Consider the following 57408-nt stretch of genomic DNA (forward strand, 5'->3'; position numbering starts at 1 on the left):
ATCCCCGCGGCGACCTCGCTCGCCCGCTCGGGCGAGTCGACGATCTCGCCGGCCGGCGTCGGGATCCCGTAGGCGTCGAGCAGCGCCATCGCCTCGACGCCGAGGCGGTTGTCGTCGCGGTCGTGGACCGCCGAGAGCACCTCGTGGGCGCGCTCGCGGTCGACGTCGAACGACATCGGGTCGGCGTACTCCCGATCGCGGATGTCGCGGTAGCGCCCCAACGTGGCGAGGCTCTCGATCCCGCGGGCGGGGTCGAAGTAGCAGGGGATCCCCTCCTCCTGGAGCCGCCGTTTCGGCTCGCGGGTCCGGTCGCCGCCCATCAGGCAGGCGGCCACCGGCGCGGCCATCCCGTCGCTCACCTCGCTGATCGCGTCCGCGAGGTCGTCGAAGTCGATGACCGCAGTCGGGGCCGCCAACACGAGCGCTGCACCCACGTTCTCGTCGGCCGCGACGATCTCCAGCGCCTCGCGGAACCGGTCGATGTCGGCGTCGCCGATGACGTCGACCGGGTTGTGGACGTTCGCCTCGTCGGGCATCGACTCGCGCAGGCGCGCGGTCGTCTCGCCCGAGAACGAGGCCATCTCCAGGTCGGCGTCGCCGACCGCGTCCGTCGCCATGACGCCGGGACCGCCCGCGTTCGTGACGATCGCGACGGCGTCGGTGTCCGGCAGCGGCTGGCTGCCGAGGATCCCCGCGGCGTCGAACAGCTCGTCGACCGACTCCGCGCGGATCACCCCAGCCTGGTCGAGCCCGGCCTCGTAGGCCTTCTCGGAGCCGGCCAGCGTGCCCGTGTGCGAGGACGCCGCCTGGGCCCCGGCGTTCGTTCGGCCGGATTTCACGGCGACGATCGGGGTGTCCTCGGTGGTCTCTCGGGCCGCCTCGATGAACTCGCGGCCGTCCTCGATCCCCTCGAGGTAGCCGATGATCACGTCCGTCCCGTCGTCGTCGCCCCAGTGTTCGACGAAGTCCGTCTCGTCGAGGACCGCCTTGTTGCCGAGCGAGACCACGTCCTTGAAGCCGACGCCGTGGTCGTTCGCCCAGTCGAGGACCGCGGTGACGAACGCACCCGACTGGCTCATAAACGAGAGCCCCCCGGGCAGAGCGTTCTCGGGTCCGAACGTCGCGTTCATGCCCGAAGGCGTCGACATGACCCCCAGGCTGTTGGGGCCGACGAGGTCGAGGTCGTACTCGTCGGCGAGCTCCGCGAGCCGCGTCTCGCGTGTCGCTCCCTCCTCGCCCGTCTCGCCGAACCCGGCGGTGATCACGACGACGTTGCGGACCCCGGCCTCGCCGCACGCCTCGATCGCGTCCAACACGATCGACGGCGGCACGACGACGACGGCCACGTCGGCGTCGGCCTCGTCGATCGAGCCGACGCAGGGGGTCCCGAGCACCTCGTCGTAGTTCGGGTTGACGGGGACCGTCTCGCCGTCGAAGTCGTCGAGTAAGTTCGACGTGACGGCCCGACCGACCGCGCCCGCTCTGGCGGTCGCACCGACGACGGCGACCCGGTCCGGGTCGAACAGCTCGTTGAGCGTACCCATCAACGTGGTGCTACGCCGGGGGGTCGGTTAAAGCCGGGTGGGAGGGGCTTCAGTAGCCGAGTGAATCGTGCGGATCCGTGCCGTCCGTGGGTCGTGGACGCGTCACGACGCCGGCGACCACGCGGCAGCACCGACGACCACGCGGCAGCACCGGCGACCGCGTCGTTCGACGGAGGCCGCGTTCGTTCGGAGAGGATCGCACGTTCGCTCGGCGGCGGCACCACGCGTTCTTCGGGCGGCGCGAGCCCCCGGTCCGTTACGCCTAAGCGACGCCGCGTCGACCGACGGCGTATGCACTACCACGAGGCGGCGAACTTTCTGTTCGACCTCCGCCGCTTCTCCGTCAGCCCCGGGACCGAGAGCGTCAGGGACCTGCTCGCACACCTCGGCGGTCCCGAATCCGAGGTGCCGTTCGTGCAGATCGCCGGCTCGAACGGGAAGGGAAGCACCGCGCGGATGGTCGAGTCCGCCCTCCGGGAGGCGGGGCTCTCCGTCGGGCTCTACACCTCCCCACACCTCGAGTCGCTCTCCGAGCGGGTCCGCGTCGACGGCCGACCGATGACCGAGGACGCGATCGCCGCGTTCGTCGCCGAGGTGAAACCGTGGCTCGTCGACCGGGCCGCGGCGGGCGAGCCGCTCACCTTCTTCGAGGTCGTCACGGCGATGGCGATCCACGACTTCGCGCGGCGGGACGTCGACGTCGCCGTCCTCGAGGTGGGTCTCGGCGGCGAGTACGACGCCACGAGCGCGGTCGACCCCGTCGCGACCGCGGTCACCAACGTCTCGCTGGAGCACACGTCGGTCCTCGGCGACTCGATCGCCGAGATCGCCCGCACGAAGTCGCGGATCGCCGCGGGCGGCGCGCCCCTCGTCACCGCCTGCGACGGGGAGGCCCTCCGGGTCGTCCGGGAGGTCGCCGCCGACGCCGGCGCGCCGGTGACGACCGTGGTCGGGCCGGGCGTCGACCGGGACGCCGACGAGCCCCTCGAAAGCGGAACGGGTGGCGACCGCCCCCCCGAAAGCGGAACGACCGATGGCGAGGCGGCCGAGTCGGCGGATCCGGCGATCGTCGCGACCTACGAGGGGCGGGTGAGCCCGACGGACGCCGCGGTCCGGTTCGCGGGCGAAGCGGCGGGCACCTACCGGATCCCGCTGGTCGGCGAGCATCAGGCGACGAACGCGGCGATCGCGACCGTGCTGGCTCGACGGACGCTGGCCGCCCTCGACGGCGACGTGGGCGTGCTCGGCGGCGGCGTGGCCGCGCTCGACGGTGACGCGGGCACGCACGACCGCGACGCGGATCGGGACGGCGGGGCGCTCGCGGCCGGGCTCGCGCGGGCGACCTGGCCCGGACGCTTCGAGGTGACGGGCACGGAGCCGCTCGTCGTCCTCGACGGCGCGCACAACCCGGCGGCCTGCGGGACGCTCGCCGGGACGCTCGCGGAGTACGCGTACGACGACCTCCACCTCGTCTACGCGGCGATGCACGACAAGGACCACGCCGGGTCGCTCGCCGCGCTGCCGGACGTCGCCGCCGCGATCACGTGTCGGCCCGACCTCGACCGCGCCGAGGACCCCGAGGTGTTGGCCGCGGCCGCCCGGGCGGCCGGGATCGACGACGTGACCGCCGGGGCGGGCGTGGCGGACGCGTTCGCGACGGCGCTCGACCGGGCCGACGAGGGCGACTGCGTCCTGCTCACGGGGTCGTTGTTCGCGGTCGCCGAGGCGCGGGCGGTCGCCCGAACGGTGACGCCGAAACGGGTCGCCGACCGGGCGAGCGCCGACCGAGCGCTCGCCGACGCCGGCGTCCAACCCCGGACTGCCGAGGAGGTCCGGGACGGGGTCGATCACCGGGTGATGACGCTCCGGCTGCGGGGCACACAGGCACGTCACGTTCGCGCGGAGCTGCGCGCGGTCGGCGGCGAGGCCGCGATCGGCGGGGCGGGCGCGGACGGGGGTGAGCTCGTCCCCGTCGTCCTGGCGGGGACGGTCGCGGAGTTCCGCGCGCTCTGTGACCGGCTGGCGACGGGGACGCCCTCCGCGGACGGGCTCGCGGGGATCGCCGCGGACCTGCGGGCGCGGGTCGGTCTCTCGGAGGCGGAGCCCGCGACCGAGTACCCGTGGACGGACGGGACCGCGGTGATGGGCGTGCTCAACGTGACGCCGGACTCGTTCCACGACGGGGGTCGCCACCGGGGGCTCGACGACGCGGTCTCGGGCGCGAAGCGGATGGTCGCGGCCGGCGTCGACGTCCTCGACGTGGGCGGGGAGTCGACGCGACCGGGCGCGGAGGCGGTCCCCGTCGAGGAGGAGATCGCGCGGGTCGTCCCCGTGATGGAGGCCGTCCGGGAGGTCCCGGCGGTCGCCGACGGCGACGTCCTCGTCTCAGTGGACACGCGCAAGCCCGCGGTGGCGGCGGCCGCGCTCGAGGCGGGCGCGGACGTCATCAACGACGTGACGGGGTTAGAGGACCCGCGGATGCGCGAGGTGGTCGCCGAGGCGGGCTGTCCCGTCGTCGTGATGCACAGCGTCGACGCGCCGGTCGATCCGACCGCAGCGCCCGAGTACGGGGACGTCGTCGCCGACGTCGTCGCCGACCTGCGCGAGCGGCTGCGGCTGGCCGAGACGGCCGGCATCGACCGAGAGCGAGTGATCGTCGATCCCGGGCTCGGCTTCGGGAAGTCGGCCGCGGAGAGCTTCGAGCTGCTCGGCCGGCTCGACGAGTTCGCGGCGCTCGGCTGTCCGGTCCTCGTGGGGCACTCACACAAGTCGCTGTTCGGCGCGATCGGGCGCGGTCCGGACGACCGCGAGCACGCCACGGTCGCCGGGACCGCGGTTGCGACCGCCCGGGGCGCGGACCTCGTGCGGGTCCACGACGTCGCCGCGAACCGCGCCGCGGTCGACGTGGTCGCGGCCGCGACCGATCCCGGATCGATCGAGTGAGCGGCGACCGCCGTCGTCCCGGTACCGCCGTCCCACCGTCGACGCCCCGGTCGTCGCGCGGGCGGCAGCGTTTTTGGTCGTCGTCCCGCAGATGTGAGCATGCCCCGTCGCCTGCTGCTCGGCTGTAGCTCGGTCGGGTACACGCTCGTCGAACGCGTCCGCGGGGCGTACGGCGAGCTGCACGCGATCACCGACGATCCCGGGTGGGCGTCGACGCTGCGCGACGAGAACGTCGCCACCGCGGAGGCGGATCCGACCGATCCCGGCACGTACCCGGACGCCGCGGAGGTGGTGATCGTCGCCGGCGACGACCCGGCGCGCAACGTCGCGGCCGCGGAGGCGGCCCGACGTCGCTACCCCGACGCGATGATCGTCGCGCACGTCGGACACGAGCCGACCGCGAGCCACCGGACCGCGCTCGATGCGGTCGCCGACCGGGTCGTCGATCCGGTGGAGAGCATGGTCGGCCGGACGCTGGACGCGGTCGGCACGGACGCACAGGAACGGCCCGTGCGGCTGCTCGACACGCTCCGAAACCTCCCGGGGCCCCTGCTCGTCGTCGCTCACGACAACCCCGACCCGGACGCGATCGCGAGCGCGCTCGGCCTGGCGCGGATCGCGGACGTGGTCGGCGTCCCGGCCGACCCCTGTTACGGCGGCGAGATCGCTCACCAGGAGAACCGGGCGCTGGTGAACCTCCTCGACATCGAGCTGCGGACGTTCGACGACGTCGTCGTCGACGACTACGGCGGGATAGCGCTCGTCGACCACTCGCGGGCGGGGATCAACGACAGCCTCCCCGAGGGGACGCCCGTCGACATCGTCGTCGACCACCACCCGCCGCGCGGCCCCGTCGAGGGGTCGTTCCTCGACATCCGGCCGGAGGTCGGCTCCACCAGCACGCTGATCGAGGAGTACCTCTCCCGGCTGGGTGTCGAGCCCGACCGACAGCTGGCGACCGCGCTGCTGTACGGGATCCGGATCGACACGAAGGACTTCACGCGCGAGACGTCGATCCCCGACTTCGAGGCGGCCGCCGCGCTCACGCCGCACGCCGACGAGGACACGCTCGAACGCGTCGAGAGCCCGAGCGTGAGCCCGGAGACGCTGCGGGTCCTCGGGCGGGCGATCGAGGGGCGCGACGTGCGCGGCACGATCGCCGCCTCCTGCGTCGGCGAGATCACCGACCGCGACGCGCTGGCGCAGGCGGCCGAGCGCCTGCTCGCGCTGGAGGGCGTCACCGTCACGTTCGTCTACGGCTACATGGACGGCGTCATCTACGGTTCGGCGAGGGCGCGCGGGGCCGACGTCGACATCGGCGAGCTGCTGCGCGAGGCGCTCGACGCGATCGGGTCGGCCGGCGGCCACGCGAACATGGCCGGTGCACAGGTCCCGCTCGGGATCCTGGAGGCCGTCGCCGAAGACGAATCGCTCCCCGAAGTCGTCGCCGAGTTCGTCTCCGGGCGGTTCTTCGAGGCGGTCCGTGATCCCCCCGCGCAGCCGAGCGGGACGGCGACCGAGTTCCCGACGGACTGAGCCGGACTTAACGGTCGGCCTGATACGGGCTCAACGTCGACCTAATACGGGCTCAACGTCGGCCTGATACGGGTCTGATTGGAGAACACGTAGCAACAGGACGCAGAGTCGCGTCGCTCGGGGAGTAGTACGTTCGAGAAACGCCCGGAGCGGGATTTGAACCCGCGTCACGACCGTGACAGGGTCGTATGATGGGCCACTACACCATCCGGGCAGACTCCGATAACCGGCCCCGAAATCGGGGACGCCCGGAGCGGGATTTGAACCCGCGTCACGACCGTGACAGGGTCGTATGATGGGCCACTACACCATCCGGGCTTGCTGCACTCACTCGTATCCCCGTCTGGCAAATAAGGCTTGTCATCGCGCACGGGAGTGAGTGCCGTTCACAGCCACCGGGACTGGCCCTGTCCCGGTACTCGTACCTGATACGTTTTTCTGCCTGCATCCATGCCCGATACGTTTTTGATGCTCGTACCCATGAGGTTCGGTGACGACCGCCCCGGTGTATTCGGGAGCCGCGCGTGGCGGACGCGGTTGGCAAGCCTTATCTGAATGGCGCATATAACTTGCTGTAGTATCTCGTGATAGCTTCTCCCCACCACCAGCACCCATGGTAGACGTAAGCCAACACGAACTCGTCCCGGACCACACCCTTCTCGACGATGAGGAGGTCGAGGAGGTTCTGGCGGAGTATAACGTGAAAAAGACCAACCTGCCGAAGATCAAACGGACGGACCCCGCCGCTCCCGACGCGGCCGAAGTCGGTGACGTCGTGAAGATCGTCCGAAACTCCCGAACGACCGATCAGGCGGTCGTGTTCCGACTCGTCGTCTCATGAACAGGCAAGACAGACGCGTGGTATCACGCGAATACTTCTCCGACGACCGGCTCGCAGAACACCACTTCCGCTCGTTCAACAACTTCCTGGACCGCGGCATGCAGGAAGTCGTCGACGAGAAGGAGACCATCGACACCGACATCGGCGACAAGGAGGGCCAAGAGCCCGTCTACGTCGAGCTCGGCGACGTGCGGATGCTCACTCCTCGCGTCCGCGAGGCGGACGGCTCCGAGGAGCTGTTGTACCCACAGGAGGCCCGCCTGCGGAACATCACCTACTCCGCGCCCGTGTTCATGGAGATGTCCATCGTGCGCGGCGGCGAGGACGAGCCCGAAACCGTCGTCGACTCCACCGAGACGAAGGTGGGTCGGATGCCGGTGATGGTCGGCTCGAACAAGTGTAACATGGCCGATTTCTCCGACGAGGAGCTGATCGACATCGGCGAGGACCCCGTCGACCCCGGCGGCTACTTCATCGTCAACGGCTCCGAGCGGGTCCTGATGACGAGCGAGGACCTCGCGCCGAACAAGATCCTCGCGGAGTACGACTCGAAGTACGGCGACGAGATCCAGGTCGCGAAGACGTTCTCTCAGCGACGCGGGTACCGCGCGCTCGTGCTCTGTGAGCGCAACCGGGAAGGACTCCTCGAGGTGTCGTTCCCCTCCGTCTCCGGCTCGGTGAACTTCGTGACGCTCGTCCGCGCGCTCGGGCTCGAATCCGACGAGGAGATCGTCCACCGCGTGAGCGACGACCCCGAGATCGTGAAGTTCATGCTGGAGAACTTAGAGGAGGCCGACGTCCAGACGACCGAGGAGGCGATCGAGACCCTCGGCGAGCGCGTCGCCTCCGGCCAGGGGAAGAACTACCAGCTGAAACGGGCGAACTACGTCATCGACCGGTACCTCCTCCCGCACCTCCACGAGGAGGGCGTCGACGACGAGGACGTCCGGATCAACAAGGCGTACTACCTCTGCCGGATGGCCGAGGCGTGTTTCGAACTCGCCTTACAGCGCCGCGAGGCGGACGACAAGGACCACTACGCGAACAAGCGGCTGAAGGTGTCCGGCGACCTGATGCGCGACCTGTTCCGGACGGCGCTCAACAAGCTGGCACGCGACGTGAAGTACCAGCTCGAACGGGCCAACATGCGGAACCGCCAGCTCACCGTGAACACGGTGGTCCGCTCGGACGTGCTGACCGAGCGGCTCGAACACCCGATCGCGACGGGCAACTGGGTCGGCGGGCGCTCGGGCGTCTCCCAGCTCGTCGACCGGACGGACTACATGGGCGTGCTGTCGCACCTCCGCCGGCTGCGGAGCCCGCTGTCACGCTCCCAGCCGCACTTCGAGGCGCGCGACCTGCACGCGACCCAGTGGGGTCGCATCTGTCCCTCCGAGACGCCGGAGGGGCCGAACTGTGGGCTCGTGAAGAACTTCGCGCAGGCGATGGAGCTGTCACAGAACATCGAGGACGAACAGGGGCTGAAACGAGAACTGGCGTCGATGGGTGTCGAGGGGATCCCCGGCATCGAGGGCGTCGAACGACAGACGGCGGACGATTAATATGGCTCAGGCAGAACGCGAAGCGAAAGTGTACGTCAACGGCAGCCTCGTCGGGACACACCCGGACCCGGACGGGCTCGCTGAACAGATCCGCGAGGCGCGCCGACGGGGCGACGTCTCCGAGATGGTGAACGTCTCCGTGAAGGACCGGACCCGCGAAGTGATCGTCAACGCGGACGCCGGGCGCGCCCGCCGGCCGCTCATCGTCGTCGAGAACGGCGAGCCGCTCCTCGGCGACGAGGAGATCGACGCGCTCGACCGGGGCGACGTCGGGTTCGAGGACCTCGTCGAGCGCGGCTACGTCGAGTTCATCGACGCCGAGGAGGAGGAGGACATCCTCGTCGCCGTCGACGAGGAGGACGTCACCGACGACCACACTCACCTGGAGATCGACCCCCAGCTCGTGTTCGGTATCGGTGCGGGGATGATCCCGTACCCCGAGCACAACGCGAGCCCCCGCATCACGATGGGGGCAGGGATGATGAAACAGTCGCTCGGGCTCCCGTCCGCGAACTACCGGATCCGGCCCGACACCCGCCAGCACCTGATGCACTACCCGCAGCTGGCGATGGTGAAAACGCAGACCACCGAGCAGATCAACTTCGACGAGCGGCCGGCGGCACAGAACTTCGTCGTCGCCGTCATGTCCTACGAGGGGTTCAACATCGAGGACGCGCTCGTCATGAACCAGGGCTCGGTCGACCGCGCACTCGCGCGCTCGCACTTCTTCCGGACGTACGAGGGCGAGGAGCGGCGGTACCCGGGCGGCCAGGAGGACCGCTTCGAGATCCCCTCCCAGGACGTCCGCGGCGCACGCGGCGAGGACGCGTACACGCACCTCGACGAGGACGGGCTGGTCAACCCCGAGACGACCGTCGACGAGTCGTCGGTGCTGCTGGGCAAGACGAGCCCGCCGCGCTTCCTCGAGGAGCCGGACGACATGGGCGGGCTCTCCCCGCAGAAGCGGCGTGAAACCTCCGTGACGATGCGCTCGGGCGAGTCCGGCGTCGTCGACACGGTGACGCTGATGGAGGGCGAGGACGGCTCCAAGCTCTCGAAGGTGAAGGTCCGCGACCAGCGCGTCCCCGAGCTGGGCGACAAGTTCGCGTCCCGACACGGTCAGAAGGGCGTCGTCGGCCACCTCGCACCCCAGGAAGACATGCCGTTCACCGAGGAGGGGGTCGTTCCCGACCTCGTGTTGAATCCCCACGCGCTCCCGTCCCGGATGACGGTCGGCCACGTGCTGGAGATGCTCGGCGGCAAGGTCGGGTCGCTCCGCGGCACCCGCGTCGACGGCACGCCGTTCCAGGGCGAAGACGAGAAGGAGCTCCGCGGCGGGCTCGTGGACCACGGGTTCAAGTCCTCCGGCAAGGAGGTCATGTACTCCGGCGTCACCGGCGAGAAGATCGACGCGGAGATCTTCGTCGGGACGATCTTCTACCACAAGCTGTACCACATGGTGTCGAACAAGCTCCACGCCCGGTCGCGCGGCCCGGTGCAGGTGCTCACCCGCCAGCCCACCGAGGGACGTGCCCGCGAGGGCGGTCTCCGCGTGGGAGAGATGGAGCGCGACACGATCATCGGCCACGGCGCGTCGATGGTGCTGAACGAACGGCTACTCGAGTCCTCGGACGCGGAGACGGTGCACGTCTCCGCGCAGACGGGGCTCGTCGCCGTCGAGGACCGCGAACAGCGCCGCGTGTACGACCCCGTCACCGGCGACGAGGACGACATCCACGAGCTCGAGGTGAGCTACGCGTTCAAGCTCCTCCTCGACGAGATGATCGCGCTCGGCATCCGACCGAAGCTCGAACTGGAGGACGCGATTTAAATGTCAATGCAAACACCGAAAGTGCTCGGCGGCATCGACTTCGGCCTCATGGACCCGGAGACGTACCGGGACATGTCGGCGACGAAGGTCATCACCGCCGACACGTACGACGACGACGGCTACCCGATCGATATGGGGCTGATGGACCCGCGGCTCGGGGTCATCGACCCTGGACTGGAGTGCCGAACCTGCGGCTCCCACTCCGGCTCCTGTAACGGGCACTTCGGCCACATCGAGCTGGCCGCACCCGTCATCCACGTCGGGTTCACGAAGCTCATCCGGCGGCTGCTCCGGTCGACCTGTCGCGACTGCGGACGGCTCGCGCTCGATGAGGCCCAGCGCGAGGAGTTCCGGGAGCGCTACGACCGCGCCAAGGAGCTCGGCGACGACCCCCACGACGTCCTGAAGGCCGCCGTTCGGCAGGCCCGAAAGGCCAAGACCTGTCCGTTCTGTGGCGAGCCGCAGGCGGACATCAAACACGAGAAGCCGACCACCTACTACGAGGTCCAGGACGTGCTCTCGGGCGACTACTCCGAGCACATCGCGGCCGCGATGCAGCCGGACGAGGAGGAAGACGAGCCCGGAACCTCCCCGCAGGAGCTCGCCGAGAAGACCGACGTCTCGCTCGAGCGGATCAACGAGATCATGGCCGGCGAGTTCCGCCCGCGGAAGGAGGACCGCCGCGCCATCGAGAAGGCGCTGAGCATCGACCTCACCGAGGAGGACATGAACAAGCTGATGCCGTCGGACATCCGCGACTGGTTCGAGGACATCCCGGACGAGGACCTCGAGGTCCTCGGGATCGACTCGGCCGACTCCCGGCCGGAGTGGATGATCCTGACCGTCCTCCCGGTGCCGCCGGTGACGACCCGCCCCTCCATCACGCTGGACAACGGTCAGCGCTCGGAGGACGACCTCACGCACAAGCTGGTCGACATCATCCGCATCAACCAGCGGTTCATGGAGAACCGCGAGGCGGGGGCCCCACAGCTGATCATCGAGGACCTCTGGGAGCTGTTACAGTACCACGTCACCACGTTCATCGACAACGAGATCTCGGGGACGCCGCCGGCGCGACACCGCTCGGGCCGGCCCCTCAAAACGCTCTCGCAGCGCCTGAAAGGGAAGGAGGGCCGCTTCCGCGGCTCGCTGTCCGGCAAGCGCGTGAACTTCTCCGCGCGGACCGTCATCTCGCCCGACCCGACGCTCTCGCTCAACGAGGTCGGCGTCCCCGACCGCGTGGCGACGGAGATGACCCAGACGCTCAACGTCACCGAACGGAACGTCGAGGAGGCGCGTCAGTACGTCCGGAACGGCCCCGAGAGCCACCCCGGCGCGAACTACGTGCGCCGCCCCGACGGTCGCCGCCTGAAGGTGACCGAGAAGAACTGCGAGGAGCTCGCTGAGAAGGTCGAGCTCGACTGGGAGGTGAACCGCCACCTCGTCGACGGCGACATCGTGATCTTCAACCGACAGCCGTCGCTCCACCGGATGTCGATCATGGCTCACGAAGTCGTCGTGATGCCGTACAAGACGTTCCGTCTCAACACCGTCGTCTGTCCGCCGTACAACGCCGACTTCGACGGCGACGAGATGAACATGCACGCCCTCCAGAACGAGGAGGCCCGTGCGGAGGCGCGCGTGTTGATGCGTGTCCAAGAGCAGATCCTGAGCCCCCGGTTCGGTGGGAACATCATCGGGGCCATCCAGGACCACATCTCGGGGACCTACCTGCTCACCCACTCGAACCCGCACTTCACCGAGACGCAGGCGCTCGACCTGCTCCGGGCGACCCGGGTCGACGAGCTCCCCGAGCCGGACGGCGAGGACGAGACCGGCCCGTACTGGACGGGCCGAACGCTCTTCTCGGAGCTGCTTCCCGACGACCTCAACCTCGAGTTCACCTCGTCGACGGGCGACACCGTCCGCATCGAGAACGGCCAGCTGGTGGAGGGGACGATCGACGAGGACGCCGTCGGCGCGTTCGGCGGCGAGGTCGTCGACACCCTCACCAAGATGTACGGCGAGACGCGTGCCCGCGTGTTCATCAACGAGATCGCCTCGCTGGCGATGCGCGCGATCATGCACTTCGGCTTCTCGATCGGGATCGACGACGAGTCGATTCCGCCGGAGGCCGAACAGCAGGTCGACGAGGCGATCGAGAGCGCCTACGACCGCGTCCAGGAGCTGATCGAGACGTACGAGGCCGGCGAGCTGGAGTCGCTGCCGGGCCGCGGCGTCGCCGAGACGCTCGAGATGAAGATCATGCAGACGCTCGGGAAGGCACGTGACTCCGCCGGCGAGATCGCCGACCAACACTTCGGCGACGACAACCCGGCGGTCGTGATGGCCCGCTCCGGCGCGCGTGGGTCGATGCTGAACCTCACGCAGATGGCCGGCTCCGTCGGCCAGCAGGCGGTTCGGGGCGAGCGGATCAACCGCGGCTACGAGGACCGCACGCTCTCACACTACAAGCCGAACGACCTCTCCGCGGAGGCGCACGGCTTCGTGGAGAACTCCTACCGCGGCGGACTCACGCCCGAGGAGTTCTTCTTCCACGCGATGGGCGGCCGCGAGGGGCTGGTCGACACGGCGGTCCGGACCTCCAAGTCCGGATACCTCCAGCGCCGGCTCATCAACGCGCTCTCCGAGTTGGAGGCGCAGTACGACGGGACGGTGCGGGACACCTCCGGCACCATCGTCCAGTTCGAGTTCGGCGAGGACGGCACCTCGCCCGTGAAGGTGTCCTCCGGCGAGGGCAGCGGCGTCGACATCGACGCCATCGCCGACCGCGTCATCGGCGCGGAGTTCGACTCCGCGGAGGAGAAGGAGCGGTTCCTCGGCGAGCGCACGCCGCCGACGAACCTCTCGGAGCACGCCGGGCCAGGGCTGAACAAGGCCGGCGGACTGGGGGTGGAATCAGATGACTGAGCACGAACACGTAACCGACGACATGGAGGCCGTGGTGGAAGCGACGGAGCTTCCCTCCCGGCTGAAGGCGCAGGTGTACGAGACGATCGACGCGAAGGCCGACGAGTACGGCGACGTCACGATCGAACAGGTGACGGACATCGCGACGGGCGTCGAGAACCGCTACATCGAGACCCGCGTGGACCCGCTCGACCCCGTCGGAACGGTGTCCGCACAGTCGATCGGTGAGCCCGGGACGCAGATGACGATGAACACGTTCCACTACGCCGGCGTGGCTGAGATCGACGTCACGCAGGGGCTGCCCCGGCTCATCGAGCTGGTGGACGCCCGAAAGACGCCGGACACCCCGATGATGACGGTTCACCTGGACGGCGAGTACGCGACGGACCGGGAGAAGGCCCACGAGGTCGTCTGGTCGATCGAGTCGACCCGCATCCTCGCGCTCGGCGACGTGTCGACGAACGTCGCGGACATGCTCGTGCGGATCGACCTCAACGACGACACGCTGCTGGAACGGTGGCCAACCCACTCGAACCCCTCGGAGGTCGCGGCGATCATCGCCGAGACGATCGAGGACGCGCTGGGCGTGGACGCCCGCCAGTCCGGGACCGTCATCGAGTTCGGCCCCAACGAGCCGAGCTACCGCGAACTGTTACAGCTCGTCGAGCAGCTCCGCGAGATCGTGTTCAAGGGGATCGAGGAGGTCGAGCGCGTCGTCATTCGGAAGGAGGAGATCGACGACGAGGAGCAGTTCGTGCTCTACACCGAAGGGTCCGCCTTCGGCGACGCCCTCGACATCGAGGGCGTCGACGCCTCGCGGACGACGTGTAACAACATCCACGAGATCTACCGCAACCTCGGCGTCGAGGCGGCCCGCGAGACGATCATCGACGAGACGAAGAACACGCTCGAAGAGCAGGGGCTCGACGACGTGAACGTCCGCCACCTCATGCTCGTGGCGGACATCATGACGAACAACGGCGAGATCGACTCGATCGGTCGCCACGGGATCTCCGGCTCGAAGGACTCCGTGCTCGCACGGGCGGCGTTCGAGGTGACGGTGAACCACCTGCTCGACGCCGCGATCCACGGCGAGTACGACGAGCTCGACGGCGTCATCGAGAACGTCATCGCCGGCAAGCCGATCGCGCTCGGCACCGGCGACGTCGACCTCCGGATGGGGTCGCGAGTGATATCGGACGGCGGTCAGCCGACGGACGACGGGGACGCCCCCGCGAACGAACGGGCGGACTGATGCGCGTCGAGCTCTCCGACGAGGCGCGGCGCTACATCGGTCGGTTCGACGAACTGACCGGCGTCGCGCCGAAGGACTGCCTCGTGGAGGGCGACCGGCTCGTGTTCCTGGTTCCGGCGGGGGAGATGGCCGCCGCCATCGGACAGGGCGGCGAGACCGTCACCGAGGTGGAGGCGGACCTCGGCCGACCGATCGAGCTCGTCGAGGACGCCGACACCCCGGAGGCGTTCGTCGCGAGCGCGCTCGCGCCGGCGGCGGTCAACGCCGTGACGATCTCCGTACAGAACGACCGCGTGGCGTACGTCGAAGTGCCGGAGGGCGACCGGGGCGTCGCGATCGGCGCGGACGGCCGGAACATCGAGACGGCCCGGACGCTGGCGAAGCGACACCACGACGTCGACGACGTTGAGCTGACCTGACGGGGACACCGGCTCGCAGCCCCGACTGTGGCACCGACCCGCGGCCCTTTTCACCCGCCGTCACTTCCGGCCGGACATGCAACGACGACGGCTCCTCGCGGGTATCGCCGCCGGCACGGCCGGCGGGTCGGCCGGCTGTCTCGGGTTCAGCCTCGGCGAGCCGGGGATCACCGACGTCGATTGGCTCGACGGCGACGCGCTCGACGCCGACGCGCTCGCGGACCACCACTCGTCGGCGCTCGTCGACGCGGGCGGGTTCGAGCTGTTCTCGACGGCGGAGACGACACACGAAGGAGAGTCGGAGCCGAGCCGCTGGCTCCCCTCCCAGGAGTACGAGGCCCGGTTCGAGGCGGAGCGGGGGAGACAGTACCTCCGACAGGAGACGGTCGACGCGGCCGAGCGGGACGTCCTCGAGCTGTACGTCGACGGCGACGAGGCGTTCCTCCGGGAGGCGTCCGGGGACGACGTCGCGACGGACCGCCGGGCGGTCGACCGGTCCGCCGCGGAGTTCCGCGAGGAGATGCGCGCGGAGTCGCTCTCGGGCGTCCGCGGCGTCGGGGGGTGGAACATGCGCGTCGACGACCGCGCCGCCGACATCGACGGCGAGCGTGCGGTGAGGCTCGTCGCCGACGAGTTCACGGGCGACGCCGGGATCCCGGAGGAGGTAACGGCGGCCGACGCGACCATGTACGTTACGGAAGACGGGGTCGTTCCGTCGCTCGATCAGCGCTGGGAGGGCACACAGCGCGGGCAGGGCGCGACCGTCGAGATCGACGTCGCGTTCCGCGACGTGGGGGAGACGACGATCGACGAGCCGTCGTGGGTCGCGACGCTCCGGGAGTGAGTGTGAGGTCGTCGACGGGGCTCCCGGCCGCGCTCGTCGCCGTCGGCGGCGACGGATCAAGGGGGATCGGAAACGACGGGTTCTCAGCACGGCTTACCGCCTCAACGGCGACGAGCGCGCTCCGTTCGAACCGTAAAACAGGCTCAGATCCGACGAGAGGTATCCCTACGGGGATCTGAGGCCGTTTCTCGGGGTCGAAAGAGGGACGCTTAAGTATCTCCGTGGGAAAACACGGGTACGATGGCGAACGGCAAATATGCCGCCCGTAAGCTCAAGCAGGACCGGCAGAAGCGGCGCTGGTCCGACTCCGAGTACGCTCGGAGAGAGCGCGGGCTCAAGAAGAAGTCCGACCCCCTCGAGGGTGCCCCGCAGGCCCGCGGGATCGTCCTCGAGAAGGTCGGGATCGAGGCAAAGCAGCCGAACTCGGCGATCCGAAAGTGTGTCCGCGTTCAGCTCATCAAGAACGGGAAGCAGGTCACCGCGTTCTGTCCCGGTGACGGCGCTATCTCCTTCATCGACGAGCACGACGAGGTCACGATCGCCGGGATCGGTGGCGCGAAGGGTCGCGCGATGGGCGACCTCTCCGGCGTCAACTACAAGGTCGAGAAGGTCAACGGCGTCTCGATGATCGAACTGGTTCGCGGAAACGCGGAGAAACCCGTCCGATGAGCGAGGAGCCCGAAACCGACACGGACGCCGAGGAGGAGCCGGAGGTCGCGGCCGACGAGCCCGATCCGGACGCCCCGGCGGCGAGCGAGGCGGCCAACGAGAACGCACTGCTCTTCGGCGTCTGGGACGTCACGGAGATCGCCTACGCCGACCCCTCGACGAAACGCTACATGACCGTGACCCCCATCGCGCACACGATGGGTCGTCACGCCTCCAAGCAGTTCAAGAAGTCCGAGATCTCGCTCGTCGAGCGGCTCATCAACCGTCTCATGCAGACGGACGAGAACACGGGCAAGAAACAGCAGGCGACCCGGATCGTCCGCGACGCGTTCGACATCGTCCACGAGCGCACCGAGGAGAACCCGGCACAGGTGCTCGTCACGGCCGTCGAGAACGCCGCGCCGCGAGAGGAGACCGTCCGCCTGAAGTACGGCGGGATCTCCGTCCCGAAGGCCGTCGACGTCGCGCCCCAGCGCCGCGTCGACCAGGCCCTGCTGTTCATCTCCGACGGCGTCGCCAGCGCGACGTACAAATCGACCACCTCGGCCGCCGAGGCGCTTGCGAGCGAGCTGATCGCCGCCGCCGACTACGACGTGCAGACGTACTCCATCTCCCAGAAGGAGGAGCGCGAGCGCGTCGCCGCCGCGGCCCGCTAACGCGGACCGCGAACGCAGCCCGCTAACGCGGGCCGTTAACGCGAACCGCGACCCGATTCCGTTCTCCCGTTTCCACTCGGTTCCCGAGAGCAGCACCCTTTAGCCGTCGGTGTCCCAACCCCGTGGTATGCCACCCGAACGACGGCGGTTCCTGGCGGGCGGCCTCGCGAGCGTCGCCGGCCTCGCCGGAGTCGCCGGCTGTCTCGGCGGCGGTCCCGATGAAGGGGACGCAGGCGACGCAGACGACGGAGGGGAAGCCGACGCGTCGACGCCGACCCCGGTCGAGGACTCCGAGTACGACCTCACCGTCGATCACGACGTCGAGTCGTGGACGGCGTACGACCCCGACTGGGAGCCGCCGACCGATCCGCCCGCGCTCGACGCAGACGTCGAGACGGTGATCGAGGGGTTGGAGGTGCCGTGGGACCTCGCGTTCGCGCCGGACGGCGACCTGTTCGTCTCCGAGCGGATCGGTCGGATCTCGCGGTACGACGGCGAGGCGGTGACGTCAGTCGCCGCCCCCGACGTCATCGACCGCGCGGACTCAGTCGCACCGGGCGACGACGCGATGGAGTGGTGGGGCGGCGGCAGCGAGGGCGGGCTCATGGGCCTCGCGGTCCATCCGAACTACCCGGACGTGCCGCTCGTGTACGCCGTCTACACGTACAAGGCGGGAGCGGACGACTACCGCAACCGCGTCGTCTACTACGACGCCGACGCCGACGATCCGGGAGCGACGGAGACGGTCGTCGTCGACTCGATCCCCGGCCACGAGGTCGTCCACAACGGCTCGCGGCTCGCGTTCGGCCCCGCGAACTACCTCTGGGTGACGACCGGCGACGCGAACGACACCGCGCTCTCGCCGGACCCGAGCTCCGTGGCCGGGAAGGTGTTGCGCGTGGAACCGGACGGGAGCGCCCCCGCGGACAACCCCGACCTCGGCGGCGACCCGCGGGTGTACTCGGTCGGTCACCGGAACCCGCAAGGGATCTCGTTTCTCCCCGACGGGACGCCGATCGTCACCGAACACGGGCCGGGCTATCGGGACGAGGTACAGATCGTGCGCCCGGGCGACGACCACGGCTGGGGGCCCGAGGAGGACCGCGCACGCGACGGCGACACGTATCCGGGGACCGACTTCGCCCGGCCGGTCGCCCACAGCGGCACGGACACGACGTGGGCCCCCTCGGGCTGCGTCTTCCGTACCGGCGGGGCGGCGGACGGGTGGCGGAACCGGCTGCTCGTCGGGGGGCTCCGCTCCCAGCGGCTCCTCGCCGTCACCGTCCACTCGCGCGACGGCGATCCCGCCGACGCGACCGGCGGCGAGCGCCACGACGCCGATTGGACCGATGCGGAGTACGACGCGGTTTCCCACGGCCTGCTCGCGGACGAGTTGGGCCGGGTCCGTCACGTCGAGCAGGGTCCGGACGGCTCGGTGTACGCGATCACGTCAAACCGCGACGGACGGTCGAACGACGGCGACGGCTTCCCGCGCGAGGACGACGACCGGCTGGTGCGGCTGACTCCCGAGGACGGGACGCGGTAGCGACGACGGAGGTCACGCCAGCCACTCGTCGGGCTTCGTGTCGTAGTCGACGTCGTCGGCCGCGATCAGGGCGACGAGGTCGTCGGCGAGCGCGTGTTCGCTCGCGGCCTCCCCGTCGTATCGGAAGCGAACGCCGGCCTCCGTTCCCGTCGGCTCGCGGCCGCGGCGCTTCGCGCGGCGGACCTCCTCTTCGGCGTACTCCGTACGGATCGTCGCGAGGTTCACCGGGCGTCCCCACAGCTCGAAGACGCGTTCGAGCGTCGCTTTCGCCTGTTCCTCGTCGAGCGCGACCCCGTTGTACCGGTGGCCGAGGAGGAGCTCGCCGCGGTTCCGGAAGTTGCCGTCGAGCGCGACGATCGTCGGCTTGCCGAAGTTCGTAAAGCGGAGGAGTAGCTTCCGACGGACGTCGTCGGCGTCGACGCTGGCGACGCGGAACTCCTCGCCCGCCCGGCTGTACTCGTAGGTGAAGTAGTTCCCCTCGCGGACGAACTCGTCGGTCAGGAACTCGTCGAGGAACGTCACGTCGTTGTGGCTCTCGCGGACCGCGAACATGCGCTCCCAGCCCGCGGTCCGGTCGACGTCGGCCAGCGCCGCCTCGACCGTCGGGTAGCGATCGACGTCGAACATGTAGCGGGCCCGCTCGGCGAGCGTCGCCCGCGAGACGGAGCGGAGCGCGCCGCGGTGTTCCGGCCGCGAGAGGACGTAGTGGCGCTCCGCGAGCCCCTCGTAGGTGAGCAGCGTCCAGGGGTGGCGCTCGATGTCCGGCGCGTCGTCCGGGTCGAGGTCGCCCTCCCGTGCCGACAGCGCCCGGTCGACGGCCTCCGAATCGACTCGTGGGTCGCCCGCGGCCGCGAGCGCGGCCAGGTCGTCGAGCGTCGCCGGCCCCGCGCCGGCGATCGCGGGGTGGGGGGCGAGCGCCTCGGCGACCCGGTCGAGGTCGATCCGGGTATGGAACGTGTCGGGCGTCACCCCCTCGACGCGGAGCAGCCGGTCGATCACGTCCCGGCGGGCCGCCCGCAGCTCGAGGTGGGTCCACAGCTCGAAGCCGAGCTTGTAGGGGTTGAGCCCGGGCGAACCGAGCACGCGCGCCATGTGGTCGGCGTAGGTGAGGAACTCGTCGGGACCGGCGAACCCCTCGCCGCCCATCATCACCGACTCCCAGTACGTCGCCCACCCCTCGTTCATCACCTTCGTCGACTTCTGGCCGGCGAAGTAGTACGCCTCCTCGCGGACCGCGTCGATGACGGTCGTCTCCCACGGCTCGCGGTCGACCGCCTTCCCGGAGTCGGCGTCGTACCGTTTCCCGTGGTCACGGAGGAACGCGAGGACGTCCGGGCGCGGCTCGTCCGGCTCGGCGTCCCCCTCCTGTCCCGCGAGCCACTCCTCGTCGAACACGTCCCGGCGGACCGCCTCGGAGAGGTCGAGCTCCGCGATCCGCGCCCGTAGCTCCGCGGCCGAGTCTGCGGGCGACGCGTCCGAATCGCTCGGACGGCCGGGGCCGTCGCCCTCCGCGCCGCGAGCCGCGTCGACCGGGCTGTGTTGGTCGATCGTGTCCGACAGCGAGGAGACGGCGTCGATCAACCGCTCGACCGCGTCCCGGTCGACGTCCGGGCGGTCGGCGATCGCCGACAGCCGGTCGGCGTTGCGCTCCAGGCGGGCCGCGGCGTTCGGCCCGTCAGCACCGCGGTCGGCGTACAGCCCGAACCAGCGGTTGTTCGCGAAGAAGTCCGCGTGCGCCTCGACGTGGGTGATCACGGCCTTCTGGTCCGCCGTCGTGTTCGACTCCTGGAGGAACGCGTGGGCCGGGTCGTCGTTGTTGACGATCTCGAACGCCTTGCCGAGCCCGTGCCGGTCCGTCTGACGCTGGCGCTCGTAGTTCATCCCCCAGCGCCAGTGTGGGTACCGGCGCTGGAACCCCTCGTAGGCGATGAGTTCGTTCATCTCGTCGTGGTCGACGACCCAGTAGCGGACGGGATACGGCTCCAGTCCGAGCCGCTCGGCGAGGGCCCGCGCCGCCGCGGCGTGTTCGGCGAGCGTCGCCGCCTCGCGTTTCGCCTCGAGGCGGTCGTCCCTCATCGTCGCTCACCTCCGTCGGGGCCGTCCTCCGTGCTCAGGACGCGGTAGATCGCGTCGGTGACGTCCTCGGGGCCGGCGACCCTCGCGACGGCGACGTTGTCGACGTCGCCGAGGGCCCGCTCCACTTCGTCCGCGTGGCGCGCGTTCGGGGCGCTCCCGCCGGGCTGTGTCTCCACGTACGCGTGGAGGTTCGCCTCGATCGACTCCATCATCGGGATCACGCCCTCCGTCGTGTCGTTGCCGGCGTTCTCGGAGTCGCCCGCGGCGAACACGTACCGGTTCCACTCGTCGAACGGGTATTCCTCCAATATCTCGGCGACGAGCGCGTAGGCACTCGATATCCGGGTGCCGCCGCCCGACTGAACCCCGAAGAAGTCGCTCCGGTCGACCTCCCACGCCTCAGCGTCGTGGACGACGTAGCGGAACTCGGCGGCGTCGTACTTGCCGGTCAGGTACCAGTCCATCGGCGTGAACACCCGCTCGACGAGCTCGCGTTTCGTCTCACGCATCGAGCCGGACGCGTCGCGGACGTTGACGACGACGACGTTCCGCTCGCGTTTCTCGATCACCTCGGGGTGACGGAACCGCTCGTCCTCGCGGCGGAACGGGACGCCGTCGAGCCCGTCGCGCCGGATCCGGACGGCGACCGGCTCGTGGTCGATCACGGACTCCAGCGCCGCGAAGCTCGCCCAGCGGTCCGCCGCCGCGACGGGACCGCCGATCTCCGCTTCGACCTCGGTCGCCGCGTCGGCGATCCACGCGCGCGAGACGGGGATCCGCTTCCCGCGGGCCCACGCGAAGACGTCGTCGACGTCCGCGCCGGCGACGAACAGCCCCTCGCGGACGTACTCCCCGTCGAAATCGGTCGCGAGGTGACGCTTCAGCCCCCGTTTGAAGAACTCGTCGAGGTCGAGGGTCCCCTTCGGGCCGGCGCGTGCGGTGTCCGTGAAGTCGCCCTCGACCTCCTCGATCACCCGTTTCCCCTTCGGTTCGAGTTCGAGGCCCAGCTCCTCGTCGAGCTCCTGAGCGAACTCCTCGGGGTCCATCTCGTAGTACTCGTGGTCGCCGCCCTCCTCGCCGGGGTCGCCGTCGCCGTCCCCGTCCTCGCTCCCGTCCCCGTCACCGGGCTGCGGGTCGACGGGCTGGCCGGGCTGTGGCTGCCCGCCCCGTCCCTGCCCGACGCCGCCGGCGTCGCGCCGGTCGTACTCGAACGCGGGGAGGTCGACGACCTTGATCGGGATCCGTATCCGGTCGGGGGCCGAGCCGCCGAGATCGCCGTGGGTGATGAACGCGGAGAGGTCCTCGCGCCGGTCCTCGCCGACCTCGCGGAACCGTTCGCGGTCCTCGACGAGCCCCATCAGCGCTCACCCCCGTTCCCGGAGCCGTCCGCCGCGTCGGCCGGGCCGGACCGCCCGTCGGCCGCGACGACGTCGTCCCACTCGGCGCGGACGTCGCGCATGACGATCCGCGCCGTCAGCTCGGCGCTCTCCGGGCTGTACCCGCGGTCGACGAGCCGGTCGATCGCCGCCGTCTTCAGGCGGGCCGTCTCGGTGTCCGCCGCCGGATCGTCCCACTCGTGCGGGTCGAACGACGGATGGCGGCGTTTCACGTCGGCGAGGTCGGTCGTCTCCAGTGCGGCCGTGATCTCGGGGATCTCGGCGACGTCGACGTCGTCAACGGTGAAGCCGTCGCCGCGGTTCCGCCAGGCGTGCCGGGTCAGCGCGCGGATCACGTGCTCGCGGCGGAAGTCGGCGACCGCCCGGGTCGGCTTCGTTCCGCGGTAGTCCGTCCCCTCGAAGCGACCGAGCGTCTCCGTCTCGAACACCTTCATCAGGAGCGCGTCCGGCTCGGTCGGGCCGCGAGCCGTCTCGACCGGCCCGTCGGCGTGCCACGCCGAGACGTGCTCGACGTACTCGACGACCGCCTCCGGCGACGCCGTTCCCGCGCCGAGCAGGGCGTCGACGACGTCGTCGCGTTGACGGTCGCGGACGTGGTCCGCCACGAGCGCGCGCCGGCCCTCGAACGCCGCGGCCTCCGCCCGGGAGAACACGGGCGCGTCGGCGAGCCCCTCGGCCATCGCCGTCAGGACGTCGTCCGGCATGACGACCCGGCCGACCGGGAGGTCGGGATCGCCCCGGTCGTCGACCGCCTGCAGGAGGTCCGCGACGACGTCGCGCGTGTACGTGACCGGGATCCCGGTGCGCCCGTCCGCCTCGCCGAACCCCTCCCCCGCGGCGTCGACGACGTCGTCGATCGTGACCCGAGCGTCGTCGCGCCGGACCTCCCCCGCCTCGTACAGCCGCGCCGCCTCCAACAGTCCGACGTCCGCCGGGAGCCCGTCGGCGTCGATCCGGGTGACGACGGCGTAGAGGGCGGCGGCACCGAGCGCGTGGGGCGCGAGCTCGCGTTCGCGTTCGGTGCCGTCGGCGTCGCGGACCGTCGTGGTGAACGCCTCCCGAACGAGCGCGTCGGTCGGCGCGGTCGAGTCGGTCGGAGCGGCCACCCTGGCCTCGACAGCCGGATCGTCGCTCGTCCCCTCGGCGGTGGGGTCGTCCCCCGTGCTCCCGTCGACCACGCCACTGGCGATCCCGTCGACCGCGCCACTGGCGATTCCGTCGACCGCGCTGTCGCCGACCGGGCGCATGCCGGCGGCCCCGTCGAGCTCACGGCGGAGGAGCGCCGTCTCCAGCCGTCGGTCCGTGAGGTAGCGGAACTCGTGGCGGGTGAGCCGGCGTTTGAGCGCCTTCAGCGGGTCCGCACCATCGCGGTCGGCGTGGCGGTCGAGCTCGGCGTCGAGGTCGGGATTGGAGATCACGATCAGCTGCGTGTCCACGTCCATTCCGATCCCCTTGTCGAGCTTGACGCGGCGCTCGTCGGGGACGTTGAGCAGCCGCCGAAGCAGGTCGGCGTGTTGGCTCGCGTCCTCGACGACGGTCACGACGCCGTTGCCCTGCGAGAGGACGCCGTCGTAGCTGAACGCCTGCGGGTTCTTCCGCCCGCGGGAGTCGAGCTCGCGGAGCATCCCCGCCATCCACGACCCGACCAGCCGCTCCTTCGGCGTCCCGTCGTCCTCCGCGTGGAGCACGCCGATCCCCTGTCCGACGTCGACGACGTAGCTCGTCACGCGCAGGTGATCGCGGTCGGTGATCGCCGAGAACAGCTCCCGACGCCCCTCGTCGCGGTAGACGGATTCGAGGTACTCGTACGCCTCGCGGCTGAACGGGTCGAGATCGCCGTCGACGGCGATCGGGTACGACGGGTCCGTCGTCGACGCGATCTCCGCTGCCAGGCGATCGCGAACCGCCGCGGGGAACACCGACAGCGGGTGCGTCTGTACGGGGCTCCGATACCACTCCGCGACGTCGCCGTCGCTCCCGTACGAGAGCGACCGACCGGTCGCCGCCCCGGAGACGTTCCACTCGACGGTGTACCGCCGGCCCTCGGCGGTGCGCGAGAACTCGCGGAGCCCGTTGATCAGACACCGCTTGAACTCCGATTTCCCGGTGGCGGTCGGACCGTCGATCCAGACGATCTTCTCGTCACGGCCACGTCCCGCCGCGGACGCCTTGAGGTCGTCGACGAAGCCGTTGAGCGCCGCGGTGTTGCCCAGCACGGCGTGTTCGCCGCCGTTGGACGGATCGTCGAAGAAGCGGTAGCGCTCCAGCCGCTCGCCGCGCTCGACGACCTCGCGGGTGCCACACGACTCGATGGCAGCGAGGACGTAGGCGGCCCCGGAGGCCGCCGCGAGCGGGTTCTCGAGGACGCGCTCGACGTACGCCGCGAGGCTCATCGGCGGGTCGTACGCGCCGTGGATCGCCTCGTCGGCCTCGCGAACGAACCGCTCGCCCGCAGGAGATCGGTTACGGCCCGCCATCCTCGATCTCCGAGCGGGCGACGGCGGCACCCGCGTACTCCAGCGCCTCCGCCGCGCCGTCCGCGGAGTAGCCGCGATCGATCAGGGCGTCGACCCACGCGCTCCGGTCCTCCTCGTCGAGGTCCGTCGCCGAGACCAGCGCGGAGAAGTTGATGTTGTGTTTCTTGTCCTCCCAGAGCTTGCGCTCGAGCGCCCGGCGGAGCCGGTCGTTCTCCTGCGGGTCGAAGCCGCGCCCCTCGCGGGCGCGCCGGGAGACCCAGTTCGACACCTCCTGTCTGAAGTCGTCCTTGCGGTCCGAGGGGACGTCGAGCTGCTCCTCGACGGCCCGGAGGAACGTCTCGTCGGGCTCCGTCTCGCGGCCGGTGAGCGCGTCGTCGACGGTGGCGTCGTCGATGTACGCCATCACGTGGTCCATGTACTTCTCGCCCTGTCGACGGAGCTCGTCGACGTCGTACGCCAACGCGTGTCTGACGTCCTCGATGGCGCGCTCGCGGTACTCCTCGCGCACGGTGTCGAGCAGCCGCTCGTACCGCTGTAGGTCGTCGGCCGCGATGGAACCGTGGCCGCCGAGGTTCGCCTCGAAGTGGTCGAAGACGGACAGCGGCGAGAGGTGACTCCGGCCGCGGTGGGTGGCGTCCATGATCGCCTCGGCGATCTCGTCGCCGATGAACCGGGCGGAGATACCGTCCATCCCTTCGCCGATGTCGGCCGTCTCCGCGCCGTCCTCGCGGAGCTTGCGGACGTCGATCTCCTCGTCCTCCAGCTCGCCGTTGTACACCTTCGCTTTGTCCAGCAGGCTCACCGTCCCGTCGGTCGGCTCCTCGATCCGCGTGAGGACGCCGAACAGCCCGGCCATCTCCAGCGTGTGGGGCTCGACGTGGACCGTCGGCACGTCGGCGTTGGCCAACATCCGTCCGTAGATCCGCGCCTCGCTGTCGTATTCCAACACGTACGGGTAATCGATCCGCTTGGTGCGGTCGTTGAACGCCTCCATCTTCTCGTCGCCCGTCTTCTCGCGGTACTCCGGCATGTTCGTCCGGCCGACGATCACCTGGTCGATGTCGATCCGCGGGTTGTTCTTGGGTTTGATCGTCGACTCCTGTGAGGCGTGCAGGAAGTCGTAGAGGAACTCCCGCTGGAGCTTCAACAGCTCCTCGCCGGAGAACAGCCCGCGGTTCGCGTTACAGAACGCGCCGGCGTAGTCGAACGCCCGCGGATCCGACTCGCCGTAGACGGCCAGTTTCGAGTAGTTGACGTCGCCGGTGAGCTCCGTCTCGTCCTGGTTCTTCTTGTCCTTCGGCTCGAACGTCTCGATGCACTCGCGGCGGTTCTCGTTGGCGATCAGGCGGACGACCTCGACGTGGTTCTCTAAGACGGCCCGGAGGTCGTCGTCGTAGTGGGCCAACAGCTCGTTCAAGTAGAACTCGGAGGCGGGGTCCGGGTGCTGGTCGTTCCGGAGGGTGTACGGCGCGTCGAGTCGCTCGTTGAGGTCGTCGAGGACCGCCTGTCGCTGTACGGCCGGGAGCAACACGAGCGGGTCCTGATTCATCGGGGACCGGACGACGTCGTCGGCGGGGTCCTGGTCGTCGATGACGGACCGGAGGTCGACCCAACGGAACGTGTACATCCGGCCGGCCGGCTCGCGGGTGTACGCCTCGAAGTAGCGACGGACGAGCCAGTCGAAGTGCGACTTCCCCGAACCGACAGGGCCGAGCAGGAGCTTGATCCGTTTCTCGGGGCCCAACCCCCGCGCCCCGGACTTCACCTTGTTGACGAACTCGTGGATCGCCTCGTGGATCCCCCGTCCGAAGAAGACGTTCTCGCCGTCGTGGAGGGGGTCATCGGCCGCGAGCGCGTACTCGACGACGCCGCGCCCCTCGTCGTATCGGGTGCCGTAGTGGTCGAACATGTCCGCGACGCGCTGGTGGGCGTTGCGCGCGACGCGTGGGTCCTCGTACAGCGTATCGAGGTACCAGTCGAACGACCGCGCCTCCCTGAGGTCGTCGGGGACGTCCTCGCGGTACTCCTCGCTGAGCCGTTCGAGCGTTTGTCTGTCTGCCATGGTGTCTCCGACCCGGACGGGTCGAGTCGACGGTCGCCGCGTTCTCCACCGCGATGATGGGGGACGGACGCACGGCTCTCCGTGGCGTCTCCGTACACCCCATCGACGCGTGACGACACACCGTCGGGAACCAACGCGCGGGCAGCGGTCGTTTCGGCCCGTAACCGAGACTAGATATGTGAGAGGGATTCACACACATAAATGTGTCGGCGAGTGTCACACGATCCGGCGGCTCGATCGGTCGCCGTCGGCGCGTTCGCCCGTCACTCGCCGACGGACCGACAGGGCAGTTTAAATACTCACCGTCGGATCGACGGCGCTCCGCGATCGATGCCCACGAAGCGTCACGCGCCGCCGACGACGACCGGACAGTCGGCCTCGAGGATGACCGTCTGAGCGACGCTCCCGAAGAGCGCCTTGCCCGCGGGCGAGCGACCCTTGCCGCCGATGACGACGTAGCGGGCGTCCACGTCGGCGGCGTGTTCGAGGATCGAGTCCGTCGGCTCCCCGTCCAGCCCGACGAACTCGACGTCGACGTCGCCCGAGAGCGCCTCGGAACCGAGCGCCCCGTGGATGTGATCGCGGGCGACGTCGTCCCGCGAAAGGGTGTCGCCGCCGGCGGAGACGTGCTCGCGCTGGATCGCCGCGAACTCGGTCGAAGGGACCGCGTGGACGACGGACAGCGAGTCGTCGAACGCGCGCGCGAGCGACAGTCCCTCTTTGACGATCGATCCGGCTTGCTCGTCCGTGTCGACGGCCGCAACGATGACCATACGCGTCTCCCGTCAGCCGTGGCGTTAGCTCTTTTGGTATATATACTCCCGACGGAGGAACGGCGGTCCCGGAGGCGCGAGGCCGCGAGGTCGTCGCGGCGGCTCAGTCCGCCGTGACGCCGCTCGGCTCCGCGGCGTTGACCGCGGCGTACTGCTTGGCGAACACGACACCCAGGATCACGATCCCGACCCCGTCGGTGAGCACGTCCGGGAACATGAGCGTCAACGCCCCAGCGAGCAACAGCACCCGCTCGACGATGGACGCGTCTTTCAGCAGGTACGCCTGCGTCGACGCCGACAGCGCGATCACGCCGACGATGGCGGTACTGACGCTGATGACGATGTCGACGGGTTCACCGATGAGCAACAGCTCGGTCCCGTAAACGAACAGGTACGGGATGATGAACCCGACGCTCGCGATGTTGATCGCCGTGAATCCCGTTTTCCACGGGTCGGATTCGGCGATCCCGCTGGCGGTGAACACCGCGAGCATGATCGGCGGCGTGATCGCGGAGATGATCGCGAAGTAGAAGATGAACAGGTGTGCCGCGAGCAGGTCGACGCCGAACTGCGTGAGCGCCGGGGCACCGAGCGCCGCGACGACGACGTACGCCGCCGTCGTCGGCAGCCCCATCCCGAGCAGGATCGACGCGATCATCGTCAACACCAGCGCGATGAAGACGACCCCGCCGGACAGCGACGCCACGAGCGAGGAGAACTTCAGGCCGAGGCCCGTCAGGGTGACCACGCCGACGACGATCCCCGCAGTCGCACAGGCGGCCGCGACGAGGATCGTCATCCGAATGCCCCGTTCGAGCCCGTCGGCGAGCAGCTGGAGCGAGTCCCGCAGCAGCCGCCCGACGCTCTCGCCGGAGTCGGGATCACGCAGGTCGGACAGCCGCCGGATCCGGTTGGGGAAGACGCAGACGATGATCGCGAGCAGGATCGCCCAGAACCCCGCACGCATCGCGGTGAACCCCTGCACGAGCATGAAGACGAGCACGATGATCGGCAGGGTGTAGTAGAACCGGTAGATGAGCAGCGTCCGCGAGTCGGGCAGCTGGGACTTCGGCAGCCCCTCGAGGCCCTGTTTCTTCGCGCGGAAGTGAACCGCCATCCCCACACAGAGGAAGAACAGCATCGCCGGAACCGTCGCCGAGATGATGATGTCGGCGTAGCTGATCCCGGTCCAGACGGCCATGATGAACGCGCCCGCGCCCATCACCGGCGGCATGATCTGGCCGCCGGAGGACGCCGACGACTCGACGGCCGCGGCGTAGTAGTCGTCGAAGCCCGTCCGCTTCATGAGCGGGATGGTGAACGCGCCCGTCGTCGCCGTGTTGGCGACGGCGCTCCCGTTGAGACTCGCCATGAACCCGCTGGCGAGCACGGACGTCTTCGCCGGACCGCCCGAGAGCCGACCGGTGACTCCGTACGCGAGGTCGATGAACCAGTCGCCGATCCCGGTCACCTCGAGGAACGCCCCGAAGATGATGAAGAGGACGACGAACGTCGCGCTCACGCCCAGTGGGATCCCGAATATCCCCTCCGTAGTCATGTAGAGGTGCGAAAGGATCCGTTCGTAGCCGTACCCGCGGTGCGCGAGCAGGCCGGGCATCATGGGGCCGAGGAACGCGTAGACGACGAACGACGACGCGATGACCGGCAGGATGACCCCGGTCGTCCGGCGCGTCATCTCCAGGACGAGCACCAGCGTGAGCGCGCCGAAGATCGCGTCGAGGGTCGTCGGCGACCCGGCTCGAGCGGCCGCGCCGCCGTAGTTGATCGCGTACGCGAGGTACAACACCGCCGGGAACGACAGCGCCGCAAGCACCCAGTCGTACCACGGGACGCGCTCGCCCGCCACGCCCTCCCAGGCCCCGTAGACCAGGAAGCTGAGCGCCATCATCACCGCGAGGTGGATCGGGCGGTTCGTGAACGCGCCCGGCACCCCGGTGTAGGCGGTCACGACGTGATACCCGCCGAGGGTCACGGCGAGGAACGTCACGACCTTCGCCACGAACGTCCCGTCGAGCTTGCGTTTCCCGTAGCCACTCAGGTGGGTCCCACGGCGAGAGGCCTCGGTCTCGTCGGTCTCGCTGAGGTCGAGCCCGAGGTCCGTCTCGGTCCCGTCGGGTGGCTCGGTGTCTGTTCCGTTCGTTTCCGGATCGGTGTCCTCGTTGTCGGTCGTCATGGTTCGTTATCGTCCGTGGCTCCAGTACCGCTCGAGATAGCTCACGCGCTCGGTCGTCACCCGTACCGTCGACCACGTGTCCGCGTACGAGTCGAGAGGTCGGTCGTCCCCGTCGACGGTCAGGTAGTGGTCCTCGGAGTCGGAGATCCGGACCGCGAACGAGCCGACGCGTTCGTCGACGTCGACGACGGTCCGGTTCCCCTCGCGTCGTTCCGACCTGGTGTACCCGAGCCCCGCGGCGTTGTAGGCGTACTCCTCGCGTACCTGGTGTATCTCGCCGTCACGTACGGTGTACACCCCAGTCACGGGCGTCTTCTCGAACGAGTGGATGTACGTCACCGCGAAGGTCTCGTCCGGCTCGAGCGTGAACCGGTCGTACGTCTCTCCCGTCTCGGGGTTCTCGAGAACCACCGCGTCCTCCGCCGGCAGGGTCGCGGCGGCCGTCACGCTCGTGAGCGCCACGAGGACGACGACCGACGCGATAAGACCGAGCCGGCGGGACGACATCGCCCTTAGAGCCCCGCGTCGTCGAAGTACCGCTCCGCGCCGGGGTGGAGATCGATCGGGGCCGCACGCGCCGTCTCCTCGAACTGTTCGGCGGCCGGGTGGACGTCCGCGAGCGTGTCGAGGTTCTCGTAAATGACCTCGGTGACGTCGTGGACGAAGTCCTCGTCGGCGTCCGCCTGGACGATCATCGTGTTCGTCACGCCGGGCTGGTTGACGTCGTCGTCCTGGCCGGGGTAGGTGCCCGCCGGGATGACGCCGGGCGCGTAGTAGGGGAACTCCTCGTCGATGGCCTCGAGGTCCTCCTGGGGGAAGTCGAGCAGGCGGACGTCACGCTGGGAGGCGAGCTCCTCGATCGAGGAGGCCGGGAACGCGACGCTCCAGAAGCCGGCGTCGATGTTGCCGTCGAGCAGCGCGTCGGACGTCTCCGCGAACGAGAGCCGCTCCTCGTTGATGTCGTCGTAGCTCAGCCCGTACCACTCGAGCAGCTCCTCGGCGATGACCTCGGTCCCGCTGCCGGGGGCACCGACGCTCACGTCGAGGCCCTCGAGGTCCGCGAGCGTCTCGACGTCGGAGTCCTCGGGGACCACGACCTGCGTCGCGTTCTGGTAGGCACCGAACGCCGCCTGCAGGTCGACGGGATCGTCGAAGTCACCCTCGCCGTTGACGGCGAGCAGCACGGAGTTCCCCAGCGCCAGCGCCATCGTCATCTCGCCGTCGCCGACGAGCCGACAGTTCTCGACGCTGGCCCCGGTGGACTCGGCCGTCGCGTCGATGCCGTCCATGTTGTTGTTCATGATGTCCGCCATGCCGCCGCCGAGGGGGTAGTAGACCCCGCCCGTTCCGCCGGTGCCGATGGTGACGAACTCCTGCCCGTCGTCGTCAGAACAGCCGGCGAGCCCGACCGCGCCCGCGACGCCCGCTGCCTTCAGGAAGGTACGCCTGTCGAACCCGCTCGTGTTTGCTGTCATCACCTACCGTATCTGTTCGTCATCAATAAAAGATCGGATCGCGTCTGGTCGCGTCAATATTGCCTCAATATCCGTCGAAAAGTGGTAAAACCGGATGAGTTTCTAATTATTTTCCCAAACCGTTGCCGTACACGACAGTTATGACGACCGTTCGTCACTCTCGTCGGTTGCTCCGAGCTCCCCGTCCGATCCGTTCGTCTCACCCGGCCCGTCCACGTCGTCCGACCCGTTCGTCTCACTCGGGCTGACCGATCCGCCCGCCTCATCCGTCCCGTCCGCTCGTCGAACCCGTACCCGCCTGATCCGGTTCCGGTCGACCGCGTCGACGGCGACGGTGACGCCGACGTCCGGGAACGCGACGACGTCGCCGACCGCGCCGACGCGGCCGAGGCGCGCGTTCACTAACCCGGCGACCGTCTCGTAGTCGCCGTCGCGGGGGAGGTCGATCCCCATCGCGTCGTTGACCTCGCCGACGGTCACCTCGCCGTTCACGAGCAGGCCGTCATGCGTGGGGCGGAGGAACCGCTCCTCGCCGACCTCGAATATCTCGCCGACGATCTCCTCGAGGATGTCCTCGACGGTGATGATCCCCTCGAACTCGCCGTACTCGTCGACGACCGCGACCATCGGGAACCGACCGGCTTGCATCTCGGCTAACAGCGAGTCGAGACGGCGGGAGTCCGGGACGCTGATCGTCTCCATGAGCACGTCCTCGAGGGGGAGTCCCTCCCGAAGCGCCCGTTCAGCGTCGCGGACGTCGACCACGCCGACGACGTGTTCGCCCGTCTCGTCGTACACCGGGACGCGGGTGACGCGTTCGTCGGCGCAGACCCCGACGATCTCCGCGAGCGAGGCGTCGTTCCCGACGGCGACGACGTTCGGACGCGGCACCATCACCTCCCGCGCGGTCGTCCCCCCGAGCGCGAACACCCCCTCGACCATCCCGCGCTCGCCCTCGTCGATGGCCCCGACGCGCTCGCCGGTCGCCACCAACCGCTGCAGCTCGGCCCGGGTGAGCTCCGGGCGGGCGGCCGTTTCCGACTCCGTGATCCGGTTTATCGCGTCGGAGAGCGCCTCGAAGGCGATCGTGATCGGGGAGAGAAGGCGCTGAATGGCGGCGAGCGGGCGGGCGACCCGGAGGGCGAGCCGCTCGGCGTGTGCGACGCCGTACGACTTCGGCGTGATCTCCCCGACGACCAACACGAGGACGCTCATCACGCCCGTGGCCAGCGCGGTCCCGCGGCCGACCCCGAACGCCGCCGCCAGCGCCGCCGTCGCCAGCGCGGTCATCCCGATGTTGACGACGTTGTTGCCGACGAGGATCGTGACGAGGAGCCGGTGTGGGTCGTCCCGGAGGCGCGCGAGGACGGCCCCGCGACGGTCCCCGCCGTCGCGGAGGGCGGTGACGCGGTGACGCTCCAGCGAGAAGACCGCGATCTCGCTGGCGGAGAAGAAGGCGCTGAATCCGAGGAGGACGGCGACGACGGCGCCGGTGAGGAGGAGCGAGTCGGTGAACATACCGAGGTGTTCCGCCGGACGCAGTTATAAATGCGGTCCGGGCCGGCGTGGAGAGGCGACGGCTCCCGCCCGAGTATATAAGCCCCGGCCCACCGAAACGTCCGTCAATGAGCCGCAACGACGAGGTCGCGGACCTCCTGGAGGAGTTCGCGGACCTCCTGGAGGCGACGGGCGTCGAGTACAAGCCGAGCGCCTACCGCCGGGCGGCGGAGAACGTCCGCGAGTACCCCGCCCCGATCGAGAATTTGGCGGGCGAGGGGACGGACGCCGTCGCCGGGATCGACCGCGTCGGCGACGCCATCGCGTCGAAGGTCGTCGAGTACTTCGAGACGGGGTCGATCGCGGAGCTGGAGGAGCTTCGCTCCGAGCTGCCCGTCGACATGCCGGCGCTGACGCGCGTCGAGGGGGTCGGTCCCAAGACGGTCGGCGCGCTGTACGAGGCGCTTGGGGTCACGACGCTCGACGAGCTCGAGGCGGCCGCGGAGGCCGGCGAGATCAGCGAGGTGACGGGGTTCGGCGAGAAGACGGAGGCGAACGTCCTCGAGAACGTCCCGTTCGCCCGCGAGGCGGCGAAACGGACCCGTCTCGGCGACGCCCGGCCGGTCGCGGACGCCGCGCTCGCGTACCTCGCGGACGTCGACGGCGTCGCGAAGGTGGAGGTGGGCGGCTCGATCCGGCGCTGGAAGGCGACGATCGGGGACGTCGACCTGCTCGTCGCGAGCGCGGACGGCGAGGCGGTCGTCGACGCCTTCGTCGACTGGCCGGACGCTGACGCGACGATCGAGGCCGGAACGGGCAAGGCGAGCGTCCGCGCCGACGGCACCCGGGTCGACCTTCGAGTCGTGGACGTCGCGGAGTTCGGCGCGGCGCTCCAGTACTTCACGGGGTCGAAGGAGCACAACATCGCGGTCCGCAACCGCGCGATCGGTCGCAGCCTGAAGGTCAACGAGTACGGCGTCTTCGACGTCTCGGACGTCGACGACCCGGACGCGGGCCAGCGGGTCGGCGAGCGCGTCGCCGGCGAGACCGAGGCGGGCGTCTACGAGGCCCTCGACATGGCGTGGATGCCGCCCGAGATCCGTGAGAACACCGGCGAGGTGGAGGCGGCCGCCGCCGAAACCGAGGGATCGCTCCCCGCGCTCCTCGAGGAGGGCGACGTCCGCGGCGACCTCCACACCCACACCGACTGGTCCGACGGGGGGTTCACGATCGCGGAGATGGTCGCGGCGGCCGCCGAGCGCGGCTACGCCTTCCACGCGGTCACCGACCACGCAGCGGGGCCGGGGGTGTTCGGAAACACCGGCCTCGACGAGGCCGCGATCGCCGAGCAGGCCGACGCCGTCGCGTCGGTCGTCGACGACGCCCCGATCGAGGTGTTCCACGGGATCGAGGCGAACATCGACGCGGCGGGCGCGATCACGACCGACGACGCGACGCTCGCGTCGCTCGACCTCGTCGTCGCCTCGCCGCACTCCGCGCTCGGTCAGGGGTCCGACGCCGCGACAGAGCGGCTGGTTCGCGCGGTCGAGCACCCCGAGGTCGACGTGCTCGGCCACCCGACCGGCCGGCTCATCAACAGCCGGCAGGGGCTCGAGCCGGACTTCGAGGCGGTCGCGGAGGCCGCCGCGGCCGCCGACACCGCGATCGAGGTGAACGCCAACCCCGCGCGGCTCGACGCCGACGGCGACGCGGTCCGGGCCGCGATCGACGCGGGAGCGACGATCGCCGTCAACACGGACGCCCACAGCCCACGCGAGTTCGACAACGTCCGGTACGGCGTCCACACCGCCCGTCGCGGGTGGGCCGAACGCGCCGACGTCCTCAACACGCGGTCGCCCGAGGAGCTGCGCGCGTTCTTCGGGTGAAGACGCAGCCGCCGGACCGAGCGATTAACCCGATCCGGCCGACTACCGCCACGCATGCACGTGACGGTGACCGTCGTCGGCGGGGACGAACACGACTGTGCCCTCGAGGACGGCGCGACGTACGCCGACCTGATCCGCGCGGTCGGCTACCACCCGCAGGAGGCGTCGGTCCTCGTCGACGGCTCGCCGGTCCCCGGCGACCGCGTCGTCGACGCCGAGCGGGTCACCCTGCTGCGACTCATAAAGGGGGGTGCGTCGTGACGGCGGGCATCGACGCCGACTTCACGCTCCCGAACGGCGGCCCGGGCCCCGACCCGGTCACGCTCTCCGGGCTCGACGCCGACCTCGTGGTCGTCCTCTTCCATCGCGACTACCTCTGTGGCAACTGCCGGCGGCAGGCCGCGACGGTCGCCGCGCGCCACGACGAGTTCCGCGAGCGGGGCGTCGCCGTCGTCTCCGTCCTCCCCGAGTCCGCGGCGCGCGCCGCGGCGTGGGCCGACCGGCGCGACGCCCCGCATCCCGTCCTCGCGGACCCCGACAGCGAGGTCGCGGAGCGATACGGCCAGCCCACAGCCTTCGGGGCCGTCGGCCGCCGTCTCGACCTGCTCGGCCGGATGCCGCTGGCCGCGCTCGTGGATCTCCGGGACCGGACGGAGGTGCTCTGGACGCACGCGGGCGAGACCCCCGGCGACCGTCCGACGGTGGACGACCTGCTCGCGGAGGCCGGGAAGTTCGCGTGACCGACGACGTCGCTTCCGGCGGCCCGCCGGACGGGATCGCGATCGAGGCGGCGTCGCCCGACGACCGCCTCGACGTCTTACGCGTCCTCGACGCCGCGATGCTGTCTGTCGACGCCGACGGGCTCGGCGACCGGATCGCCGACCGGGACGTTCTCGTGGCCCGGTTCGACAGAACGGGGGCGGTCGTCGGCGCGGTCGTCCTGACCCGCCCGGAGCCCGACCGCCGCCACGTCGACGCGGTGGCGGTCCGCCGCGCGCGACGCGGTCGGGGGACGGGGTCGGCGCTCGTCGCCGAGGCGGTCCGGGTCGCCGAGGCGGACCCGGGCGTCGGCGTCGTGACGGCGGCGTTCGATCCGTCGCTGTCGGGTTTTTATACGGGGCTCGGGTTCGAGATAACGTCGACAGGGGAGCAGGAGGGTGGGAGTGATGGTGACGGCGACGAGAGACTGTGGGGGCGTCTGGACACGACCGATCCCGCCGATCGCTTATAAGTATCCGTCCGTAAGGAAGTCGTCCGAGTTACTCGATCAATCGTCTCGGAAGCGCTGGCTTCGCGCTTATCAACTCGTTCCTCTGAAAGCGGCGCGAACGACACAGGGACCACCCCCGCGGAAGTCCCACCCGGCCGCACCGCAACCACACCTCACGCCTCCCCGGCCTCGCCGCGACTGGCCAGCGGCCAGTCGCAGGCTCCACCGGAAACCAGAGGTTTCCGAGCCCCCATCCGCCCGTCGACCACGAACGACGGCGAACGACGCCGATAAACGGCCGGGCGGCCTACGGACGCCAAATGGGACGGAAGGACGACTACTACAACCGCGCGAAACAGCAGGGCTACCGGAGCCGCGCCTCCTACAAGCTGAAACAGATCGACGAGGACGCCGGCCTCTTCGAGCGCGGCGACACCGTCGTCGACCTCGGGGCCGCGCCCGGCGGCTGGCTTCAGGTCGCCGCCGAGGCCGTCGGCGACGCCGGGACGGTCGTCGGCGTCGACCTCCAGCGCATCGAGGACCTCGACGACCACGACGTCGAGACGATCCGCGGCGACATGACCCAGGAGCGGACGCAACACTACCTGAAAAAGGCCGTCGACGAGGGAGGCGCCGACGTCGTGATCTCCGACATGGCCCCGAACATGACCGGCGAGTACTCGCTGGACCACGCCCGATCCGTCCACCTCGCCAGACAGGCGTTCGCGGTCGCCGAGGAGCTGCTCGCCCCCGGCGGCGACTTCGTGGTAAAGGTGTTCCAGGGCGAGGACCTCCACGCGTTCCGGGAGGACGTCGCGGCGGAGTTCGAGTACGTCCGGACCGTCTCCCCGCCCGCGTCGCGGGACGCCTCCTCCGAGGTGTACATCGTCGCCCGCGGCCGGCTCACCGCGCCCGTCGCCGAGGGCGACCGCCTCAAGGTGACGATCGAGGGGCTCGGCGACGAGGGCGACGGGATCGCCTACCTCGAGGGCTACTCGCTGTTCGTTCCCGGGACCGAGGTCGGCGACACCGTCGAAGTCGTCGTCGACGACCTGAAGCCGCGGTTCGGCTTCGCCGAGCGGGTCGACGAAGTCGTTGACGAGGGCAGCGACGGGCGCGGCGACGCCGACCGGAAGGAGTCGATCGAATAGCGGCCGGTCCTTTTCTGGCTGGCCGGACGCGGACGGATCGACCCTGTGTCTCCGAGTCAGCCGTCGTCGGCGAAGTCGGCGAGGTTCGACTGGAGCCCGGCCGCCAGCGTCGACTTCCGCCGGAGGCGAGCGAGCGAAACCGGGAGGTGATCGGCGACGCCGCGGACCGCCTCGCCGAACGTCTCCGCGGTTCCCCGCTCCCCCTCGAAGGCGTTCCGGACCGCCTCCCGGACCTGCCAGACCCCGACGGGCCCCCAGTAGTCCTCCGAGACGTGCCGGCAGACGAGGACCTTCGCCTGTCGCCCGCGGTCGTGGAGGTGTTCGAGGACGCCGAGGCGGGCGGCGTAGTACGCGCCGGCGGTCTCCTCGACGTACCCCGTGCGGCCTTCCCGCCCCTCGCTGGCGGCGGCGAGGTAGACGCCCGCGGCCGGATCCGGGTTCCAGACGGAGCCGGGAGCCTTCATCTCGACCAGTTCGTACTCCCACTCGCCGGGGACGAGGACGACCCAGAACGCGTTGCCGAGGTACTCGTTGCGGTGGACCTCGATCGCGTCGACGGTCGGGTTCGAGCGGATCGTCCCGCGGAGGTACTGCCCGACCGTGTCGTCGACGGCGGTGATCGACCAGCGGGTCGGGACGAGCCGCCGGTCCTCGCCGCGGCCGAGCGCGCCCGCGGAGAGGATCGTGTTGATCTCGTACACGTCGAACCCGCGCCGATAGAGGTACGTCATCGCGCCCTGCGCGCGCCAGTCGTCGTCCTCCAGCGTCTTCTTCACGGGCCGGGGAACGTGCGGGTTCTCGCCGAGTTCTGCCGTGCGGGCGGCCGCCCGGGGGCCGGTCGGCGTCTTGATGTCCGCAAGCCCCACGTCGAAGTCGAGGTCGGGGGTCCCGTCGAGCCCGATCTCGACGTCGACCGGGCGGTCGGCGATCGCGACCTCGCGCTGGACGCCGAGCCAGCCGTCCCACGCGTCGTGGACGGAGCCGACCTCGGCGTGTCGCGTCGAGTTGAGCAGGCTCGTCCGGCGGTCGAACACGTCCGTGATCGAGACGCCCTCGTCGTACCACGCCGCCGAGGTCTCGAACCGCTCCGCGCGCTCCTCGCGCCCGACCGGCGAGAGGAGCCCCGTCGACACGTTCGGGTAGTTCGACCGACCGACGAAGATGGACGGCGAGACGCTGCCGACGATCGCGTCGTCGGAGACGTGCTCGTTGAACCGCCGCTCGAAGGAGTCGAGGTGCTCGACGATCCCGTAGTCCTTCTCGCGGGCCAGCCGTCGGCGTTCGGCCCGCTCGTTCGCCTCGAACGTCAGGAACTCGTCGAGACGCATTCGTCCACGTTACTCCGCGGACCGGCTTGAACGTTCCCGTCGCGGGGGACGCGATCGGGACCGCGTCGGTCTCGAGGAGTCAGCCGTGGATGCCCATCGCTTCGATCTGTTCCTGATACCGGTTGCGAATGGTGACCTCGGTCACCTGCGCGACGTCGGCGACCTCGCGCTGGGTCTTCTTCTCGTTGCAGAGCAGCGACGCCGCGTAGATCGCGGCCGCGGCGTACCCCGTCGGCGACTTCCCGGAGAGCAACCCCTTCGCCGCGGTCGTCTCGATGATCTCGTTGGCCTTCGATTGGACCTCCTCGGAGAGGTCGAGTTCCGAGGAGAACCGGGGGACGTACTGCTTCGGGTCGACCGGGCGCATCTCCAGTCCGAGCTCCTGGGAGATGTACCGGTACGTGCGGCCGATCTCCTTGCGGTCGACGCGGGAGACGTCCGCGATCTCCTCTAACGACCGGGGGATCCCCTCTTTCCGACAGGCGGCGTACAGCGCGGCCGTCGAGACCCCCTCGATCGAGCGGCCGCGAATGAGGTCCTCCGAGAGCGCCTGCCGGTAGATAACGGAGGCGACCTCTCGGACCGAGCGCGGAACGCCGAGCGCGCTCGCCATCCGGTCGATCTCCGAGAGCGCGAACTGCAGGTTCCGCTCGCCGGCGTCCTTCGTCCGGATCCGCTCCTGCCACTTCCGCAGTCGGTGCATCTGTGACCGCTTCTTCGAGGAGATGGAGCGCCCGTACGCGTCCTTGTCCTTCCAGTCGATCGTCGTCGTCAGCCCCTTGTCGTGCATCGTCTTCGTCGTCGGCGCGCCGACGCGCGATTTCGACTGCCGCTCGGAGTGGTTGAACGCCCGCCACTCCGGGCCGGGATCGATCCGCTCCTCCTCGATTATCAGCCCGGTCTCCTCGTGGATCAGTTCGCCGTCGGCCGTCCGAGTGAGGTCCTCGGGGTCGAGGTCCTCGGGGTCCAAGTCGGCGACGTCGACGTCGTCACCCCGTTCGCGTTCCGACCCGTCACCCTCCCGTGTGCGCTGCCGGTCGTGGTCCCGCTGCCGGGTTGGCCGTGTCATCGCGTTTATATAGTATATCAGTCGGTTGACTTAAAGGTTTGCGGCGAGGTCCCAAAAGCGTCCGTTCGAGCCCGCACGTGTCGCGGTCGATCCGCCGGAACCGCCGGCGTGGAACGCCTCGGACGGCGTCGCCTGGAACGACTCGGACGGCGTCGCCGGGAACGGCTCAGCTCACGTCGCCGGGAGCGGCGCGGACCGCGTCATCGAGAAACGGCTCAGATCGCGTCGCCCGTCCGATCGACGCGAGGGACGACGGCGGGAGCGATCACGTCGGCGAGGACCGCTTCCCCTCCGTCCGCATCGGCCTCGGAGACGGACGCCGCACCGCGGCCGTCCGCGTCGTCGTGGACGACGGTCACTCGGTCGGGTGTGGGGCCGTCGAACGTCGCCGCGACTTCGTAGCCGAGCGCCGTGAACGCCTGCGTGCACAGCTGGTCCGGTCCGGCGTCGTCGACCGCGGCGACGACGACGCGGAACCCCCCGTCGTCGGTCGGTCCCGCGGTCGAGACCCTCGCCGAGTGACAGCCGGAGGCCCCGATCACGGTCCCGTCGACGTGGACCGCGTCCGCGTCGAACTCGACGGCGACCGTCCCCGGGTCGACGGTCGGCTCGCGTTCGACGAGTTCGACGTCGACCGCGCCGGAACGGGGCGTCGACCCGTGCTCCGAACCGTCGTCCCGAGGATCGCGGTCCTCGCCGCTATCGCCACCATCGCCACCATCGCCGTCATCGCCGCCGTCCTGGCCGCCCGTACTGTCCCAGTTAGCCGCGGGATCGTCGTCGTTCCCGCCAACGTCGACGGCTCCCTCGTCGGCGTCAGCCCCGACGGCGGATCCGGCGACCGCGTCCCCTCGACCGACGCAGCCGGCGAGGGCGACGGTCCCCGCGGCGAGCAGGAGCCCACGTCTGTTCATACGGTCGGCACGTCGCCGGAGCGGATAGCCGTTGCGTCGGGCCCCCCGCGACGCGAATGGCGCATGCGATCGGGAACCATAGGACGGCTGGACCGTAACGGTCTTAAGTGGCTCACCGGTACGTAGAGATGAGTCCTGGTAGGGTAGTGGACTATCCTCTTGGCTTGCGGAGCCAGGGACCGGAGTTCAAATCTCCGTCAGGACGTTTCCGTTCCGTTTTCAGCCGTGAGCCGCCGGTTTTCGTTCGACGGCCCGAGTCACCGACCGCACGACGACGAGGATCACCGACCGCACGACGACCGTCCCCGTTCACCGGACGCGAGCGAGCACGTAGTAGACGGCGAGCAGCACCGCCACGACCGCGACGGTGACCGCCGAGAGGAACGCCGCGACGCGGGGAAACGCCATCCAGAAGGCGATGTAAAACGAGAAGGCGAACGCGAACAACACGAGCACGACCACGCCGCGCGTCGGATTCTGAAGCGCGGCGACGAACACCCGCTGTGGCAACGAGAGGTCCTCGAACGCGACCTCCGTCGGCGCGTCATCCGCGCGCGGCGACGTGTCCGCGTCCGTGGTCGGTGACCGCTCGTCGCTCCGGGCCGTCGCCTCATCGCTCCGGGCCGTCGGCTCATCGCTCCGGGCCGTCGGCTCGTCGCCGGGGGCGTTCCCGCCGGCGTCGGCGACCGTGTCGGTTCGTCCCGTGTCGGCGCTGGCCGTCGCGTCCGCCGTGGCGTCGACGTCGTCTGTCACGCCCGAGGCTACGGACCGGTCGACCCTGTAGCTATCGCTCCCGAAGCCGTGGCCTCACCCCACGTGAGCGAGAACGGTCCCGATCGAGCGGAACCGAACTGAGCGGAACCGAACTGAATGGAACCGAACTGAATGGAACTCACCACACCGCGGTCGCCAGCGCCGACCCGAGGAAAAACGCGAGGAACGCGGCCACGAGGTTGGCGAGCGCGAAGCCGACTGCGACCCCGGCCTGGCCGTCCTCCGCGGTGGAGACCGTCTCGACGGCGAACGACGAGAAGGTGGTGAACGCGCCACAGAACCCGATCGCGGCCGCGATCGCGAGCGCGGATCCGACCGGGGCGACGAGGAGCCACCCGAGCACGAAGCTCCCGGCGGCGTTGACGATCACGATCGCCTCCCGACCGTCGACCGCCAGGCCGACCGCGTGCCGTGCCGTCGCGCCGAACGCGCCACCGACGCCGACCAGGAGGGCGGCGACGAGCGGGTCGGTCACAGTCGCCTCCCGACGGCGAGCCCGACGACGGCGGCCGCGATACCGACCGCGTAGCTCGCGACGACGTAGGCGGAGCCGGCGACGGTGCCGAGGGCGACGGCGTCCCCGACGAAGGTGCTGTACGTGGTGAACGAGGACAGCGCCCCGGTCCCGACGAGCAGCTGGATCCGGCGGCTCGCGGCCCGCGTCACCAGGACCCCGAGCCCGAACGACCCGACGACGTTCACGGTGAACGTTCCGACACCCGTCCCGTCGGCCGCGGCGACGTCGATCCCGTAGCGCGTGACGGCGCCGACGAACCCGCCGACCGCGATCAGCATGAACCCGGTGAGGCTCCGCTCCATGTCGGCCCGTCGCCGGCCACGGTGTTGTGCGTTCGGATCCGTGTGACGCGTCTCACTCCGCGGATGCTCACTCGGCGGACGAGTCGCCGCCCGGGGGCGCCGACGGCGTCTCGGGACGCTCCTCGCCCGCCGATCGTCGGGCGGGAGCCGTTCGGCTCGCCCGCGGACTCCCGCCGCCGTGGGGCGTCCGCCGCTCGCGCACGCGCACGGTGTGGACCTCTTCGGTCGCGTCGTCGACGACGAGCGCCTCGCCGGTTCCCGCGGGAAGCCGGGACGCGATGTCGCCCGCGAGGTACGTCGCCTCGGCCTCGCTCAGCCGAGCCACGTCGCGCTCGGCGGTGAGCCGGTGGGCGACGAGCAGGTCCGACTGCGAGACGGCGACGGACGGGAGGACCCCCGGCCGCTGGGTCGCACAGACGAGCGAGACGCCGGGAGCCCGTCCCCGCGTCAACAGCGTCCGGAGCGCGGGGTCCGCGATCCCGTCGAAGAAGGCGTGGGCCTCGTCGACGAGCAGCCACGGGAGGCGCTCGACGATACCGTCGATCCGAGCGTCGTACAGCCCGCGCGCGACCGCACGAACGACGGCCCCGGCGGCGGTATCCGGCACGCCGGCGAGGTCGATCACCGACGGACCGCCGCCGTGGACGAGCGCCGCGACCGGCGGCGCGTCCGCGTCGAACACGCCCCACGACGCCGCCAGGTCGAGGTGGTTTCGCGCCGCGCGCCGCGTCCGAGACGGCGCGTCGCTGTCGGCGATCGCGTCCCGGAACGCGTCCATCGAGGGGGCTCCGCGTTCCGCGCGGTCCGTCGCGTCCGCGACGACCCGCCAGAGGAGCCCGCCGGGACCGCCGGCCGGATCGAGCGCGAGCATGGCCGGCCAGGCCGAGGGCGGGATCGCCGCCGGACGAACGGCGGGGTCGACTACCTGCCCGCCGGCAGCCTCGAGCCCGCCGAAGACCCCCATCGGGTCGACGACCACGGGCGCGACGCCCGGAGCGTCGGCGAGGCCCTCCGCGAGCACGCCGAGCGTGTACGACTTCCCGGTCCCTCGTTTCCCGACGACGACGCCCGCGTGCGGTCGATCGACGTCGATCCCGACGTCCGCGCCGGCGCTCCCGTCGCGCGCGAGAAAAGCACCGAGCCGTGCGGTCGGCGCGTCGATTCCCGAGCCGCCGTCCCGTCCGAGTACGTGCACGGGGCGACTGGCCGCGTGATCGGGTAAAAAAGGTCGTTCGCGTGTCGGGCCGGTCGACTTCGGTCGACCGGCCCGACACGTTATCAACGATACCGGGGCCAACCGGTTGCATGACGGAGCCGAACCCGAAACCCAGTCCGAACTCGAAACGGCATCCCGGCCTACGATCGCGTCCCGGTCCACGATCGCCGCCCAGCCAGCCGACACGCCCCGCCCCGGAGCCGCACACGAGCCGGACGGAGCGTGCGGACCGAAGCACGACCCCGTCCGGCGGGCGCCGACGGGCGTTTCGCGACGACCGCCGGGCGATCGAGGGATTGCCGGTCAGGTTGGTGATCGCGCTCGTCGTCGGCGTCGCCAGCCTCAGCGTGATGATGGGGATGATCGGGGACATCGACGGCCTCGCGGCGACCGAGCTCGACGCCCAGCCGCAGCCCGAGGTGACGACGCCCGGCGACCAGTCGATCGACGTGGCGGTCGTCGATCCGGACGGGACGCGGGTGACGGACGCGACGGTGATCGTCCGGGGCGGATCCGCGCGGATCGACGGCGTCGCGACCGCGAGGACGGACGCGGACGGCATCGCGACCGTCGACGTCGCGCCGGAGCTCGGCCCGAACCAGCCGGACGGGACGCTCACGGTCGACATCAAACCGCCGGCCGGGAGCGACTACGTCGACGAACGCGAGAACACGAGGGTGTTGGTGGTAACGGGGTGAGTGGCGGGCCGGCTGAGAAGCGATGGCGAATCAAAGGGGCGTTACAACCGACCCTCCCAGTCGATCCACTCCTGCTCCCAGCCGTGTCCCGCCGACCCCTGTGCCGCGCGTTCGGCGTCCTCGCGGCGGGTTCGGTTCCGCTCGACGCCCGGCTGCTCCCCGTCGACGAGCATCGGACGGAGGCGAGCCGGGCCCGCGGTCTCGACCGTGTGGAACCCCGCCGGTGCGTCGGGTCGGTCGACGGTCGGATCGGGAGCGGTCGCGTCGGTGCGGTCCGCTTCGGTGCGGTCCGCTTCGGAGGCCACGCCGTCGGCGACGGGTTCGATGGCGACGAGCGTCTGAACCGTGGTCCCCCGCGGATAGACGAGGCGACCGCCGTCGGCGAGCTGATCGCGGAGCGCCCGCGGCGGTTCGACCACCGCGGCCTCGAGCAGGATCCGGTCGTAAGGCGCGTACTCCGGCAGCCCGCGCGCGCCGTCGCGGCGATCGACGAGGACCGCGTCGTAGCCGGCCGCGGAGAGGTTCGAGCGGGCGAGGTGAACGGCGCCACGGTCGATGTCGATCGCGTGGACGTGGCGCGCGCCCGCGATCTCCGCCAGGGTCGCCGCGGTGTAGCCGATCCCCGCGCCGACGACGAGGACGTCGTCGCCCTCGTCGACGTTGAGCGCGGTCAGCATGCGCGCGACGGTGGCCGGGGCGAGCGCTCGGGTACCGCCCTCGTCGCTGGCGCGGTTCGCGTGGGGCGCGTCGTCGACGAACGCCTCGCGCGGGACCCGCTGGAGCGCCGTCAGCACGGACGCGCCGAGCGGCTCGCCGATCTGGTGTTCGAGCCCCTCGATCATGTCTGCCCGCAGCGCCGCTTCGTCCATGGCCGACCTCGGAACTCAGTCCTCTAAAACCGCTCGCTCGAGCCGTCCCACGACGGCGGCGGCCTCGACGCCGGGTATCGGCACGACGTCGGCGGAGAGCCCGGCGGCGTCGAACCACGACCGAAGGTCGTCCTCGGAACGACAGCGGCCCGCGCCGGCCGCCAACCGGCGGACGTCGACCGCCACGGCCGCCTCGGCGTCGAGTCGGTTCCGGAGGGGCTCGACGAGGACCAGCGTCCCGTCACGCTCGAGGCGGCCGGCCACGGCGGCGACCGTCTCGCGGGCCTCGGCCGGCTCCATCGACGTCAGGAGGGAGACGCCGAACGCGAGGGGCGTCGGCTCCGCACACGTCAGAGGCCGGGCCGTCGCGTCGACCCCCGCCGACTCGAGCAGCGGCCTTGCGGCCTCGATCGCCGCGGCACCGTCGAGGACCGTCGCCTCGATCCCACGGGCCTGGAACTCCCTCGCGTGAACGCCCGAACCGTCGCCGATCGCGAGGACGCGATCCGCGCTCGGGGCGGCCCGAACCGCGGCCGTGACTCGGGCACGAACGGTCGCGGAGTCGGTCGCGAGCGCCGCACCGAGGCGGTTCCGGAGCCGGACGTCGTCGACGGGCGGGCCGGTGGCGGCGGATAGGTCGTCGTCGACGACCGAACTGCCGCTTTCCGGATCCCGGTCGGGAGCGTCCGCAGTCAGGGTCCGCGGGAGCGCCACGAGGTCGTCGAACGCATCGAGCGCCGCCGGGAGGGAACCGATGGACCGGAGGTCGCGCGTGGCGAGGAATCCGAGCGCCCGGTTGGTCACCTCGTATCGGTCGCCCACGCGGTCGAGGAGCCCGAGGTCGGCGAGCGCGTGAACGACGGCGGTGGCGGCGTCGGGCGTCAGTTCGGTCTCCGCCGCCAGCGCCGCGGGCGTGCCGACGCCCCTCGAGAGCGCCTCCATGCTCCCCGTCTCCCGTACCGCCCACAGCAGGGCGAGCGTTTCGAGCGGCGGGTCCCGCGAATCGCGCGTCGGCATACCTACGCGAGACCGGTTCCGGGGATAAAAACCCGTGCCGTCACCGGCGACGCGACCCGTTGACGACGCGACCCGTTGGCGACGCGGTCCCGTCGGCGACGCGACCTGTTGGCGACTCTGGACACGCCACCGCCGTGCGGACGCCTCGAGCCGCCGTCGAGCCTCTCGAAACGGACGAACCGGTCGGTCGGGTCCCGTACGGGTCGCGGTCGTCCCGTCGAGATCCCGAGTATTCCGTGGGAGCGATTCACACGAATACGGCGGCGACAGCCACCGAGACTCGCCGTTCGGGCCGACGAGAAACACTATCCTTTTGACCCCGCTCGCGGTACACTCGCCTATAATGGGCCGACGCAAGAAGATCGTTCAAGAATGTGAACGGCTGATGGACAACCCGGAGCATATCCGGAACATCGCCATCGCCGCCCACGTCGACCACGGGAAGACGACGCTCTCCGACAACCTGCTGGCGGGAGCGGGCATGATCTCCCAGGACACCGCGGGCGAGCAGCTCGCGATGGACACGAAGGAAGACGAACAGGAGCGTGGGATCACCATCGACGCGGCGAACGTTTCGATGACCCACGAGCACGACGACACCAACCACCTCATCAACCTCATCGACACCCCCGGCCACGTCGACTTCGGTGGCGACGTCACCCGCGCGATGCGCGCGGTCGACGGCGCGCTGGTGGTCGTCGACGCCGTCGAGGGCGCGATGCCCCAGACGGAGACCGTGCTCCGACAGGCGCTCCGCGAGGGCGTCAAGCCCGCGCTGTTCATCAACAAGGTCGACCGCCTCATCTCCGAGCTCCAGGAGGGCCCCCAGGAGATGCAGGAGCGGCTGACGGCCGTCATCGCCGACGTGAACGAGCTCATCCGCGGGATGGCCGAGAACATGGACGACATCCCGACGGACTGGACCGTCTCCGTCGAAGACGGAACGGTCGGGTTCGGCTCCGCGCTGTACAAGTGGGGCGTCTCCATGCCCTCGATGCAGCGGACCGGCATGGACTTCGGCGACATCATCGACCTCGAGCAAGCCGACAAGCGCGACGAGCTTCACGAGCGAACGCCCCTGTCGAACGTAGTGCTCGACATGGTGTGTGAGCACTTCCCGAACCCCATCGACGCACAGCCCCGCCGTGTCCCGCGCATCTGGCGCGGCGACCCCGAGTCCGAACTGGCCGACACGATGCGGCTGGTCGACGAGGACGGCGAGGTCGTCTTCATGGTGACGGACATCTCGATGGACCCGCACGCCGGCGAGATCGCGACCGGCCGCGTCTTCTCCGGCACGCTGGAGAAGGGCCAGGAGCTGTACGTCTCCGGCACCGCGGGCAAGAACCGCATCCAGAGCGTCGGGCTCTTCATGGGGTCCGAGCGCGAGGAAGTGGAGCACGTCCCGGCAGGCAACATCGCGTCCGTCACGGGGCTGCGTGACGCCATCGCCGGTTCGACCGTCTCCTCCGTGGAGATGACGCCGTTCGAGTCGATCGAGCACATCTCCGAGCCGGTCATCACGAAGTCCGTCGAGGCACAGAACATGGACGACCTGCCGAAGCTCATCGAGACGCTCCAGCAGGTCGCCAAGGAGGACCCCACCATCCAGATCGAGATCAACGAGGACACGGGCGAGCACCTCATCAGCGGACAGGGCGAGCTCCACCTCGAAGTGATCACCCAGCGTATCCGCGACAACCAGGGCATCCCGGTCATCACCGGCGAACCGATCGTCGTCTACCGCGAGCAGCCCCAGGAAACGTCCCGGGAGGTCGAGGGACAGTCGCCCAACCGCCACAACAAGTTCTACCTCACGGTCGAGCCGATGGCCCAGGAGATCGTCGACGCGATCCAGCTGGGCGAGGTCTCGATGGACATGCCCGAACTGGAGCGCCGTGAGGCGCTCCAGGAGGCCGGCATGGACAAGGACACCTCCCAGAACGTCGAGGAGATCCACCGGACGAACATCCTCATCGACGACACGAAGGGTATCCAGCACCTCAACGAGACGATGGAGCTCGTCCTCGAGGGCCTCCAGGAGGCGCTCGACGACGGTCCGCTCGCCGCCGAGCCCGTACAGGGGTCGCTGTTCCGCCTGCACGACGCGAAGCTTCACGAGGACACCATCCACCGCGGTCCCGCACAGGTCATCCCCGCGGTTCGCAACGCGGTCCACCGCGCGCTGATCGACGGTGAGGTCCGCCTGCTGGAGCCGATCCAGGACGTCCGCATCGACGTGCCGAGCGAGCACATGGGTGCCGCCTCCGGCGAGATCCAGGGCCGTCGTGGCCGCGTCGACGACATGTACCAGGAGGGAGACCTCATGGTCGTCGAGGGGATCGCCCCCGTCGAGGAGATGATCGGCTTCTCCTCCGACATCCGCTCCGCGACCGAAGGCCGCGCCTCGTGGAACACCGAGAACGCCGGCTTCCGCGTGCTCGTCGACAACCTCCAGCGGGAGAAGATCATGGAGATCCGCGAGCGCAAGGGCATGAAGCTCGAACTGCCCCCGTCGATCGACTACATCTAACTCCCGCGCGTCTCCGCGGCACGGTTCGCGGCGGCTCCGCGTCGTGTTCCGTTTTTTCCCGTCTTCTCGTCTCCCCGTTTTCGTCTCCCCGCCTTTCGTCTCCCCGTCTCCTCGTCTTCGCTACCACGTCCAGTGCCGACGTCGTCACGCGATGCTCACATCGATCCCGCGGCGTCCGCCTCGATCCCGCGACGTCCGCCTCTATCCCACGGTGTCCGCTTCTATCCCACGGTGTCCGCCTCTATCCTACGGTGTCCGAGTCGCTCCACCGAGCGCTGACCGGGCCCGCCGTGCCGTACGTTCACACGCTCGGCGGCGAGGCAACGGCTGCCAACGCCGAAGGCTTATACCGGCTCCCGCGACTCGTTTCGAGTATGCAGACGGACACGAACCTCTATCGGCACACCGGGACGGCGGTGGGAGCATGACCGGTCCCGACCGGAGCGGGACGATCGACGGCGACCTCTCGACGGACGGCGGGCGGTCGACGACGCCGTCGACGCACACGGTGCGGCTCGAACTCAACGACGAGCCGGGACAGCTGCTCGCCGCGCTCGAACCGATCGCCGACAACGGCGGGAACCTCCTCTCGATCTACCACGAACGGGGGAACAAGACGCCGCGCGGTCGGATCCCCGTCGAGGTCGACTTCGAGGCGACCGAAGAGCGGTTCGAGGGGATCGTCGACGCGCTTCGCGCGGCGGGGGTGAACGTGATGCAGGCGGGCACCGAGGAGTACGCAGAGGACGTGACCGTCGTCGTCTTCGGCCACCTGATCGACACCGACCTCTCCGACACGCTCCAGCGGATCGAGGCGTGTGCGTCGGCGTCCGTCGCCGACGTCTCGTTGACCGCACCGAAGGGGACCGAGGAGGCCTCGAGCGCACGGCTCCGACTGGAGACGCGCGCTGGCGAGACGGAGACCGCACTGGCCGCCGTCCGGTCGCTCGCTGACGAGAAGGGGTTACGCGTCGTCGAGCCGCTCGTGGGGGTGGACGCGTGAAACTCGCCATCATCGGGGCGGGCGCGGTCGGGCGCTCGGTCGTCGAGCTCGCCGGCGAGTACGGCCACGAGGTCGTCGCCGTCGCGGACTCCGCGAGCGCGGCCGTCGACCCCGACGGAATGGACGCCGCGGCCGTCCTGGAGCGGAAGGCGACGGAGGGGACCGTCGGCGACGACGACCCGGCGGACGCGCTGGCGGCGGAGTACGACGCGCTCGTGGAGGCGACGCCGACGACGCTCGGCGACGCCGAGCCCGGGTTCTCACACGTGACGGCCGCGCTCGAACGCGACCGGCACGCGGTGTTGGCGAACAAGGGGCCGGTCGCGGAGCGGTTCCGCGAGCTCCGGGCGCTCGCCGACGACAGCGAGGGCGACGTGCGATTCGAAGCGACCGTGGGCGGCGCGATCCCGGCAGTGTCGACCGTCGAGGACGTCGAACCCGGACACGTCACGGCGGTCCGCGGCGTGCTCAACGGCACCGCGAACTTCATCCTGACGCGGATGGCCGCGGAGGGGCTCGATTACGAGCACGTGCTCGCGGAGGCACAGGACCTCGGCGTCGCGGAGGCGGATCCCTCCTTCGACGTCGAGGGGACCGACGCCGCCCTGAAGTGTGTGATCCTCTCGAACGTGCTCTCGTTCGGCGCGGCCGACGACCCGGCGGACGCGCGGGAGTTCACCCTCGCGGACGCGGACATCGAGGGGATCCGCGACGTCCCGGGCTCCGCGCTACAGCTCGCCGCGGAGGACGGCCAAACCGTCCGCCTGATCGGGGAGGCGACCGGCGAGACGGTTCGCGTCGCCCCGCGTCTCGTGCCGGAGAACGGCACGCTCGCCGTGTCGGGGACGCAGAACATCGTCCAGATCGAGACCTCACACGCGGGGCGGCTCAACATCTCCGGGCGCGGCGCTGGCGGCCCCGAGACCGCGAGCGCGGTGCTCGGCGACGTGGGACGGCTGGAGTGAGGTCGGTGCGGTCGGGTAACCGACGGCCGGGGTAACCGACTGTCGGAGTAACCGAGGGTCGGGGACGATCGACGATACCACCCCGGCGTCCACCGATCGTTGCCGACGACCGGCGATCCGCGACTCAGTCGTGTGTGGAGTTCGCGTGTGTGCGTGTGTCAAGATCGCCGGACGGCGACGGGATCATCTGTAAGGCGTATCGAAACCGTTTTAGTGGAATCGACTGTAAACCTTCTCACAGAGCGCCTTAGCGCGTGATTACCCCATGAGTGACAAACCGCATCAGAATCTGGCCATTATCGGCCACGTCGACCACGGCAAGAGTACGCTCGTGGGCCGACTCCTCTTCGAGACGGGGAGCGTCCCCGAGCACGTTATCGAGCAGCACCGCGAGGAAGCCGAAGAAAAGGGCAAGGGCGGCTTCGAGTTCGCCTACGTGATGGACAACCTCGCCGAGGAGCGCGAGCGTGGCGTCACGATCGACATCGCCCACCAGGAGTTCGACACGGACAAGTACTACTTCACCATCGTCGACTGCCCGGGCCACCGTGACTTCGTGAAGAACATGATCACGGGTGCCTCGCAGGCCGACAACGCGGTGCTCGTCGTCGCGGCCGACGACGGCGTCGCGCCCCAGACCCGTGAGCACGTGTTCCTGGCCCGCACGCTGGGCATCAACGAGCTCATCATCGGCGTCAACAAGATGGACCTCGTCGACTACGCCGAGTCCTCGTACGACGACGTCGTCGAGGAGGTCAAGAACCTGCTCAACCAGGTCCGCTTCAACACGGACGAAACGACGTTCATCCCGATCTCGGCGTTCGAGGGAGACAACATCTCCGAGGAGTCCGAGAACACGTCCTGGTACGACGGCCCCACCCTGCTGGAGGCCCTCAACGAGCTGCCGGAGTCCGAGCCGCCGACGGACGCGCCGCTCCGCCTGCCGATCCAGGACGTCTACACCATCTCCGGCATCGGGACCGTCCCCGTCGGACGTATCGAGACGGGCATCCTGGCGACCGGCGACAACGTCTCCTTCCAGCCGTCCGACGTGGGCGGCGAAGTGAAGACGGTCGAGATGCACCACGAGGAAGTGCCGCAGGCCGAGCCGGGCGACAACGTCGGGTTCAACGTCCGTGGCATCGGCAAGGACGACATCCGCCGCGGCGACGTCTGTGGTCCCGCCGACGACCCGCCGAGCGTCGCCGAGACGTTCAAGGCGCAGATCGTCGTCATGCAGCACCCCAGCGTGATCACGGCCGGCTACACCCCCGTCTTCCACGCCCACACGGCGCAGGTCGCCTGTACGGTTGAGGAGATCAACCAGAAGATCGACCCGTCGTCGGGTGAGGTCGCCGAGGAGAACCCGGACTTCATCAAGTCCGGCGACGCCGCCGTCGTCACCGTGCGCCCGCAGAAACCGCTCAGCATCGAGCCGTCCGGCGAGATCCCGGAACTCGGCAGCTTCGCCATCCGCGACATGGGTCAGACCATCGCGGCCGGCAAGGTGCTCGAAGTCAACGAGCGATAATCGATGCAGCAGGCACGCGTCCGCCTCGCCGGCACGAGCCCCGAGGACCTCGACGACATCTGCGCCGACGTCCGCGAGATCGCGGACTCGACGGGGGTCGCCCTGTCGGGCCCGATCCCGCTCCCGACGAAGACGCTCGAGATCCCGTCGCGCAAGTCCCCGGACGGTGAGGGGACGGCGACGTGGGAGCACTGGGAGATGCGCGTCCACAAGCGTCTGATCGACATCGACGCCGACGAACGCGCGCTCCGTCAGCTGATGCGCGTCCAGGTGCCCAACGACGTCAGCATCGAGATCGTTCTCGAAGACTAAGCGCTAGGGCGCATTCGCGCCGCGCCGCTCTCTCTTTGTTTTCACCCGCCGAGCGACCGCGCTCGTGGTCCGGACGCGTCGACGACCCCGGAGTTCATCGCGCGTCGATCACGCCCGCCCGCCCGGCGACGAGCCCGCAGAACGCGCCGGCCGCGTGCGCGATCAGGGCGACGCCGGGCGCGGCGGTGACGATCGTGAGGAGGACGGCGACGGCTCCGAACAGCGCGAGCTGTGCGCGGGCCGGCAGGCGGAGCCGGTCGAACAGCGTCGTGGCGACGACGTTGCCGGCCAGCAGGTAGCCGCCGAGCGCGAAGACGGCCCCGCTGAGACCGATCACGCCGGGAGCGGGCCCGAGGAGGCCGCCGAGCGTCACCTGCGTGATCCCGGCGATCGCGCCGGTCGCCAGGACGAACGCGTGAAACCGGGCGCGCGTCGTGTGGCGCTCGACGAGCGGACCGACGAGCAGGAGCGCGACCGCGTTCGCGAGCAGGTGGCCGACGGACCCGTGCGCGTAGACGCTGGTGACGACGGTCCACGGCGCGACCGAGACGGGAGCCGACAGGACGAAGGCTCCGGCGAGGCCGACGACGCCGAGCACCGCCTGGACGAGGCCGACGAGACAGACGATCGCGAGCGTTTCGAGCGTCGCACGCATACGGCGATCGTTCGGGGCGCAGACGCATAAAGCCGTGAGCGGGGACGGACCGCCGAAACGGGTGCCAGACACCCACTACCGGACGGGCGAAAGGTAAGGTACAAGTACGAACGACTGTTTCGATCGGGTGAGGGCTCGTAGATCAGCGGCAGATCGCTTCCTTCGCAAGGAAGAGGCCCGGGGTTCAAATCCCCGCGAGTCCATCTGAAATTAACTCTCTAAGGAATGAACAGACAGCGTAGCGTTCGCTCTGTAGACGAGCTGTTTCCGGGCTGAATTCTATGCGATCCACTATTCCAATCACCGTGTGTGAGCCATTCGTAAATGCGAGAACACCCCACTAAGCCTTTGGGGGGCGACATGGCTGTGTGGTGTCGGAGTCGAACGCGCGAGAGTAGAATCCCCACATAGACATATCTGTCTCGACGTAGGGCAAGTGCGACAAAATCGATACACCACAACCCACAACTATGTCAACTGAAACGAGACTGACATGGCCCTCGATGTGGATCCCACCTCGCACGTCATTGGGGATTGAATATGTCCTTACCCAACCACTATAACACTACTAACAGGTAACTACGGTAAATGTATTGTAGAAATTGTGGAGAGGAGGTTAAGCTCGATAGTAAATACTGTTCTGCCTGTGGTAAAGTAACAGGAGCCAGTAGCAACCCCACAAACATAGAGGGGGAATCAGAAGACAGTACTGATCGTTACACTACCGATGATGCAGTCGGTGCAATGGATAGTGTTGTCCAATCAGGAGCGTCTATTCTAGCCGGATATTCTAGGCGTGCTGCAATCTCTACACTTGGTGGGCTGCTGATAATTTTTAGTTTCTTTTTCACTTACCAACAAGCCAGTGCACTTGGATTTGAAATGCAAGGTACCGGATTACAAATTTTCAGTGTAGAAGATATACTCACCGTAGTTGCACTTAGTATCATGATTATAACATTATCGACATACCGATGGAACAGTAGAACAGCTTCACTTTGTGTGATATTTGGCTTCATACCATTACTCTCATTTATCGGAGTGTTGCTGGGCTACAATTTCCCAGATCCAGAAGTCAGAGCATTTGTTCAGCCAGGATTCGGGCTATATCTACTGGGGTTAGGTAGCTTCCTAGTAGTTACATCATCAAGTCACAAAGCGATCCAAGGATTCTGGCAATATATTCGAGAGTAGAGCAAATAAGCAACTAGAAATAACCAGACTACTCGTCGGCGTCGTCGCGCTCGAACTCAAGATCGTCTTCATCGTGGAGTGCGTCGATGAGCTGTGTCAGGCGCCTATTGATAGAGCTGATCTGTGAGGCAATCCCGTGGCTCGTCTCGTCCTCATCAAGCCCGAACATCCACGATTGGGCAACATCCATATCGCGCTTGAGTTTCAACAGCTGCGACTCTAGCTGGGCGATGTTCTCCTCCAACTCTTTGATCCTGTTCTTCAGTCGGCGGTAAATGATACCCACGAGGGTGAACAGTACTCCGGCGACGAGTGCTATTGCAGTCTCTAGTAGTCCAGCTGGAATATTAGTCATGAGTGAAAAGTAGATAGTTGTCGTCAGATGCGTTCGCGACAGTCACTCCCAGTTTAACCAACAATCGGCATGGCTTCACCCCCAACTGTTGGTTAATTCTTCCTACAACGAGCGCCGGTTGGAGCGCGACACGCGCTGTGTCCGAATCAACTCCGTATCGATACGTCCCGAGATGTCGAAGTTGAGGCTGATCGTCTCTCCACTCCCGAGTGAGTACTGTACCTCTTCGAGTTGGCCGGTGGCGCGCTGATACTCCCCACCAACGAGTGTGGACTCAACCCACGACGGGGCAGCGTCGATATGGACTGAATCAGTGTCGGAGACATCGTCGAATCGGAGGTAGGCGCCGAGTGAATCCAAATCAGCCCCGTACTCGATGAGATCCTCGTTGTGGTGCTCGAACACCCAGTCTCCCGACTTGGCCTCGTCGCCCCACAGCCGGACGTCGTCCATCCCACCGACGAAGCCGTGGTTCTCATCCTCATCAGCGCCGATCCAATACGCCTCACCCTCTATGTCGGACGTGATTCGTCCGTAGTAGCCATCACCAGACGTGTCGCTGGTTCTGGGGAAAAACTCCGCCAGCTGTCCGTCAATGTACACACTACGCCCAGGATCGTCAAACACGATGCTAAGTCGCTGAGGGGCATCATTCGTCACCACACCCGACTCTGTTCGAGTTCGGTAGACGTCGGCTGAGTCTCCCATCTCGACACTTCCATCACCGTAGAGTCTGGCATCGTGATAGCCAGAGAAGGGGCCCAGATCGAAGTGGACGAGCGTCTGATACTCGTCATCACCGAGCTCTAGAAGCCCCTGTGGGTGGATGACGAATTCGTGCGTACGGGTAAGATTGCTGTCTCCTCGAAACGTGGACTCAACGTAGCTGTCTCCGTCGAAGTACAACGAGCTCGCCCCAATCTGGCCACCGTACGGGAATGCGTTGCCCCAGTTACTCACTGAGTAGGTGAATCCGGGAGAGATGTGTTGGGGCGCAATCTCTAGTGATCCCGACTCGTCTTTCTCGTTGATTCTCTCACCGAGTAGTCGTTCGGCCCGCGAATCGACTTCGGCTTGTGTCTCAACGTCGGCGTTCTTCTCGAAGTGTTCGATGACGCCATTGTCCCCGACTCCACGGGCCTCCAGTCGACTCACCTCGGCGTTGTTCGTCTCGGTAGAGGTATTAGTCCCATCATCACGCGTGCGCCCGTGAACAGTCACACGGTTGGCGTAGTCGGTGTAATCCAACGTCCGAGTCGAGTCGACAACACGCCAGTCAGGTTGTCCAGCCAACGTCCCGACTGGGTATGCGCTGATGTCCAACGTTGCGAAGTCGCGAACGGAGAACGTGTAGGCGCCAGTGTCGTGGAGTTCTTGTAGAATCTCGAACTCTGTCCCGTCTAACTCGAGCTCGTCAATCGTAGCGTAGCCATCGGGATCGACGGCGAATACTTCGCTGCGTCGAACCTCCAGTAGTTCGTCACCGTTCTCCAGAATCGGGCGGAACCGATCGTTCGCCCCGTCCACGCCGAACTCGAAGATGTGGAAGCGTTGTGGGGTGTCGTGTGAAACTGAGTCGAATGCTCTCTCGATCGTCTCCGCCGATGCTTCCTCAGTGAGACTTCGGATCCCAGCAGTCATCGAGGATGCGGGATCTACCGTCTCCAGTATCATCCCAACTCTGTCCACTGGTTCGTCGGGGAGCATCGTAGCCATCCAGTCCCCACCAAAGTCGTCGTCGAGGACGACGTTGGTATCAGTGAATTTCAGGATACCTTCGGGTGTCACTTCGACACCGTCCTGGGTGATCCCGACAACTGCGTCGCCTTCAGCACTCCACAGCCGTTGGAGTCCACCCTGTGACGTGTGCGTCTCGTCCATCAGCCCACGGTTCGGGGGCAACACATTGACGTCGTACTTCGTATTGGCCCAGGCGTCCTGAAGCGCGTCGTACACCGTCGTGTTCGAGTACGACACACTGGTGGTTCGACGATCTAATGCGACGAGTACACCCCGCCCTGAGACGCTTGTGGTGCCACTCGAGTAGTTAGTGTCGAACGACTCGACTTCGCCCCGAAACAGAATCTCTCCGCCCTGGTAGATGTAGACGTCGTTGAAGATCTCGTCGGCGAAGGTGGACTCGAACGGCACTGTCGCACTCCACGATCCCATCGAAGACGCAGCATCTGTGAATTGGAGTGAGTCCAGGTTCTGGTACACCATCGCCGAGTTGTCCCCGAGCTCGCCACCGATGGTAAGCACGGTATCACTCATAGTCCGGCCTCGAAGTCGTCGACGACGAACTTCCGTTCGGAGTACTCAGCTTTCTCGGCGAGAACGAACAGATCGAGTGTAACCCGACGCCCTGTTCCCACAGGGGTTGTGGCTATCGAGGCATCTGTAACAACTGCCCACCAATCTCGTAGTTCACCGACACTCGTTCCTGGTTCAACCAGAACAAGCGCCGACGCGAAGTCGGCACTTGGGTGGATCGACTGGTGGTACCACGGTTTGCCCCGAATATCGGTGCCGGTGCTTGTCGTCGACTCATTGCTGTATCGTGCGTACTCACGAAGGGTGTCGAAGGCGACACCGTCAGTGTCAGCGAGAAATTCAAGCGAAATAGTTCGTCCGACGCCAATCGTCGGCATCGAACCGCCAATAGCACCTGGGAGGGTGAGTGTGCCGTTGTCAAGCGTCTGTATCGTCCAGGAAATGTCAGTCATGTAGTAAAATAGATGGCGCGTTTTACATCCGCGAGATGCGGTTCGACTTCGACTGTTCCTTCTCTTCTACAACCAACTCGGCATTCTCTCGGATCAGCTCCGCGAGATCGTTGTCGCCCTCAACTCGAAGCGTCGCAGCGAACTGAGAACCACTGGAAGACGAACTACCACGAGACGCACCACCTGTGGCAACAGTGTCGGCTCCTACCTCGTACGCAGTATCGAGATGATGGGAGAGTTTGTCGAGAGGCAACACGGCCTCACTGTCACCAGCCTCACCGATTCGAGCGAGAGTGTCGTCAGTGATGATGCCACCTTCAGCCAGCTGTGGGAGATCGAACCCACCACCGCCAACAGTCGTGCTGGGGACACTGAGACTCCCACCACCCACGCTCCAGTCGCTTCCAAGTGGGTTGTTGACAGTAGCCGATGGGATGTTGAGTGACTGTCCACCAATCGACGCGGACGGGAAGTCAATCGAATCTGGAACCCGACTGTTGAACGCGTTAATCGCGATGTCAATGGCGTCCGAGATCCCGTTTGTAATCCCACTTACCGTGTCACTGATTACGCCCATAATGTTGGACTTGAGATCGCGAATGACACCCATCACACCGCCTGCGATGGCTTCGAACGCACCACGGAACTTGCTGAC

48 protein-coding genes and 4 tRNA genes (2 of these 52 only partly in view) are annotated in these 57408 nt (G+C 68.6%); 26 read left to right on the forward strand and 26 right to left on the reverse strand.

Translation table 11 applies throughout. The features are described 5' to 3' along the window. Positions 1-1544 carry the 5' portion of an acetate--CoA ligase family protein gene (locus GRS48_RS13630; RefSeq protein ID WP_159487432.1) on the reverse strand. Its footprint begins 577 nt before the window's first position, so only the first 1544 of its 2121 coding nucleotides appear in the window; the start codon lies at positions 1542-1544; its stop codon lies off the left edge, out of view. 291 nt (positions 1545-1835) lie between these two features. Here GRS48_RS13630 and folP point away from each other — a divergent pair, with 291 nt between their 5' ends. After that, positions 1836-4487, forward strand: coding sequence for a dihydropteroate synthase (gene folP / locus GRS48_RS13635; protein ID WP_159487434.1), 2652 nt, complete (start codon positions 1836-1838; stop codon positions 4485-4487). A 99-nt stretch (positions 4488-4586) separates the two neighbouring features. Beyond that, a complete protein-coding gene (locus tag GRS48_RS13640) occupies positions 4587-6023 on the forward strand; it encodes a bifunctional oligoribonuclease/PAP phosphatase NrnA (protein WP_159487436.1) in 1437 nt (478 codons plus the stop codon). A gap of 141 nt (positions 6024-6164) precedes the next feature. On the opposite strand, the gene GRS48_RS13645 is transcribed toward GRS48_RS13640, so the two are convergent. Together GRS48_RS13645 and GRS48_RS13650 are read right to left on the reverse strand one after the other, a co-directional pair. Then, a tRNA-Asp gene (locus GRS48_RS13645) sits at positions 6165-6237 on the reverse strand. Positions 6238-6268: 31 nt separating this feature from the next. After that, positions 6269-6341 (reverse strand) — tRNA-Asp (locus tag GRS48_RS13650). A gap of 295 nt (positions 6342-6636) precedes the next feature. On the opposite strand from GRS48_RS13650, the gene GRS48_RS13655 reads away from it, so the two are divergent. From GRS48_RS13655 to GRS48_RS13700, 10 genes are all read left to right on the forward strand, one after another. Then, positions 6637-6864: a DNA-directed RNA polymerase subunit H gene (locus GRS48_RS13655; RefSeq protein WP_159487438.1), complete on the forward strand. Its 228-nt coding sequence runs from the start codon at positions 6637-6639 to the stop codon at positions 6862-6864. Further along, positions 6861-8426, forward strand: a complete 1566-nt coding sequence (locus tag GRS48_RS13660) for a DNA-directed RNA polymerase subunit B'' (RefSeq protein WP_159487440.1) — start codon at positions 6861-6863, stop codon at positions 8424-8426. Before GRS48_RS13655 ends, GRS48_RS13660 begins: the two co-directional genes overlap by 4 nt. A gap of 1 nt (position 8427) precedes the next feature. Further along, positions 8428-10257 (forward strand): DNA-directed RNA polymerase subunit B, encoded by a 1830-nt coding sequence (rpoB, locus tag GRS48_RS13665; protein ID WP_159487442.1) that lies wholly within the window; start codon positions 8428-8430, stop codon positions 10255-10257. A gap of 6 nt (positions 10258-10263) precedes the next feature. Next, positions 10264-13188 carry a DNA-directed RNA polymerase subunit A' gene (locus tag GRS48_RS13670; protein ID WP_159487444.1) on the forward strand — a complete coding sequence of 975 codons (2925 nt, stop codon included), beginning with the start codon at positions 10264-10266 and terminating at the stop codon, positions 13186-13188. Continuing rightward, a complete protein-coding gene (gene rpoA2, locus GRS48_RS13675; protein WP_159487446.1) occupies positions 13181-14443 on the forward strand; it encodes a DNA-directed RNA polymerase subunit A'' in 1263 nt (420 codons plus the stop codon). Before GRS48_RS13670 ends, rpoA2 begins: the two co-directional genes overlap by 8 nt. Further along, a complete protein-coding gene (locus GRS48_RS13680) occupies positions 14443-14862 on the forward strand; it encodes a NusA-like transcription termination signal-binding factor (protein ID WP_159487448.1) in 420 nt (139 codons plus the stop codon). Before rpoA2 ends, GRS48_RS13680 begins: the two co-directional genes overlap by 1 nt. Positions 14863-14938: 76 nt before the next feature. Then, positions 14939-15706 carry a hypothetical protein gene (locus GRS48_RS13685; protein ID WP_159487450.1) on the forward strand — a complete coding sequence of 256 codons (768 nt, stop codon included), beginning with the start codon at positions 14939-14941 and terminating at the stop codon, positions 15704-15706. 240 nt (positions 15707-15946) lie between these two features. Next, positions 15947-16375 (forward strand): 30S ribosomal protein S12, encoded by a 429-nt coding sequence (locus tag GRS48_RS13690; RefSeq protein ID WP_004048726.1) that lies wholly within the window; start codon positions 15947-15949, stop codon positions 16373-16375. Beyond that, the gene (locus GRS48_RS13695) at positions 16372-17031 is read left to right on the forward strand and encodes a 30S ribosomal protein S7 (protein ID WP_159487452.1); all 660 of its coding nucleotides are present in this window, start codon (positions 16372-16374) and stop codon (positions 17029-17031) included. Before GRS48_RS13690 ends, GRS48_RS13695 begins: the two co-directional genes overlap by 4 nt. Before the next feature lie 127 nt (positions 17032-17158). Continuing rightward, positions 17159-18577 (forward strand): sorbosone dehydrogenase family protein, encoded by a 1419-nt coding sequence (locus GRS48_RS13700; RefSeq protein ID WP_159487454.1) that lies wholly within the window; start codon positions 17159-17161, stop codon positions 18575-18577. Between the two features lie 12 nt (positions 18578-18589). Here the strand turns inward: GRS48_RS13700 and GRS48_RS13705 are convergent, their stop codons facing one another. From GRS48_RS13705 to GRS48_RS13745, 9 genes are all read right to left on the reverse strand, one after another. Further along, positions 18590-20653, reverse strand: a complete 2064-nt coding sequence (locus tag GRS48_RS13705) for a SpoVR family protein (RefSeq protein WP_159487456.1) — start codon at positions 20651-20653, stop codon at positions 18590-18592. Then, positions 20650-22011 (reverse strand): DUF444 family protein, encoded by a 1362-nt coding sequence (locus tag GRS48_RS13710; RefSeq protein ID WP_159487458.1) that lies wholly within the window; start codon positions 22009-22011, stop codon positions 20650-20652. Before GRS48_RS13710 ends, GRS48_RS13705 begins: the two co-directional genes overlap by 4 nt. Then, positions 22011-24527: a kinase anchor protein gene (locus tag GRS48_RS13715; RefSeq protein WP_159487460.1), complete on the reverse strand. Its 2517-nt coding sequence runs from the start codon at positions 24525-24527 to the stop codon at positions 22011-22013. Before GRS48_RS13715 ends, GRS48_RS13710 begins: the two co-directional genes overlap by 1 nt. Continuing rightward, on the reverse strand, positions 24514-26589 hold the full coding sequence (locus GRS48_RS13720) for a PrkA family serine protein kinase (protein WP_159487462.1): 2076 nt from the start codon (positions 26587-26589) through the stop codon (positions 24514-24516). Before GRS48_RS13720 ends, GRS48_RS13715 begins: the two co-directional genes overlap by 14 nt. A gap of 344 nt (positions 26590-26933) precedes the next feature. Further along, the gene (locus GRS48_RS13725; protein WP_159487464.1) at positions 26934-27362 is read right to left on the reverse strand and encodes a universal stress protein; all 429 of its coding nucleotides are present in this window, start codon (positions 27360-27362) and stop codon (positions 26934-26936) included. Positions 27363-27465: 103 nt separating this feature from the next. Beyond that, complete coding sequence (locus tag GRS48_RS13730) at positions 27466-29556, reverse strand: TRAP transporter permease (RefSeq protein ID WP_159487466.1); 2091 nt, start codon at positions 29554-29556, stop codon at positions 27466-27468. A 6-nt stretch (positions 29557-29562) separates the two neighbouring features. Next, positions 29563-30063 (reverse strand): DUF1850 domain-containing protein, encoded by a 501-nt coding sequence (locus GRS48_RS13735; protein WP_159487468.1) that lies wholly within the window; start codon positions 30061-30063, stop codon positions 29563-29565. A gap of 5 nt (positions 30064-30068) precedes the next feature. Beyond that, positions 30069-31031 carry a TAXI family TRAP transporter solute-binding subunit gene (locus GRS48_RS13740; RefSeq protein WP_159487470.1) on the reverse strand — a complete coding sequence of 321 codons (963 nt, stop codon included), beginning with the start codon at positions 31029-31031 and terminating at the stop codon, positions 30069-30071. 138 nt (positions 31032-31169) lie between these two features. Next, positions 31170-32549: a hemolysin family protein gene (locus GRS48_RS13745; protein WP_159487483.1), complete on the reverse strand. Its 1380-nt coding sequence runs from the start codon at positions 32547-32549 to the stop codon at positions 31170-31172. A gap of 107 nt (positions 32550-32656) precedes the next feature. Between GRS48_RS13745 and polX the strand changes: the two genes are divergently transcribed. From polX to GRS48_RS13770, 5 genes are all read left to right on the forward strand, one after another. Continuing rightward, a complete protein-coding gene (gene polX / locus GRS48_RS13750) occupies positions 32657-34414 on the forward strand; it encodes a DNA polymerase/3'-5' exonuclease PolX (protein ID WP_159487485.1) in 1758 nt (585 codons plus the stop codon). A gap of 54 nt (positions 34415-34468) precedes the next feature. Continuing rightward, complete coding sequence (locus tag GRS48_RS13755; protein ID WP_159487487.1) at positions 34469-34675, forward strand: ubiquitin-like small modifier protein 2; 207 nt, start codon at positions 34469-34471, stop codon at positions 34673-34675. Continuing rightward, entirely contained in the window at positions 34672-35154 is a 483-nt protein-coding gene (locus tag GRS48_RS13760) for a redoxin domain-containing protein (RefSeq protein ID WP_321168466.1), read from the forward strand. Before GRS48_RS13755 ends, GRS48_RS13760 begins: the two co-directional genes overlap by 4 nt. Further along, positions 35151-35645, forward strand: a complete 495-nt coding sequence (locus GRS48_RS13765) for a GNAT family N-acetyltransferase (protein WP_321168467.1) — start codon at positions 35151-35153, stop codon at positions 35643-35645. The genes GRS48_RS13760 and GRS48_RS13765 overlap by 4 nt, the downstream gene beginning before the upstream one ends. A 299-nt stretch (positions 35646-35944) precedes the next feature. Then, positions 35945-36775, forward strand: coding sequence for a 23S rRNA (uridine(2552)-2'-O)-methyltransferase (locus tag GRS48_RS13770; RefSeq protein WP_159487489.1), 831 nt, complete (start codon positions 35945-35947; stop codon positions 36773-36775). Between the two features lie 56 nt (positions 36776-36831). Here the strand turns inward: GRS48_RS13770 and nreA are convergent, their stop codons facing one another. The 3 genes from nreA to GRS48_RS13785 form a co-directional block, all read right to left on the reverse strand. After that, positions 36832-38103 carry a DNA repair protein NreA gene (gene nreA / locus GRS48_RS13775; protein ID WP_159487491.1) on the reverse strand — a complete coding sequence of 424 codons (1272 nt, stop codon included), beginning with the start codon at positions 38101-38103 and terminating at the stop codon, positions 36832-36834. Between the two features lie 79 nt (positions 38104-38182). Continuing rightward, entirely contained in the window at positions 38183-39172 is a 990-nt protein-coding gene (locus GRS48_RS13780) for a transcription initiation factor IIB family protein (protein WP_159487493.1), read from the reverse strand. Between the two features lie 215 nt (positions 39173-39387). Further along, positions 39388-40086: a hypothetical protein gene (locus tag GRS48_RS13785; protein WP_159487495.1), complete on the reverse strand. Its 699-nt coding sequence runs from the start codon at positions 40084-40086 to the stop codon at positions 39388-39390. Positions 40087-40218: 132 nt separating this feature from the next. On the opposite strand from GRS48_RS13785, the gene GRS48_RS13790 reads away from it, so the two are divergent. Further along, positions 40219-40291, forward strand: a tRNA-Arg gene (locus tag GRS48_RS13790). 104 nt (positions 40292-40395) lie between these two features. On the opposite strand, the gene GRS48_RS15410 is transcribed toward GRS48_RS13790, so the two are convergent. The 4 genes from GRS48_RS15410 to GRS48_RS13810 form a co-directional block, all read right to left on the reverse strand. Continuing rightward, positions 40396-40839: a hypothetical protein gene (locus GRS48_RS15410; RefSeq protein ID WP_321168468.1), complete on the reverse strand. Its 444-nt coding sequence runs from the start codon at positions 40837-40839 to the stop codon at positions 40396-40398. A 139-nt stretch (positions 40840-40978) separates the two neighbouring features. Continuing rightward, positions 40979-41335: a CrcB family protein gene (locus GRS48_RS13800; protein WP_321168469.1), complete on the reverse strand. Its 357-nt coding sequence runs from the start codon at positions 41333-41335 to the stop codon at positions 40979-40981. Further along, positions 41332-41679 carry a CrcB family protein gene (locus GRS48_RS13805; RefSeq protein WP_159487497.1) on the reverse strand — a complete coding sequence of 116 codons (348 nt, stop codon included), beginning with the start codon at positions 41677-41679 and terminating at the stop codon, positions 41332-41334. The genes GRS48_RS13800 and GRS48_RS13805 overlap by 4 nt, the downstream gene beginning before the upstream one ends. Before the next feature lie 67 nt (positions 41680-41746). Next, positions 41747-42874 carry a helicase HerA domain-containing protein gene (locus GRS48_RS13810; RefSeq protein ID WP_321168470.1) on the reverse strand — a complete coding sequence of 376 codons (1128 nt, stop codon included), beginning with the start codon at positions 42872-42874 and terminating at the stop codon, positions 41747-41749. Positions 42875-43182: 308 nt separating this feature from the next. Here GRS48_RS13810 and GRS48_RS13815 point away from each other — a divergent pair, with 308 nt between their 5' ends. Next, entirely contained in the window at positions 43183-43593 is a 411-nt protein-coding gene (locus tag GRS48_RS13815) for a carboxypeptidase regulatory-like domain-containing protein (RefSeq protein ID WP_321168494.1), read from the forward strand. Between the two features lie 41 nt (positions 43594-43634). On the opposite strand, the gene GRS48_RS13820 is transcribed toward GRS48_RS13815, so the two are convergent. After that, complete coding sequence (locus GRS48_RS13820; RefSeq protein ID WP_159487512.1) at positions 43635-44462, reverse strand: protein-L-isoaspartate O-methyltransferase; 828 nt, start codon at positions 44460-44462, stop codon at positions 43635-43637. A 15-nt stretch (positions 44463-44477) separates the two neighbouring features. Next, positions 44478-45479 (reverse strand): SAM-dependent methyltransferase, encoded by a 1002-nt coding sequence (locus GRS48_RS13825; protein WP_159487514.1) that lies wholly within the window; start codon positions 45477-45479, stop codon positions 44478-44480. A gap of 343 nt (positions 45480-45822) precedes the next feature. Here GRS48_RS13825 and GRS48_RS13830 point away from each other — a divergent pair, with 343 nt between their 5' ends. The 5 genes from GRS48_RS13830 (at position 45823) to rpsJ (ending at position 51823) form a co-directional block, all read left to right on the forward strand. Then, a complete protein-coding gene (locus GRS48_RS13830; RefSeq protein WP_159487516.1) occupies positions 45823-48012 on the forward strand; it encodes an elongation factor EF-2 in 2190 nt (729 codons plus the stop codon). A gap of 424 nt (positions 48013-48436) precedes the next feature. Continuing rightward, positions 48437-49015 (forward strand): amino acid-binding protein, encoded by a 579-nt coding sequence (locus tag GRS48_RS13835; RefSeq protein WP_159487518.1) that lies wholly within the window; start codon positions 48437-48439, stop codon positions 49013-49015. After that, positions 49012-49980 (forward strand): homoserine dehydrogenase, encoded by a 969-nt coding sequence (locus GRS48_RS13840; RefSeq protein WP_321168471.1) that lies wholly within the window; start codon positions 49012-49014, stop codon positions 49978-49980. Before GRS48_RS13835 ends, GRS48_RS13840 begins: the two co-directional genes overlap by 4 nt. Before the next feature lie 265 nt (positions 49981-50245). Continuing rightward, positions 50246-51511, forward strand: coding sequence for a translation elongation factor EF-1 subunit alpha (gene tuf / locus GRS48_RS13845; RefSeq protein ID WP_159487520.1), 1266 nt, complete (start codon positions 50246-50248; stop codon positions 51509-51511). A 3-nt stretch (positions 51512-51514) separates the two neighbouring features. Further along, the gene (gene rpsJ / locus GRS48_RS13850; RefSeq protein ID WP_008002209.1) at positions 51515-51823 is read left to right on the forward strand and encodes a 30S ribosomal protein S10; all 309 of its coding nucleotides are present in this window, start codon (positions 51515-51517) and stop codon (positions 51821-51823) included. Positions 51824-51917: 94 nt separating this feature from the next. On the opposite strand, the gene GRS48_RS13855 is transcribed toward rpsJ, so the two are convergent. Beyond that, complete coding sequence (locus GRS48_RS13855) at positions 51918-52478, reverse strand: rhomboid family intramembrane serine protease (protein WP_159487522.1); 561 nt, start codon at positions 52476-52478, stop codon at positions 51918-51920. Between the two features lie 131 nt (positions 52479-52609). Between GRS48_RS13855 and GRS48_RS13860 the strand changes: the two genes are divergently transcribed. After that, positions 52610-52681: transfer RNA gene (locus GRS48_RS13860), tRNA-Ala, on the forward strand. Between the two features lie 385 nt (positions 52682-53066). Then, positions 53067-53672 (forward strand): zinc ribbon domain-containing protein, encoded by a 606-nt coding sequence (locus GRS48_RS13865; RefSeq protein ID WP_159487524.1) that lies wholly within the window; start codon positions 53067-53069, stop codon positions 53670-53672. Between the two features lie 28 nt (positions 53673-53700). On the opposite strand, the gene GRS48_RS13870 is transcribed toward GRS48_RS13865, so the two are convergent. The 4 genes from GRS48_RS13870 to GRS48_RS13885 all read right to left on the reverse strand — a co-directional run. After that, positions 53701-54027 (reverse strand): hypothetical protein, encoded by a 327-nt coding sequence (locus GRS48_RS13870; protein ID WP_159487526.1) that lies wholly within the window; start codon positions 54025-54027, stop codon positions 53701-53703. A gap of 102 nt (positions 54028-54129) precedes the next feature. Then, positions 54130-56301, reverse strand: a complete 2172-nt coding sequence (locus GRS48_RS13875) for a hypothetical protein (RefSeq protein ID WP_159487528.1) — start codon at positions 56299-56301, stop codon at positions 54130-54132. Further along, a complete protein-coding gene (locus GRS48_RS13880; protein ID WP_159487530.1) occupies positions 56298-56753 on the reverse strand; it encodes a hypothetical protein in 456 nt (151 codons plus the stop codon). Before GRS48_RS13880 ends, GRS48_RS13875 begins: the two co-directional genes overlap by 4 nt. A 22-nt stretch (positions 56754-56775) precedes the next feature. Further along, positions 56776-57408 carry the 3' portion of a phage tail tape measure protein gene (locus GRS48_RS13885; RefSeq protein WP_159487532.1) on the reverse strand. Its footprint extends 2007 nt past the window's final position, so the window shows 633 of its 2640 coding nt (coding positions 2008-2640); its start codon lies beyond the right edge, outside the window — the gene reads right to left on this strand; the stop codon is at positions 56776-56778.

The sequence above is a fragment of the Halorubrum sp. JWXQ-INN 858 genome (assembly GCF_009806985.1).
Taxonomy (GTDB): domain Archaea; phylum Halobacteriota; class Halobacteria; order Halobacteriales; family Haloferacaceae; genus Halorubrum.

Excerpts from the sequence above, each read along its gene's own strand:
- rpoB (WP_159487442.1), top strand. The coding sequence starts at position 8,428 with ATGGCTCAGGCAGAACGCGAAGCGAAAGTGTACGTCAACGGCAGCCTC.
- GRS48_RS13685 (WP_159487450.1), top strand. The coding sequence starts at position 14,939 with ATGCAACGACGACGGCTCCTCGCGGGTATCGCCGCCGGCACGGCCGGC.
- GRS48_RS13780 (WP_159487493.1), bottom strand. The coding sequence starts at position 39,172 with ATGACACGGCCAACCCGGCAGCGGGACCACGACCGGCAGCGCACACGG.
- GRS48_RS13835 (WP_159487518.1), top strand. The coding sequence starts at position 48,437 with ATGACCGGTCCCGACCGGAGCGGGACGATCGACGGCGACCTCTCGACG.
- GRS48_RS13670 (WP_159487444.1), top strand. The coding sequence starts at position 10,264 with ATGCAAACACCGAAAGTGCTCGGCGGCATCGACTTCGGCCTCATGGAC.
- GRS48_RS13655 (WP_159487438.1), top strand. The coding sequence starts at position 6,637 with ATGGTAGACGTAAGCCAACACGAACTCGTCCCGGACCACACCCTTCTC.
- GRS48_RS13745 (WP_159487483.1), bottom strand. The coding sequence starts at position 32,549 with ATGTTCACCGACTCGCTCCTCCTCACCGGCGCCGTCGTCGCCGTCCTC.
- GRS48_RS13740 (WP_159487470.1), bottom strand. The coding sequence starts at position 31,031 with ATGACAGCAAACACGAGCGGGTTCGACAGGCGTACCTTCCTGAAGGCA.
- GRS48_RS13700 (WP_159487454.1), top strand. The coding sequence starts at position 17,159 with ATGCCACCCGAACGACGGCGGTTCCTGGCGGGCGGCCTCGCGAGCGTC.
- GRS48_RS13805 (WP_159487497.1), bottom strand. The coding sequence starts at position 41,679 with ATGGAGCGGAGCCTCACCGGGTTCATGCTGATCGCGGTCGGCGGGTTC.
- rpoA2 (WP_159487446.1), top strand. The coding sequence starts at position 13,181 with ATGACTGAGCACGAACACGTAACCGACGACATGGAGGCCGTGGTGGAA.
- GRS48_RS13730 (WP_159487466.1), bottom strand. The coding sequence starts at position 29,556 with ATGACGACCGACAACGAGGACACCGATCCGGAAACGAACGGAACAGAC.
- GRS48_RS13735 (WP_159487468.1), bottom strand. The coding sequence starts at position 30,063 with ATGTCGTCCCGCCGGCTCGGTCTTATCGCGTCGGTCGTCGTCCTCGTG.
- rpsJ (WP_008002209.1), top strand. The coding sequence starts at position 51,515 with ATGCAGCAGGCACGCGTCCGCCTCGCCGGCACGAGCCCCGAGGACCTC.
- GRS48_RS13755 (WP_159487487.1), top strand. The coding sequence starts at position 34,469 with ATGCACGTGACGGTGACCGTCGTCGGCGGGGACGAACACGACTGTGCC.
- GRS48_RS13680 (WP_159487448.1), top strand. The coding sequence starts at position 14,443 with ATGCGCGTCGAGCTCTCCGACGAGGCGCGGCGCTACATCGGTCGGTTC.
- GRS48_RS13660 (WP_159487440.1), top strand. The coding sequence starts at position 6,861 with ATGAACAGGCAAGACAGACGCGTGGTATCACGCGAATACTTCTCCGAC.
- GRS48_RS13865 (WP_159487524.1), top strand. The coding sequence starts at position 53,067 with ATGTATTGTAGAAATTGTGGAGAGGAGGTTAAGCTCGATAGTAAATAC.
- GRS48_RS13640 (WP_159487436.1), top strand. The coding sequence starts at position 4,587 with ATGCCCCGTCGCCTGCTGCTCGGCTGTAGCTCGGTCGGGTACACGCTC.
- GRS48_RS13870 (WP_159487526.1), bottom strand. The coding sequence starts at position 54,027 with ATGACTAATATTCCAGCTGGACTACTAGAGACTGCAATAGCACTCGTC.
- polX (WP_159487485.1), top strand. The coding sequence starts at position 32,657 with ATGAGCCGCAACGACGAGGTCGCGGACCTCCTGGAGGAGTTCGCGGAC.
- GRS48_RS13875 (WP_159487528.1), bottom strand. The coding sequence starts at position 56,301 with ATGAGTGATACCGTGCTTACCATCGGTGGCGAGCTCGGGGACAACTCG.
- GRS48_RS13855 (WP_159487522.1), bottom strand. The coding sequence starts at position 52,478 with ATGCGTGCGACGCTCGAAACGCTCGCGATCGTCTGTCTCGTCGGCCTC.
- tuf (WP_159487520.1), top strand. The coding sequence starts at position 50,246 with ATGAGTGACAAACCGCATCAGAATCTGGCCATTATCGGCCACGTCGAC.
- GRS48_RS13830 (WP_159487516.1), top strand. The coding sequence starts at position 45,823 with ATGGGCCGACGCAAGAAGATCGTTCAAGAATGTGAACGGCTGATGGAC.
- GRS48_RS13880 (WP_159487530.1), bottom strand. The coding sequence starts at position 56,753 with ATGACTGACATTTCCTGGACGATACAGACGCTTGACAACGGCACACTC.
- GRS48_RS13705 (WP_159487456.1), bottom strand. The coding sequence starts at position 20,653 with ATGAGGGACGACCGCCTCGAGGCGAAACGCGAGGCGGCGACGCTCGCC.
- GRS48_RS13720 (WP_159487462.1), bottom strand. The coding sequence starts at position 26,589 with ATGGCAGACAGACAAACGCTCGAACGGCTCAGCGAGGAGTACCGCGAG.
- GRS48_RS13770 (WP_159487489.1), top strand. The coding sequence starts at position 35,945 with ATGGGACGGAAGGACGACTACTACAACCGCGCGAAACAGCAGGGCTAC.
- folP (WP_159487434.1), top strand. The coding sequence starts at position 1,836 with ATGCACTACCACGAGGCGGCGAACTTTCTGTTCGACCTCCGCCGCTTC.
- GRS48_RS13690 (WP_004048726.1), top strand. The coding sequence starts at position 15,947 with ATGGCGAACGGCAAATATGCCGCCCGTAAGCTCAAGCAGGACCGGCAG.
- GRS48_RS13820 (WP_159487512.1), bottom strand. The coding sequence starts at position 44,462 with ATGGACGAAGCGGCGCTGCGGGCAGACATGATCGAGGGGCTCGAACAC.
- GRS48_RS13825 (WP_159487514.1), bottom strand. The coding sequence starts at position 45,479 with ATGCCGACGCGCGATTCGCGGGACCCGCCGCTCGAAACGCTCGCCCTG.
- GRS48_RS13710 (WP_159487458.1), bottom strand. The coding sequence starts at position 22,011 with ATGGGGCTCGTCGAGGACCGCGAACGGTTCCGCGAGGTCGGCGAGGAC.
- GRS48_RS13785 (WP_159487495.1), bottom strand. The coding sequence starts at position 40,086 with ATGAACAGACGTGGGCTCCTGCTCGCCGCGGGGACCGTCGCCCTCGCC.
- GRS48_RS13725 (WP_159487464.1), bottom strand. The coding sequence starts at position 27,362 with ATGGTCATCGTTGCGGCCGTCGACACGGACGAGCAAGCCGGATCGATC.
- GRS48_RS13715 (WP_159487460.1), bottom strand. The coding sequence starts at position 24,527 with ATGGCGGGCCGTAACCGATCTCCTGCGGGCGAGCGGTTCGTTCGCGAG.
- nreA (WP_159487491.1), bottom strand. The coding sequence starts at position 38,103 with ATGCGTCTCGACGAGTTCCTGACGTTCGAGGCGAACGAGCGGGCCGAA.
- GRS48_RS13695 (WP_159487452.1), top strand. The coding sequence starts at position 16,372 with ATGAGCGAGGAGCCCGAAACCGACACGGACGCCGAGGAGGAGCCGGAG.